General features: G+C 40.3%; 49 protein-coding genes, 12 tRNA genes, 6 rRNA genes and 1 pseudogene (2 of these 68 running past the window's edge). 59 read left to right on the forward strand and 9 right to left on the reverse strand.

Annotation, left to right across the window (positions count from 1 at the left end; translation table 11 throughout):
• The 35 genes from MHB39_RS00600 to rrf (MHB39_RS00770) form a co-directional block, all read left to right on the forward strand.
• Window positions 1-913 carry the 3' end of a SpoIIE family protein phosphatase gene (locus MHB39_RS00600; RefSeq protein ID WP_036075682.1) on the forward strand. The gene continues 1,481 nt to the left of window position 1, outside the view, so the window shows 913 of its 2,394 coding nt (coding positions 1,482-2,394); the start codon falls outside the window, past its left edge; the stop codon is at window positions 911-913.
• 29 nt (window positions 914-942) lie between these two features.
• Window positions 943-2,349: a tRNA lysidine(34) synthetase TilS gene (gene tilS / locus MHB39_RS00605; RefSeq protein WP_312126451.1), complete on the forward strand. Its 1,407-nt coding sequence runs from the start codon at window positions 943-945 to the stop codon at window positions 2,347-2,349.
• A gap of 67 nt (window positions 2,350-2,416) precedes the next feature.
• The gene (gene hpt / locus MHB39_RS00610; protein WP_004229145.1) at window positions 2,417-2,959 is read left to right on the forward strand and encodes a hypoxanthine phosphoribosyltransferase; all 543 of its coding nucleotides are present in this window, start codon (window positions 2,417-2,419) and stop codon (window positions 2,957-2,959) included.
• A gap of 282 nt (window positions 2,960-3,241) precedes the next feature.
• The gene (gene ftsH / locus MHB39_RS00615; protein ID WP_333006334.1) at window positions 3,242-5,269 is read left to right on the forward strand and encodes an ATP-dependent zinc metalloprotease FtsH; all 2,028 of its coding nucleotides are present in this window, start codon (window positions 3,242-3,244) and stop codon (window positions 5,267-5,269) included.
• A gap of 164 nt (window positions 5,270-5,433) precedes the next feature.
• Window positions 5,434-6,267 (forward strand): aldo/keto reductase, encoded by an 834-nt coding sequence (locus MHB39_RS00620; protein WP_016993597.1) that lies wholly within the window; start codon window positions 5,434-5,436, stop codon window positions 6,265-6,267.
• Window positions 6,268-6,514: 247 nt separating this feature from the next.
• Window positions 6,515-7,282, forward strand: coding sequence for a type III pantothenate kinase (locus MHB39_RS00625; RefSeq protein ID WP_004229137.1), 768 nt, complete (start codon window positions 6,515-6,517; stop codon window positions 7,280-7,282).
• 21 nt (window positions 7,283-7,303) lie between these two features.
• Window positions 7,304-8,185: an Hsp33 family molecular chaperone HslO gene (gene hslO, locus MHB39_RS00630; RefSeq protein ID WP_342545590.1), complete on the forward strand. Its 882-nt coding sequence runs from the start codon at window positions 7,304-7,306 to the stop codon at window positions 8,183-8,185.
• Window positions 8,169-9,140 (forward strand): peptidyl-prolyl cis-trans isomerase, encoded by a 972-nt coding sequence (locus MHB39_RS00635; protein WP_036075679.1) that lies wholly within the window; start codon window positions 8,169-8,171, stop codon window positions 9,138-9,140. The genes hslO and MHB39_RS00635 overlap by 17 nt, the downstream gene beginning before the upstream one ends.
• Window positions 9,141-9,389: 249 nt before the next feature.
• Entirely contained in the window at window positions 9,390-10,319 is a 930-nt protein-coding gene (gene cysK / locus MHB39_RS00640; protein ID WP_036075678.1) for a cysteine synthase A, read from the forward strand.
• A 127-nt stretch (window positions 10,320-10,446) separates the two neighbouring features.
• Window positions 10,447-11,877 (forward strand): aminodeoxychorismate synthase, component I, encoded by a 1,431-nt coding sequence (pabB, locus tag MHB39_RS00645; RefSeq protein WP_081977447.1) that lies wholly within the window; start codon window positions 10,447-10,449, stop codon window positions 11,875-11,877.
• Window positions 11,874-12,455, forward strand: coding sequence for an aminodeoxychorismate/anthranilate synthase component II (gene pabA / locus MHB39_RS00650; RefSeq protein WP_036075675.1), 582 nt, complete (start codon window positions 11,874-11,876; stop codon window positions 12,453-12,455). The genes pabB and pabA overlap by 4 nt, the downstream gene beginning before the upstream one ends.
• Entirely contained in the window at window positions 12,456-13,295 is an 840-nt protein-coding gene (gene pabC, locus MHB39_RS00655; RefSeq protein ID WP_036075674.1) for an aminodeoxychorismate lyase, read from the forward strand.
• 13 nt (window positions 13,296-13,308) lie between these two features.
• Entirely contained in the window at window positions 13,309-14,163 is an 855-nt protein-coding gene (gene folP / locus MHB39_RS00660; protein WP_342545593.1) for a dihydropteroate synthase, read from the forward strand.
• Window positions 14,163-14,528: a dihydroneopterin aldolase gene (gene folB / locus MHB39_RS00665; RefSeq protein WP_342545594.1), complete on the forward strand. Its 366-nt coding sequence runs from the start codon at window positions 14,163-14,165 to the stop codon at window positions 14,526-14,528. The genes folP and folB overlap by 1 nt, the downstream gene beginning before the upstream one ends.
• Window positions 14,528-15,040, forward strand: a complete 513-nt coding sequence (folK, locus tag MHB39_RS00670) for a 2-amino-4-hydroxy-6-hydroxymethyldihydropteridine diphosphokinase (protein WP_342545595.1) — start codon at window positions 14,528-14,530, stop codon at window positions 15,038-15,040. Before folB ends, folK begins: the two co-directional genes overlap by 1 nt.
• 87 nt (window positions 15,041-15,127) lie before the next feature.
• Window positions 15,128-16,168 carry a tRNA dihydrouridine synthase DusB gene (gene dusB, locus MHB39_RS00675; RefSeq protein WP_342545597.1) on the forward strand — a complete coding sequence of 347 codons (1,041 nt, stop codon included), beginning with the start codon at window positions 15,128-15,130 and terminating at the stop codon, window positions 16,166-16,168.
• A gap of 179 nt (window positions 16,169-16,347) precedes the next feature.
• The gene (gene lysS / locus MHB39_RS00680) at window positions 16,348-17,850 is read left to right on the forward strand and encodes a lysine--tRNA ligase (RefSeq protein ID WP_176408532.1); all 1,503 of its coding nucleotides are present in this window, start codon (window positions 16,348-16,350) and stop codon (window positions 17,848-17,850) included.
• A gap of 207 nt (window positions 17,851-18,057) precedes the next feature.
• Window positions 18,058-18,339 carry a hypothetical protein gene (locus tag MHB39_RS00685; RefSeq protein WP_036075669.1) on the forward strand — a complete coding sequence of 94 codons (282 nt, stop codon included), beginning with the start codon at window positions 18,058-18,060 and terminating at the stop codon, window positions 18,337-18,339.
• Window positions 18,340-19,003: 664 nt separating this feature from the next.
• A 16S ribosomal RNA gene (locus MHB39_RS00690) occupies window positions 19,004-20,556 on the forward strand.
• 182 nt (window positions 20,557-20,738) lie between these two features.
• Window positions 20,739-23,666: ribosomal RNA gene (locus MHB39_RS00695) — 23S ribosomal RNA — on the forward strand.
• Window positions 23,667-23,780: 114 nt separating this feature from the next.
• Window positions 23,781-23,896: ribosomal RNA gene (gene rrf / locus MHB39_RS00700) — 5S ribosomal RNA — on the forward strand.
• A gap of 10 nt (window positions 23,897-23,906) precedes the next feature.
• Window positions 23,907-23,982, forward strand: a tRNA-Val gene (locus MHB39_RS00705).
• Between the two features lie 3 nt (window positions 23,983-23,985).
• Window positions 23,986-24,061: transfer RNA gene (locus tag MHB39_RS00710), tRNA-Thr, on the forward strand.
• 7 nt (window positions 24,062-24,068) lie between these two features.
• Window positions 24,069-24,144 (forward strand) — tRNA-Lys (locus MHB39_RS00715).
• Window positions 24,145-24,161: 17 nt separating this feature from the next.
• Window positions 24,162-24,246: transfer RNA gene (locus MHB39_RS00720), tRNA-Leu, on the forward strand.
• A 35-nt stretch (window positions 24,247-24,281) separates the two neighbouring features.
• Window positions 24,282-24,356: transfer RNA gene (locus tag MHB39_RS00725), tRNA-Gly, on the forward strand.
• A gap of 5 nt (window positions 24,357-24,361) precedes the next feature.
• Window positions 24,362-24,450, forward strand: a tRNA-Leu gene (locus tag MHB39_RS00730).
• A gap of 8 nt (window positions 24,451-24,458) precedes the next feature.
• A tRNA-Arg gene (locus tag MHB39_RS00735) sits at window positions 24,459-24,535 on the forward strand.
• A gap of 9 nt (window positions 24,536-24,544) precedes the next feature.
• Window positions 24,545-24,621: transfer RNA gene (locus MHB39_RS00740), tRNA-Pro, on the forward strand.
• 15 nt (window positions 24,622-24,636) lie between these two features.
• Window positions 24,637-24,712, forward strand: a tRNA-Ala gene (locus MHB39_RS00745).
• A 142-nt stretch (window positions 24,713-24,854) separates the two neighbouring features.
• Window positions 24,855-26,407: ribosomal RNA gene (locus tag MHB39_RS00750) — 16S ribosomal RNA — on the forward strand.
• Window positions 26,408-26,501: 94 nt separating this feature from the next.
• Window positions 26,502-26,578, forward strand: a tRNA-Ile gene (locus MHB39_RS00755).
• Window positions 26,579-26,590: 12 nt separating this feature from the next.
• Window positions 26,591-26,666, forward strand: a tRNA-Ala gene (locus MHB39_RS00760).
• Between the two features lie 89 nt (window positions 26,667-26,755).
• Window positions 26,756-29,683, forward strand: a 23S ribosomal RNA gene (locus MHB39_RS00765).
• A gap of 69 nt (window positions 29,684-29,752) precedes the next feature.
• Window positions 29,753-29,868, forward strand: a 5S ribosomal RNA gene (gene rrf / locus MHB39_RS00770).
• The 16S, 23S and 5S rRNA genes sit together here with 11 tRNA genes alongside, the layout of an rRNA operon.
• 91 nt (window positions 29,869-29,959) lie before the next feature.
• Here the strand turns inward: rrf (MHB39_RS00770) and MHB39_RS00775 are convergent.
• A complete protein-coding gene (locus MHB39_RS00775; protein ID WP_036075349.1) occupies window positions 29,960-30,631 on the reverse strand; it encodes a LytTR family DNA-binding domain-containing protein in 672 nt (223 codons plus the stop codon).
• Window positions 30,632-30,845: 214 nt separating this feature from the next.
• Here MHB39_RS00775 and aceA point away from each other — a divergent pair, with 214 nt between their 5' ends.
• Window positions 30,846-32,129 carry an isocitrate lyase gene (gene aceA / locus MHB39_RS00780; RefSeq protein ID WP_004233046.1) on the forward strand — a complete coding sequence of 428 codons (1,284 nt, stop codon included), beginning with the start codon at window positions 30,846-30,848 and terminating at the stop codon, window positions 32,127-32,129.
• A 112-nt stretch (window positions 32,130-32,241) separates the two neighbouring features.
• Entirely contained in the window at window positions 32,242-33,840 is a 1,599-nt protein-coding gene (gene aceB / locus MHB39_RS00785) for a malate synthase A (protein ID WP_342546876.1), read from the forward strand.
• 274 nt (window positions 33,841-34,114) lie between these two features.
• Here aceB and MHB39_RS00790 read toward each other — a convergent pair whose 3' ends face one another.
• Window positions 34,115-34,780: an O-methyltransferase gene (locus MHB39_RS00790; protein ID WP_342545598.1), complete on the reverse strand. Its 666-nt coding sequence runs from the start codon at window positions 34,778-34,780 to the stop codon at window positions 34,115-34,117.
• A gap of 128 nt (window positions 34,781-34,908) precedes the next feature.
• Here MHB39_RS00790 and MHB39_RS00795 point away from each other — a divergent pair, with 128 nt between their 5' ends.
• From MHB39_RS00795 to MHB39_RS00880, 18 genes and pseudogenes are all read left to right on the forward strand, one after another.
• On the forward strand, window positions 34,909-35,802 hold the full coding sequence (locus MHB39_RS00795; protein ID WP_016992427.1) for a LysR family transcriptional regulator: 894 nt from the start codon (window positions 34,909-34,911) through the stop codon (window positions 35,800-35,802).
• Window positions 35,803-35,874: 72 nt separating this feature from the next.
• A complete protein-coding gene (locus tag MHB39_RS00800; protein WP_036075346.1) occupies window positions 35,875-36,270 on the forward strand; it encodes a GntR family transcriptional regulator in 396 nt (131 codons plus the stop codon).
• A 4-nt stretch (window positions 36,271-36,274) separates the two neighbouring features.
• Complete coding sequence (locus MHB39_RS00805; protein ID WP_342545599.1) at window positions 36,275-37,372, forward strand: DUF5808 domain-containing protein; 1,098 nt, start codon at window positions 36,275-36,277, stop codon at window positions 37,370-37,372.
• A 73-nt stretch (window positions 37,373-37,445) separates the two neighbouring features.
• Window positions 37,446-38,117 (forward strand): response regulator transcription factor, encoded by a 672-nt coding sequence (locus MHB39_RS00810; protein WP_036075344.1) that lies wholly within the window; start codon window positions 37,446-37,448, stop codon window positions 38,115-38,117.
• Window positions 38,114-39,487 (forward strand): HAMP domain-containing sensor histidine kinase, encoded by a 1,374-nt coding sequence (locus tag MHB39_RS00815; protein ID WP_258859466.1) that lies wholly within the window; start codon window positions 38,114-38,116, stop codon window positions 39,485-39,487. Before MHB39_RS00810 ends, MHB39_RS00815 begins: the two co-directional genes overlap by 4 nt.
• Before the next feature lie 73 nt (window positions 39,488-39,560).
• The gene (locus tag MHB39_RS00820; RefSeq protein ID WP_016992424.1) at window positions 39,561-39,965 is read left to right on the forward strand and encodes a hypothetical protein; all 405 of its coding nucleotides are present in this window, start codon (window positions 39,561-39,563) and stop codon (window positions 39,963-39,965) included.
• Between the two features lie 240 nt (window positions 39,966-40,205).
• The gene (locus MHB39_RS00825; RefSeq protein ID WP_333006310.1) at window positions 40,206-40,433 is read left to right on the forward strand and encodes a helix-turn-helix transcriptional regulator; all 228 of its coding nucleotides are present in this window, start codon (window positions 40,206-40,208) and stop codon (window positions 40,431-40,433) included.
• A gap of 23 nt (window positions 40,434-40,456) precedes the next feature.
• Window positions 40,457-40,855 carry a hypothetical protein gene (locus MHB39_RS00830; protein WP_312124567.1) on the forward strand — a complete coding sequence of 133 codons (399 nt, stop codon included), beginning with the start codon at window positions 40,457-40,459 and terminating at the stop codon, window positions 40,853-40,855.
• Window positions 40,856-40,938: 83 nt separating this feature from the next.
• The gene (locus MHB39_RS00835; protein ID WP_312124568.1) at window positions 40,939-41,781 is read left to right on the forward strand and encodes a hypothetical protein; all 843 of its coding nucleotides are present in this window, start codon (window positions 40,939-40,941) and stop codon (window positions 41,779-41,781) included.
• A 371-nt stretch (window positions 41,782-42,152) separates the two neighbouring features.
• Window positions 42,153-42,518 (forward strand): annotated as a pseudogene (locus MHB39_RS00840) (S8 family serine peptidase); the annotation flags it as partial.
• A 218-nt stretch (window positions 42,519-42,736) separates the two neighbouring features.
• Entirely contained in the window at window positions 42,737-42,928 is a 192-nt protein-coding gene (locus MHB39_RS00845) for a sigma factor-like helix-turn-helix DNA-binding protein (RefSeq protein ID WP_342545600.1), read from the forward strand.
• Between the two features lie 26 nt (window positions 42,929-42,954).
• Complete coding sequence (locus MHB39_RS00850) at window positions 42,955-43,116, forward strand: YvrJ family protein (RefSeq protein WP_016992417.1); 162 nt, start codon at window positions 42,955-42,957, stop codon at window positions 43,114-43,116.
• A 6-nt stretch (window positions 43,117-43,122) separates the two neighbouring features.
• Window positions 43,123-43,380 carry a helix-turn-helix domain-containing protein gene (locus MHB39_RS00855; protein ID WP_016992416.1) on the forward strand — a complete coding sequence of 86 codons (258 nt, stop codon included), beginning with the start codon at window positions 43,123-43,125 and terminating at the stop codon, window positions 43,378-43,380.
• A gap of 104 nt (window positions 43,381-43,484) precedes the next feature.
• Window positions 43,485-43,555: transfer RNA gene (locus MHB39_RS00860), tRNA-Cys, on the forward strand.
• A 299-nt stretch (window positions 43,556-43,854) separates the two neighbouring features.
• Window positions 43,855-44,100 (forward strand): glutaredoxin family protein, encoded by a 246-nt coding sequence (locus MHB39_RS00865; RefSeq protein WP_016992415.1) that lies wholly within the window; start codon window positions 43,855-43,857, stop codon window positions 44,098-44,100.
• Window positions 44,101-44,851: 751 nt separating this feature from the next.
• Window positions 44,852-45,565, forward strand: a complete 714-nt coding sequence (locus MHB39_RS00870; protein ID WP_333006312.1) for a glycosyltransferase family 2 protein — start codon at window positions 44,852-44,854, stop codon at window positions 45,563-45,565.
• Between the two features lie 84 nt (window positions 45,566-45,649).
• Complete coding sequence (locus MHB39_RS00875) at window positions 45,650-45,910, forward strand: metal-sensitive transcriptional regulator (protein WP_004233098.1); 261 nt, start codon at window positions 45,650-45,652, stop codon at window positions 45,908-45,910.
• 144 nt (window positions 45,911-46,054) lie between these two features.
• Complete coding sequence (locus MHB39_RS00880) at window positions 46,055-47,359, forward strand: transglutaminase domain-containing protein (RefSeq protein ID WP_339280557.1); 1,305 nt, start codon at window positions 46,055-46,057, stop codon at window positions 47,357-47,359.
• Window positions 47,360-47,379: 20 nt separating this feature from the next.
• Here MHB39_RS00880 and MHB39_RS00885 read toward each other — a convergent pair whose 3' ends face one another.
• From MHB39_RS00885 to MHB39_RS00915, 7 genes are all read right to left on the reverse strand, one after another.
• Window positions 47,380-48,327: a BadF/BadG/BcrA/BcrD ATPase family protein gene (locus tag MHB39_RS00885; RefSeq protein WP_342545601.1), complete on the reverse strand. Its 948-nt coding sequence runs from the start codon at window positions 48,325-48,327 to the stop codon at window positions 47,380-47,382.
• Window positions 48,324-49,838 carry an argininosuccinate lyase gene (gene argH, locus MHB39_RS00890; RefSeq protein WP_036075335.1) on the reverse strand — a complete coding sequence of 505 codons (1,515 nt, stop codon included), beginning with the start codon at window positions 49,836-49,838 and terminating at the stop codon, window positions 48,324-48,326. The genes MHB39_RS00885 and argH overlap by 4 nt, the downstream gene beginning before the upstream one ends.
• A gap of 27 nt (window positions 49,839-49,865) precedes the next feature.
• Entirely contained in the window at window positions 49,866-51,572 is a 1,707-nt protein-coding gene (locus MHB39_RS00895) for an iron ABC transporter permease (RefSeq protein WP_342545602.1), read from the reverse strand.
• Window positions 51,573-51,584: 12 nt separating this feature from the next.
• Window positions 51,585-52,655: an ABC transporter ATP-binding protein gene (locus MHB39_RS00900; protein ID WP_016992410.1), complete on the reverse strand. Its 1,071-nt coding sequence runs from the start codon at window positions 52,653-52,655 to the stop codon at window positions 51,585-51,587.
• Window positions 52,656-52,738: 83 nt separating this feature from the next.
• Entirely contained in the window at window positions 52,739-53,845 is a 1,107-nt protein-coding gene (locus MHB39_RS00905; protein WP_036075329.1) for an extracellular solute-binding protein, read from the reverse strand.
• Between the two features lie 198 nt (window positions 53,846-54,043).
• Window positions 54,044-54,958, reverse strand: coding sequence for a DMT family transporter (locus MHB39_RS00910; protein WP_016992408.1), 915 nt, complete (start codon window positions 54,956-54,958; stop codon window positions 54,044-54,046).
• A gap of 23 nt (window positions 54,959-54,981) precedes the next feature.
• The gene (locus tag MHB39_RS00915; RefSeq protein ID WP_342545603.1) at window positions 54,982-55,545 is read right to left on the reverse strand and encodes a GNAT family N-acetyltransferase; all 564 of its coding nucleotides are present in this window, start codon (window positions 55,543-55,545) and stop codon (window positions 54,982-54,984) included.
• A gap of 156 nt (window positions 55,546-55,701) precedes the next feature.
• Between MHB39_RS00915 and MHB39_RS00920 the strand changes: the two genes are divergently transcribed.
• From MHB39_RS00920 to MHB39_RS00935, 4 genes are all read left to right on the forward strand, one after another.
• Window positions 55,702-56,649: a carbohydrate kinase gene (locus MHB39_RS00920; protein WP_016992406.1), complete on the forward strand. Its 948-nt coding sequence runs from the start codon at window positions 55,702-55,704 to the stop codon at window positions 56,647-56,649.
• Between the two features lie 20 nt (window positions 56,650-56,669).
• Complete coding sequence (locus tag MHB39_RS00925; protein WP_016992405.1) at window positions 56,670-57,101, forward strand: dual specificity protein phosphatase family protein; 432 nt, start codon at window positions 56,670-56,672, stop codon at window positions 57,099-57,101.
• 117 nt (window positions 57,102-57,218) lie between these two features.
• The gene (locus MHB39_RS00930) at window positions 57,219-57,422 is read left to right on the forward strand and encodes a PLD nuclease N-terminal domain-containing protein (protein ID WP_016992404.1); all 204 of its coding nucleotides are present in this window, start codon (window positions 57,219-57,221) and stop codon (window positions 57,420-57,422) included.
• A protein-coding gene (locus MHB39_RS00935) for an ABC transporter ATP-binding protein (RefSeq protein ID WP_342545605.1) crosses the window boundary here: on the forward strand, window positions 57,419-57,671 show its 5' portion. It continues 632 nt past the right edge of the window; the window shows 253 of its 885 coding nt (coding positions 1-253); its start codon is at window positions 57,419-57,421; its stop codon lies beyond the right edge, outside the window. Before MHB39_RS00930 ends, MHB39_RS00935 begins: the two co-directional genes overlap by 4 nt.

Raw genomic sequence — 57,671 nt, forward strand, 5'->3', positions numbered from 1 at the left:
TCTAAGCAATAAGCCTGGGGCAAGAAAGATTGTTTGTGCCTTAGCACCAGCACGTGTCAACTGGGAGGAAGATACAACATTAGCTGAACGTATGATTCTGCCAATTCTTTATGAGATTTTTGATGAACCTTTTGAAATTGAAAAAGTAGTAGCTTGTGAAATACCGTTTCGTCATGTTCAAATATGCTTTAGATCAGCTATTAGCTTTGAAGTAGAGTATGATATATATAGCATGTCTAAAGATGCAACTCTATATTCGGGTGATTCCCATGCTCTTTTCCAGTTGCATCCTGGATTATTTGCAATATTGCTGTCTGATGGTATGGGGCAAAGTAAAGAAGCACAACATGAAAGTAGAAAATTGATCCATTTGATGAGAGAGTGCCTAAATTACAATATGAATCCTGAAACTGCGATGCATACGCTCCATTATGTCATGGCATTAAAGCAGCAAGATGATATGTATGCAACACTTGATTTTGCACTTGTCGATTTACAGCACGGCGATTTGTGGTCGTGGAAGGCTGGTGGAATGTCTACCTACATTTTGCGTGGAAAAGAGGTACTGAAAGTTGAAAGTAATGCTGCACCTGTAGGATTCTTATCTATTTCAGCAGTCGAAGCTGAAAAAAGAAAACTGAAGGCAGGTGACGTTATTTTAATGCATTCAGATGGGCTGTTCTCAAGTGTAGCTGATTGGGATGAACAAGAGGAGACATTTTTAGCTTTCGCACAGCAGGTAGCTAGTACAAATAAAACGATTCAAGAAAAGCTAACAACCATTATGCAATCATTCCAAGGTTATTTTGAAATAGAAGATGATTGTACAGTATTAATGTTAGAGGTAACGCATGTTGTACCGACATGGGCTGTCTTTAGACCAGCTCAATATTCAATGAGTAAATCATCTTAAAATAACAACGAAAAGGGGAGGAGAAGCGTTTGTCATTTGAATTAAAGGTCAAAACATTTATTGAAGAAGAGCAATTATTACAGCAAGGCGACCATCTTCTCGTCGCCGTTTCGGGTGGGGTAGACTCTATGGCTTTACTTCATTACTTTATTCAAACCCAGGAGCAGTGGAACATTCAGGTGGAAGCCGTACATGTTGATCATATGTTGAGGGGGGAAGCCTCTGCTGAGGATAGAGCCTTTGTTCAAAAATATTGTGACGCTAATGGCATTTATCTACATGCCACGGAAATTTCAATACCTGCAATAATGGCACAGGAAAATGGTAATACACAGTTAATTTGTCGTAGGGAAAGGTATCAATATTTCAAAGAAATTCTGCAAAAAACAAATGCTAATAAGCTTGTAACTGCACATCATGCGGATGACCAACTGGAATCAGTATTAATGGCCCTTACAAAAAATGCAACAATGAATAGCATGCAGGGCATACGTCCTCAAAGACTTTTTGAAGGAAAAACATTAATTCGTCCGTTTTTAACGGTTACAAAGTCTGAAATAAGGGAATATTTACTTAGAAAAGGTTTAAATTATCGAGAAGATGCTAGCAATTCTAAAGATACCTATGTACGTAATCGTTTCAGACATCATGTGGTACCCTTACTGGAGGCAGAGAATCCGCGAGTGACTGAACAGGTGACCCATTTCACAAAGCAATTGCAAGAAGACGATACCTTTTTAATGACATTGGCCCAAGATGTATTTTCCCAAATCATCATAAGAAATAATGAAAATACATATAGCATGGAAATTGAGGCATTTCAATTGGTACCACTTGCTTTACAAAGGAGGCTCATTTTAATACTATTAAACTATCTTTACAAAGATTCAAATACGATACAAAGTTATGCCTTATTGACTTCAATTTTAAAGCTTTGTGATACAACAGCAGGGTATGCTGAAATTCACTTACCTGAAGATTTTCTAGCAGTTCGCCGTTATGGAAAATTAACGATTCAGAAAAATGAGCCGTTAGAGGGCCTAGCTTCTCCTGAGAAACAGGTTATTTTGACTGCTAATGGCTGGACAACACTGACAAATGGTGAGCGCTTACGCGTAGTCAATTTGCATGATTTATCGTCTGAATTGCTGACGGATACTGCACAACTTTTTTATTTTAACGCTAGCAAACTCCACCTACCGCTCTATGTTCGGGCACGCAAGGATGGAGATAGAATGCTGTTAAAAGGAATGGATCAGCCAAAACGCTTATCTCGCCTTTTTATAGATGAAAAGATTCCTTTAAATGAGCGAAATAGCTGGCCGTTACTGATTTCTCAATCTGATGAGGTGGTAGCGGTAATTGGTGTGCGTATGGGAATATTTTTTTCAACCACTCCGCAACCAAACGATGATACAGTGCTCATCGTAGACTAAGGTCTTTGTAAAATATTTCACCGAAATAGGGTGAAGATTTTTTGATACATCACGAGGAGGAATCGATATGTTACAAAACGACATCGAAAAAATTATGATTACAGAAGAACAACTGCAAGAAAGAATTGCAGACTTAGGCGCGCAATTAACAGAGGAATACAAAGATGCATTTCCATTAGCTGTTGGCGTACTTAAAGGGGCAATGCCATTTATGACAGACCTAATGAAACGCTTCGATTCTTTCATCGAACTTGATTTTATGGATGTGTCTAGCTATGGTAATGCTACCGTGTCGTCTGGTGAAGTAAAGATTTTAAAGGATTTGAATACAAGCGTTGAGGGGCGTGACGTATTAATTATCGAGGACATTATTGATAGTGGTTTAACTTTAAGCTATCTAGTAGATTTATTTAAATACCGCAAAGCAAAGTCCATTAAAATTGTTACATTACTTGATAAACCATCAGGCCGAAAAGTAAATTTATCTGCTGACTATGTTGGTTTTGAAGTGCCAGATGGCTTTGTTGTAGGATATGGCTTAGATTACGCTGAAAAATATCGTAACTTACCTTATATCGGTATTTTGAAGCCTGAGGTATATTCTTTCTAAGATACAAAAGACCAGCTATAAAAAGTAAAGGTCTCCAGCGCAAGTCACGTATTTTTTGTTATGTTGAACATAATTCAAAATCTTGACACAATGTTTAGCTATATCGAGCCCGAGGAACAGGTACAATTACGCTGGGACATATAAAGATGGCCTAAAAACTGTTGTGATAACGGCAATAAGTGAACGAAACATTTTTTAAGTAGGGCTTTTCGTTGTATGATGAAATCATGATATGTTAAGATTTTACTTATAATTTTTCTGTTTGTAATGAGGAGGCTGGAGATGAATCGAATATTTCGATATACCATATTCTATCTACTGATTTTCCTAGTGATTATCGGTATTTTTGGTACTTTCAATGGTGGAAATTCACCAACGAAAGAATTAACTTATCATGAGTTTCAAGAAGCTCTAGATAAGAAAGAAATAACAAGTGCTACAATTCAACCTGATAAATCAGTTTACGTCGTTGAAGGAACACTGAAGGGGTATGAAAAAGGGGAAAGTTTTACTTTAAACATCCCTCGTGAAAACCAATCTTTAATGGACCGCATCGATGAGGCTGCTAAGGATAAAAATAGTAATATTAGTTTTTTAGCAGCACCAGAAACAAGTGGATGGATTCAATTCTTCACAGGAATTATTCCTTTCATTATCATCATTTTCTTATTCTTCTTCCTAATGAGTCAATCTCAAGGTGGCGGTAATAAAGTGATGAGCTTTGGTAAAAGTAAAGCTAAACTGTATGATGATCAAAAGAAAAAAGTACGTTTTACAGATGTAGCAGGTGCTGATGAAGAGAAAGCAGAACTTGTCGAAGTGGTAGAATTCTTAAAAGACCACCGCAAATTCACTGAAATTGGTGCCCGTATTCCAAAGGGTATCTTACTTGTAGGTCCTCCAGGTACAGGTAAAACATTACTTGCACGAGCAGTAGCAGGTGAAGCAGGCGTCCCATTCTTCTCTATCTCAGGTTCTGACTTCGTAGAAATGTTTGTCGGTGTAGGTGCTTCACGTGTTCGAGATCTATTTGAAAATGCTAAGAAAAATGCTCCATGTATCATCTTTATCGATGAGATTGATGCAGTAGGTCGTCAACGTGGTGCTGGTCTCGGTGGAGGCCATGATGAGCGTGAACAAACATTAAACCAGTTATTAGTTGAAATGGATGGTTTCGGTGCCAATGAAGGGATTATTATCATTGCCGCAACAAACCGCCCAGATATTTTAGATAAAGCGTTATTACGTCCAGGCCGTTTTGACCGTCAAATTACAGTAGGACACCCTGATGTAAAAGGTCGTGAAGCAATTCTTAAAGTACATGCACGCAATAAGCCTTTAGCAGATACAGTTGATTTAGCAGCTGTTGCTCAACGTACACCAGGTTTCTCAGGTGCGGATTTAGAAAACTTACTAAACGAGGCAGCGCTTGTAGCGGCTCGAAAAAGTAAACGCACTATTAATATGGCAGATATCGATGAAGCATCAGACCGAGTAATCGCTGGTCCTGCAAAAGCCAGTCGTGTATATTCTGCCAAAGAGAAGAAACTAGTATCCTTCCATGAAGCTGGCCACGTAGTCGTTGGTCTTGAACTAGATGAGGCTGATACAGTACACAAAGTAACAATTGTTCCTCGTGGGCAAGCTGGTGGATATGCGATTATGTTACCGAAGGAAGAGCGCTTCTTTACTACCAAACAAGAGCTTTTAGATCGTATTGCAGGTCTTCTTGGTGGTCGTGTAGCTGAAGAAATTGTTCTTGGTGAAGTTTCTACTGGAGCGCATAACGATTTCCAAAAGGTAACAAGCATTGCCCGTGCTATGGTTACTGAATACGGAATGAGTGAGAATCTTGGCGCAATGCAATTTGGTTCAAGTCAAGGTGGTAATGTATTCCTTGGCCGCGACTTTAATTCTGACCAGAACTATTCTGATTCAATCGCCTATGAAATTGATAAAGAAATGCAAAAAATTATTGATACACAATATGAGCGTACTAAGCGTATCCTTACGGAAAAGCGTCACCTGCTTGATTTAATTGCCAATACACTAATGGAAAAAGAAACATTAAATGCACAGGAAATTGAGCATTTACGTGATCATGGTGTATTACCAGAACCAGAGGCTGTAGAAAAAATTGAGGAGAACACTCCAAAGATTGAAGCAAAGCCTACATTAGATACTATTGGCGAACCAGTTGTTGAAAAAGAGCTATTAAGTAAAGAGCCAAATCCAACAACTTTGGATCTAGCAAAAGAACGTAAAGAACCAAATGATGCACCTAAGGGTATCGATGAAAAACGTGATTAAAAATAGGGAAGACTGTTTACTAGTTCAGTAAGCAGTCTTTTTCTTTGCCTTTTCTTGCTAATAAGCATTAGGATAAAGTAGTAAAAAAGACAAGCTGCAACGATCTATATTTAGGATAGAGTGATGTGGTATTTGTTAGCTAAAACAGATGGGAGTGTATACGCATGGGAAATGTTGTATTGAATAATGGACTTAAAATGCCGTTGGTTGGTTATGGTGTTTTTCGAGTACCCGAAGGAGATGACCTAGCTGAAGCAGTTAAAACAGCTATAGCAAAAGGTTATCGTAGTATTGATACAGCACAAGTATATCGCAACGAGGAAAGTGTTGGACGAGGGATACGAGCAGCCATTGAAGAAGGCATAGTAACTCGTGAAGAATTATTTATCACATCAAAAGTTTGGAACGATGGACTTTCCTATGAAGAAACACTTGCGGCATATGACAGCAGTTTAGAAAAAATAGGATTAGACTATTTGGATTTATATTTAGTACATTGGCCTGGAATAGACCAAAATTATCTTGAGGTTTATAAAGCGCTAGAAAAGATTTACCAAGATGGTCGAGTACGTTCAATTGGAGTTAGTAATTTCCACGTACACCATTTAGAAAGCCTTTTGAAGGAAACGACTGTCGTCCCTGTTATTAATCAAATTGAATTCCATCCGCACTTAACACAGGAGGAAGTACGTGCTTACTGTAAGGATAAGGGGATACAGGTGGAGGCATGGTCTCCGTTGATGAATGGTTCTCTACTGGAAGAAACTTTGATTCAAGAGCTAGCCGCTAAATACGGCAAAACGCCTGCACAGATTGTATTACGCTATGATGTACAACATGATGTTGTCACGATTCCAAAAACGATGACACCTGCACGTATGACTGAAAACCTAGCTGTTTTTGACTTTGCGTTAACTGAGCAGGAAATGACACAGTTGGATGCAATGAACGATGGACTACGTTGTGGTCCAGATCCAGAAAAATTTAATTTCAAATGATCTTAAGAGAGGCGGCCATATTTAGGTGCCTCTTTTTATGGAAGGATGAAACAATATAGTTTTGATCTCCATTTGTAGTAGACGGTGCTGTACCTAGCATGCCCCCTACAGTACAAACAACATCTGCTGAATCAAGATAAAAAGTATGGTATCATTTTCTAAAGTGTTTTATCCTCATTCCAGTTAGAGAGAATGTTGTAATATGGGGATTGCGAAAGTTACAATGACGATATGGGAGGTGTCATTTTTGATTTTAGTTTTAGATGCAGGGAATTCAAATATTGTATTAGGTGTCTATGATGACAACGATCAATTAGCCTTCCATTGGCGTATGGTGACGGATCTTCATAAAACAGAAGATGAATATGCCATGCAAGTTCTTTCCTTTTTTAATCATGCAGGCATTTCATTTGAACAAATAACAGGCATTATTATATCCTCAGTTGTGCCACCAATTATGTTTTCCCTAGAGGCGATGTGCCAGAAGTATTTTCGAAAAAAGCCTTTGGTAGTAGGACCAGGTGTAAAAACGGGTTTAAATATTAAATACGAAAATCCACGTGAGGTTGGGTCTGATCGCATAGTGAATGCCATAGCAGCTCTAGATTTATATAAGGCCCCTTGTATCATAGTTGATTTTGGGACAGCAACAACCTATTGTTATTTGAACGAAAAGGGTGATTACATGGGGGGAGCTATTGCGCCAGGCATCACTATTTCTACAGAGGCTCTTTATACACAGGCTGCAAGATTGCCGCGTATTGAAATCGTTCGACCTACACATATCGTGGGGAAAACGACCGTTTCTGCCATGCAGGCGGGAATTTTTTATGGCTTTGTCGGGCAAGTTGAGGGCATTGTTAATCGTATAAAAGCACAAAGTAAAGAGGAGCCATTAGTTATTGCTACAGGTGGATTAGCAAATCTAATCGCAGGGGAGACACAAATTATAGATGTTGTAGATCCATTTTTAACGTTAAAGGGTTTATATAAGCTCTATAAACGTAACCAATAGGAAATGAGGGACATTCCATTTATGAGTGATTATTTAGTAAGAGGTTTAGGATTTAATGGACAAGTTCGTGTGTTTGCAGCACGTACAACAGCCACAGTAGGAGAAGTGCAACGCCGTCACGATACATGGCCAGTCGTATCAGCAGCTTTGGGTCGTTCAATGACAGCGGCTGTTATGATGGGAGCCATGTTAAAAGGTGAAGAGAAAATCACTATTAAAATTGAGGGCAACGGTCCAATTGGCCCAATGGTAATTGATAGTAATCCACATGGAGAAGTGCGTGGATTTGTGACAAACCCTCATGTACACTTTGATTTAAATGAACAAGGAAAGCTGGATGTTCGAGCAGGTGTTGGAACAGAAGGTGCTCTTACAATCGTTAAAGACCTTGGTTTAAGAGATATGTTTTCAGGACAAACACCAATTGTTTCTGGCGAAATTGCTGAAGATTTTACTTATTATTTTGCTACATCTGAGCAAGTACCGTCATCTGTAGGTTTAGGCGTGTTAGTTAATCCAGACAACACTATTCTTGCAGCAGGCGGATTTATACTTCAATTAATGCCAGGCTGTGAGGAAGAAACGATAACTGAAATTGAGCAACACCTTGCTACAATAGAGCCTGTTTCCAAAATGATTGAAAAAGGCTTTACACCAGAGCAAATTTTAGAAGCTGTATTAGGGAATGGACATCTACAAATTTTAGATTCCATGCCAGTTGAATTTAAATGTCAATGTTCAAAAGAGCGGTTTGGTGCGGCAATTTTAGGTCTAGGAACAGCGGAAATTAGAGAAATGATTGATGAGGACGGCGGTGCAGAGGCACAATGTCACTTCTGCTTAGAGACATACAGCTTTTCTAAAGATGAGCTAGAAGGGTTTATCGATGAGCTCAACGCGTAATCGGCGACCTTCAACCAATGTAACACCAAACCAAACTCCTTTATTGCAACGTCGTTTAAAGACAAAGCCTGCTTTAGCTGTCATAGCCGTTTTGTTATTAGGAAATATATTATGGTTCATTAGTTGGTTGATCCCGAACAAAGGTCAGGAAATTGGTAGCGACGAACAAGTCGCTGCCATTGACGGGGATGTTATCACACGCCAAGAGTGGATGATTGCTATGGAAGAACGATATGGTAAAGAAACACTCCAAAATTTAGTAAATGAAACGGTAATGGAAAAGGCCGCAAAAACATATAAAATTAAAGTTACTGATAAAGAAATTGATCTTGAATTAGCGTTAATGCGATCTGCTCAAGATAAGTTTGATACAGCCATGCAAAATCTTTCGGCAGAGCAACTACGCCAAAAAATACGTTCACAGCTTATATTGGATAAGGTACTCACGAAAGACGTAGTGATAGAGGAAGAAAACGTTGAAAAGTATTATGAAGAAAATCAAGGCTTATATAATACAAAAACAAGCTATCGTACGAATTTTATTGAGGTCGATTCAAAAAAAGCTGCTGATGAGGCACTGGGTGAATTGAAAAATGGCTCTGACTTTACAGTGCTGGCACGAGAAATTTCTGTTGATAGTGCTTCAGCAAGTTTAGGAGGGGATATTGGTTTCCTTACAGAAAATCAGGAAAATGTAGACCCTGCAATTATTAATACTGTAAAATCACTTAAGGCAAATGAGGTAAGCAAAGCCTTTAAGTTAGATAATGGTCATTATGGCATTGTTCAGGTACAAGAGGTATTAGAAGGACAATCCTTTACATATGACGATGTGAAAGAACATATTGAGCGAGAATTAGCTTTAGAGCAATTACCGCAATCTGTTACGCCAGAAGCATTTTGGTCTGAATTTAATGCTACTTGGTATTATGGAGAGTCTAAAAAAGAAAAATAATACATGAAAAGAGTCTGCAGGTTTTGCGGGGTAAAATGAGTCTGATCAAACTTACAGGCATTCGTAGTGAATTACCCAATAAATGCAGATTCTTTTTCTTTAGCAAAGAATCAGGTTTTTCCTTTTCAAAGCCATGATAAATATTCTGAAAATATAAGTTATATTTATTGACAATCGAATGGAAAAATTGATAAAATACGAAATAAGTAAAACCTATAAAAATAGTAGGGATTGGGAGTGGATTAGTAAATGAGTAGATTAGCAAACTCGGTAGCTGAATTAGTTGGTAAAACACCAATTGTAAAATTAAATCATGCAACAAGTGAAAATGAAGGAACTGTGTATGTAAAATTAGAGTATTTTAATCCAGGAAGCTCGGTGAAAGACCGTTTAGCTTTAGCGATGATCGAAGCTGCAGAAAAAGACGGGACATTAAAACCTGGTGGTACGATTATTGAGCCGACATCTGGTAATACAGGTATTGGTCTTGCAATGATTGCAGCTGCTAAAGGTTATAAAGCCATTTTAGTTATGCCAGAAACAATGAGCTTAGAGCGTCGTAATTTATTGCGAGCATATGGTGCAGAGCTTGTATTAACGCCTGGTCCAGCAGGTATGAAGGGTGCAATTGCGAAAGCAGAAGAACTGTCTGCAGAACATGGCTACTTCCTACCACAACAATTTACAAATCCTGCGAACGCGGTAATTCACCGTCTAACAACAGGACCAGAAATTGTAGAAGCATTTGATGGCCTAACACTTGATGCTTTTGTTGCTGGCGTAGGTACAGGTGGTACAATTACTGGTGCGGGTGCTGTCTTAAAAGAAAAGTATCCAAACATTGAAATCATTGCTGTAGAACCAAAAGATTCACCAGTTCTTTCTGGTGGGCAACCAGGACCACATAAAATTCAAGGAATTGGCGCTGGATTTGTACCAGCAGTTTTAGATACGGAAGTCTATTCTTCAGTATTCCCTGTTGAAAATGAGGTTGCTTTTGAAGTAGCACGTAAAGTAGCGCGTGAAGAAGGAATTCTATGTGGTATTTCATCTGGTGCTGCAATCTATGCTGCAATTGAAGCGGCAAAACGTTTAGGTAAGGGTTCGAATGTCCTTGCTATTGTGCCTTCTAATGGTGAGCGTTACCTATCAACACCTTTATATCAATTTGAAGACTAATTCAATTTTTTTATGTAAGGGCTCCTTTAGAAAGGGGCCCTTTTTTAGTGTGAAAACATGGATACTATGATAATTATAAAAATATTCGCTTCTATGTAATAATCAAGTTAAGATGGAATCACATCATATGTTTAAAGGGGAAAATAACTTGAAAACAATATTTACGAAAACATTAACGATGGATGCAGATTCATTTTTTTATAGTTATAAAGAACAGTCAGAGACTCAGCAAGCACATGTATTTTTAGAAAGTGGACGTGGTGGACATTTTTCAATAGCTGCGTGGAATCCATTAGCTACCGCACGTTCAGTAGAGGGTGGGCTTTTAGTAAAATGGAGAAATGGTAGACAAGAGGTTTTACAAGGAGAGGCACTTAACTTACTAGAAGAGCTTGTGGCGGAATATCAGGTTATATATAATGCAGAGCTTCCGGTTTTTCAGGGAGGGGCTATTGGATTTGTGTCGTATGATTATGCCCGTAAAATTGAGGTGCTTCCTAATACGGCAACGGATGACCTACATGTACCAGATATTTTTTATTATATTTTTGATTGTTGGGCAGTACATGATGTAAAAACGAATATAGTGACACTTATGAAGCTAGAAGATAGTGAGGTCAGCTTGGAAGAATGGGCTAACAACTGGCAGGTTGCAGCACAGGCTGGATTAGTCTCGCGCAAATTTGAGAAAACATCTGCTGTAGAAGTTATGAATGATGAGAATGAGTTGCTTGTTTCATTTGCAGGAGCTGATTTCGAGGCAGCGGTTAAAAAAATTCAAATGTATATCGCTCAAGGCGATGTCTTTCAAGTGAATTTATCTGTTCGGCAGTCTAAGAAACTAAATGCTACTGCACTTGATGTTTATGAGGCACTTCGAGCGTTTAATCCGTCACCTTATATGGCGTATATTGAAGCACCTGATTTTTCTGTTGTTTCTGGATCACCAGAGTTACTAGTCAAGCGTCAAGGCAATGAGTTGTCAACCAGACCAATCGCAGGCACTAGACCAAGAGGAAAGTCCGAAGTGGAGGATTTAGCGTTGGCTCAAGAATTAATAGATAATGACAAAGAGCGTGCTGAGCATGTGATGCTAGTAGATTTAGAGCGCAATGATTTAGGACGTGTCTCAACCTATGGAACAGTGGAAGTGGATGAGTTCATGGTCATTGAGCGCTATTCACATGTTATGCATATCGTTTCAAATGTGCGTGGAGAAATAGCAGAAGGTAAAACGAATGCAGATGTTATTCGTGCGATGTTCCCAGGTGGGACAATTACAGGAGCGCCAAAGATTCGCACTATGGAAATCATTGAAGAACTAGAGCCTGTACGACGTGGTTTATATACAGGTTCAATTGGCTGGCTTGGCTTTACGGGTGATATGGAGCTCAATATTGTGATCCGTACAGCATTTATAAAAAATGGAGTTGCACATATTCAGGCTGGAGCAGGTATCGTCATTGACTCTGTTCCAGAAAGAGAGTATCAGGAATCTTTAAATAAAGCGAAGGCAATGTGGCAGGCGAAGGCAATGGCAGAGGAGCGAGTAAAATGATTTTAATGATCGATAATTATGATTCATTTATTTATAACATTGTCCAATATTTGGGTGAGTTTGGTCAGGATATAGTAGTAAAACGTAATGATGTTATTACAGTAGAGGAAATAGAACAACTCGCACCCGATATGATTGTTATTTCTCCAGGGCCATGTAGTCCAAATGAGGCGGGTGAAAGCCTGAACATTATTAAATATTTCGCGGGAAATATTCCGATTTTAGGAGTTTGCCTTGGTCATCAGGCACTTGCACAGGTGTTTGGCGGTCAAGTCATCCGTGCCGAACGTTTAATGCACGGTAAGACATCACCTGTACTGCATGCTGAAATAGGCTTGCATAAAGGTATGCCAAATCCGTTTCAAGCAACCCGCTATCATTCTCTTATTGTAGAGAAGGAAACCTTACCAGCGTGTCTAGAAGTAACAGCTTGGACGGAAGAGGGAGAAATTATGGGTCTTCGTCATAAGGAATATCCTATTGAGGGTGTACAATATCATCCAGAATCCATTATGACGGAGCAAGGTAAACAACTTCTTCGCCAATTTATTGAGACGTATGTAGAAGGAGTGAAATAGATGCAGTGCTGGATGAACGGGAACTATATGGCGGCGCAGGATTTACGGATTTCTCCATTTGATCATGGATTTTTATATGGATTAGGATTCTTTGAAACGTTCCGAACATATGGAGGTCAGGTATTTTACTGGGAAGCACATATGGAAAGATTACAGCATGCTTTGTCACAATATCACATTCATTTAAACTATTCTCAGAGTGTTTTACTTGAGGTTGTTCAACAACTAAATCAACTGGCGGGCGGTCAGGATGGTTACTTCCGTTTAAATGTATCTGCGGGAGAGCATAATATTGGATTACAGCCAACAGAATATAAACAACCTAATGTCATTATTTTTCGCAAGGAACTCCAAGACACACCGCGTGGAACTGAAAAGACTGCAAAATGGCTTACCATACCACGCAATACACCTGAACAAGCCTTACGCGTTAAATCGCATCATTACGGCAATAACGTACTTGGTCGCTTTGAAATGCCTTCACTGGCTCAACAAGAAGGTTTCTTTTTAACAGAAAAAGGCTATGTGGCTGAAGGTGTGACATCAAATGTATTTTGGATAAAAAATGATATACTATATACGCCTTCTTTGGAGACAGGCATTTTACCGGGGATTATTCGTGCATGGGTTTTAGACAAGGCTAGTGCACTAAATCTTGACGTACGAGAAGGTTTTTATACAAAAGAGGATTTACTACAAAGTACGGAATGCTTCATTACCAATTCGGTACAAGAGATTGTGCCTATTCGGAGCTTGGAAGACCAGCGATTTTTAGGCAATAAAGGACCTATTTATTCGATTTTGCATAAGGCATATGTTCAAGAAGTCGAGCAAGGATAGAAGGAGCGTTTACATGCTAGAAAAATATACGAAACCATTAACGATTAATGGGATTACACTAGACTATACACAAGAAACATTTATTATGGGGATTCTAAATGTTACACCTGACTCCTTCTCAGATGGAGGAAAGTATAACAATGTGGAGGCTGCTGTTACCCAAGCGAAAAAAATGGTGGCTGAAGGAGCAAAAATTATTGATGTAGGTGGAGAATCTACACGCCCAGGGTATGAACGAATTTCAGATGAAGATGAAATTGCACGCATCGTGCCTGTTATTCGAGCGTTAGCACAAGAAGTAAAGGTCATTATTTCAGTTGATACGTATAAAGCAAGTGTGGCGCGTGCCGCAATTGAAGCCGGCGCACATATCATCAATGATATTTGGGGAGCAAAGGCAGAACCAGAAATTGCTCAGGTTGCTGCAGACTTACATGTTCCAATCATTTTAATGCATAACCGTGAAAATATGGATTATGGTGTTGATTTTTGGACGACTGCAAAGGCAGATTTAGAAAAAAGTATTGCCATTGCACAGCGAGCGGGAGTTCCCGATCATCATATCATCTTAGACCCCGGTATCGGCTTTGCTAAAAATACTGCACAAAACATAGCTATGATGCAACACTTATCGGATTTAGTGGCTATGGGCTATCCCGTATTATTAGCAACATCACGTAAATCAATGATTGGTAATGTCTTAAACTTACCTGTTGAGGAGCGTCTTGAAGGGACAAGCGCCACAGTGGTTTATGGAATTGAAAAGGGTTGTCATATGATAAGAGTTCATGATGTAAAGGAAATGGCGCGGGCAACGTATATGACGGATGTATTAGTGGGTAAACGTTTGTTTAAGGAGGAAGCGTGATGGATTATATTCATTTAAAGGACATGCAGTTTTATGGTTATCATGGTGTATTAGCAGCTGAAACCACTCTAGGCCAACGCTTTCGAGCAAATGTTTCGCTTGCAGTAGACATGACAAAAGCCGGTGGAACGGATGATCTTTCTTATACCGTAAATTATGCAGAGGTATATGCGTTATGTCGGGATATTGTAGAGGGTGAACCGTTTAAGCTTATTGAGGCTCTTGTTGTGAAAGTAGCAAATGTGATTTTAGCAACCTATCCTGATAAAGTAAAAGGAGTTCGTGTAGAGCTTATTAAACCAGACCCACCTATTCATGGTTATTATAAAGAAGTCTCTGTTGAGGTTACGAGGGGGGATTTCTAATGAATGATGTCTATTTATCTATCGGAACAAATATGGGGGAGAGATATGAGAATCTTCAGCATGCAGTAGACCTTTTAAAAGAAAAGAAGGAACTAGAGTTGATTCGTGTTTCATCTGTTTTTGAAACAGCTGCTGTAGGTTATACGGATCAGGCAGATTTTTTAAATATAGCTGTTCATCTAAAAACAGCTATATCGTCTGTTGAGATGTTGAATATTTGCCAAGAAATCGAACGGGAATTAGGGCGTGTAAGAGAATTCCGCTGGGGCCCAAGAGTTATTGATCTTGACATTTTACTTTACAATCAAGAGAATATTGAAACGGAGAACTTAATTGTTCCTCATCCAAGAATGTACGAGCGAGCATTCGTCCTAGCGCCGCTTGCAGAGATTACACCTTCACCACTTGATGAACAGCTACAACAAGCGCATGATCTGTTACAGCAAATGGATTGTGAAAAGGAAGGCGTAATCTTCTGGAACCACTTTAATGAGCCGTCAGCGGTGAATTAAGTATTTGTATAGGAATGAATTATCAGCGTATAGCATTAACGATAGATAGAGAAAATAGGTAAAGCCTATAGAGGAGGAAGAAAAACGTTGGGTCAGTCAACAGAGAAGCCATTTCAAATTGGCGATATTGTCATGGACAACCGAGTAGTATTAGCGCCAATGGCTGGGATTTGTAACTCTGCTTTCCGATTAACGGTTAAGGAGTTTGGGGCAGGTCTCGTATACGCTGAAATGATTAGTGATAAGGGCATTGTCCAAAAAAATGAAAAAACATTAGGTATGCTTTATATCGATGAACGTGAAAATCCTCTTTCACTGCAAATCTTTGGTGGAGATAAAGAAACCTTAGTGGAAGCAGCGAAATATGTGGATGAAAATACGACTGCTGATATTATTGATATCAACATGGGGTGTCCTGTTAATAAAATTATAAAATGTGAAGCGGGAGCACGTTTACTACTTGATCCTAATAAAGTATATGAGATGGTAGCGGCTGTTGTGGATGCTGTTAAAAAGCCTGTTAGCGTAAAAATGCGTATTGGTTGGGATGAAGAACATATCTTTGCGATTGAAAATGCTCAAGCTGTTGAGCGGGCAGGTGCAGCTGCAGTAGCAGTTCATGGTCGTACACGTGTACAAATGTATGAGGGTAAAGCGAACTGGGATTATATTCGTCAAGTAAAGGAAAATGTCAGCATCCCTGTGCTTGGTAACGGTGACGTGGAAACACCCCAAGATGCTAAACGTATGCTGGAAACTACAGGTGTAGATGCAGTAATGATTGGACGTGCTGCTTTAGGTAATCCATGGATGATCTATCGTACGGTTCAATTCCTAGCAACTGGTGAATTAAAAGAAGAGCCAAGTGTACGAGAAAAAATGGACGTATGTTTACTACACTTTGAACGACTTCTTCAATTAAAAGGAGAAGGAATTGCAGTACGTGAAATGCGTAAGCATGCATCATGGTATTTAAAAGGAATCCGAGGTAATGGTAAGGCCCGCAATGCTATTAACCAAACAGAAACTGCGGCAGAACTTCGTGCATTATTAAATGGTCTTGTACAGGAATATGAAGAGAGCGAATCAAAATTGATTGTACCGGAAGCCAAAGAATTAATAATATAGTTTTTATTATGGGCGTCTCTATAATTTAATAGAGGCGCCTTTTCAGCAGTACCTTTAATTTTTAGAATTATTAATTATTTTGTATTGGATTGAAAATAAATTGAAACAGATGATTACAGCACTAAAATTGTGTACAATAGAAATATTATGGACGTAAACGCGGACAATTTACTTAAGGAGTGAAACAAGTGTCAAATATAGAAGAATTAAATGATCAACTATTGGTGAGACGCCAAAAGATGACAACGATACAAGAAAACGGACAAGATCCATTCGGAAGCCGTTTTGAGCGTACACATTTATCAACAGAAGTACGTGAGCAATTTGCAGATCAAACAAAAGAGCAGCTTGAGGAAAACCTTCAAGAGGTAATTATTGCGGGACGTATTATGACGAAACGTGGTAAAGGAAAAGCTGGCTTTGCACATATTCAAGATTTAAATGGTCAAATTCAAATTTATGTTCGTCAAGATCATGTAGGCGAAGAAGCGTATGAATTATTTAAACAAGCTGATTTAGGAGATATCGTAGGTGTGCGTGGTAACGTGTTCCGTACACAAGTGGGAGAACTTTCTGTAAAGGCTGAGGAATTCACATTCCTTACAAAAGCGCTACGTCCTATGCCAGAGAAATTCCACGGCTTACAGGATGTTGAGCAACGTTATCGCCAACGTTATCTAGATTTAATGACAAACGAAGATAGTAAAAAAACATTTATCACGCGTTCAAAAATTATTCGTGCAATCCGAAATTATTTAGATAATGCTGGATACTTAGAAGTAGAAACACCAATGCTTCACACGATTGCTGGTGGCGCAGCTGCTCGTCCGTTTATTACGCATCACAATGCCCTCGATATGGAATTATATATGCGAATTGCCATCGAATTGCATTTAAAACGTTTAATAGTTGGTGGTTTAGAGAAAGTTTACGAGATCGGACGTGTGTTCCGTAATGAAGGAATTTCTACACGCCACAACCCTGAATTTACAATGATTGAACTATATGAAGCATATGCTGATTATCAAGATATCATGTCTCTAACTGAAAACCTTATTGCACATGTTGCCCAAGAAGTTCTTGGTACAACATCAGTTCAATATGGTGAAGATGAAATCAACCTTGCAGTAGGCTGGAAACGAGTTCACATGGTTGACGCTGTAAAAGAGGCAACAGGTGTAGACTTCTGGCAGCCAATGACAAAAGAACAAGCACAAGCGCTTGCTAAAGAGCATGGAGTAGAAGTGAAGGATGTTCATGAAGTAGGCCATATTATCAATGAATTCTTCGAACAAAAAGTAGAAGAGACGCTTGTACAGCCTACATTTGTATATGGTCACCCGGTAGAGATCTCACCTCTTGCGAAGAAAAATCCAGAGGACGAGCGTTTTACAGATCGCTTTGAGTTATTTATCGTTCGTCGTGAGCACGCTAATGCCTTCACAGAATTAAATGACCCTATCGACCAACGCCAACGCTTTGAAGCACAATTAGCAGAAAAAGAAGCAGGTAATGATGAGGCACATGAAATGGACAATGATTTCATTGAAGCATTAGAATATGGTATGCCTCCAACAGGTGGTTTAGGTATTGGTATTGACCGTTTAATCATGTTACTTACAAATTCACCATCAATTCGTGATGTATTATTATTCCCAACTATGCGTCATATTACAAAATAAATTGCTGCGTAGGCTCTTTATAGAGCTATTAAAGAACAGTTAATGGATTAAGAGGAGAATTCACAGGATAAGTGAGTTCTCTTCTTTTTGTTCAATGAAAAAAATTAAGTTGTTTAAACGTAGATTATATTTAGGTTATACTTTTATAGTTCTATGTTTTTTAAATACAATAAGTATAAAAAAGAAGTATTTTATTGGGGGCTTATAATGAATTACAAAATTATTAACAAACAAGTATTTGAACAGGCACAATTACGTTCTGTTTCTGATGTTCCATTTACGGAGGAAGAGCTCGAGCATGGTATGAAATTAGTCGTTGCTAAAAAAGACGAGACACTTACTTTATATTTAGTGGAAATAGATGGCCATAAGAAATTTGATGTTCGTTGGGACGATTCTTCTGAAATCTTTAGTGGCTGGTATTCTGCATGGGATAACTTCTTGTGGTGCTTAAATATAGTTGACCCTCAAGGTAATGACATAAAATAGGGACATGTTAGGAATAAGCAGGCGCTAAAGTACTTCTACTTTAGCGCCTGCTTATTTTCATTAACAACATAATTAGATTTGCAGTTTTTATTAAGGAAGTAATTTTAAAGTTTTATGAGCTATATTTAACTTGAAAAGTAAGTAGTATTTTAATTTAAGATATTGAGAATTAATAGAAAGAGATGTATAGTAAAACAAATAATAAATAAGGAAAGATACTATGATTTACAATTCTCGTAATTGCGCAAAATAGCTTATTAAAGCAGGTTTATTAAATTAAATTAGATTTTGTGTAAAAAACACTTGCGAAGGCCTGTATAACGTGATAAATTATTACTTGTCGTTAAGACAACGCAATTAACAACATTAGAACTTCAAAAGTAATTTGAAATAAGATGTTGACATGGATGATTGATTATAATATACTTTAAAAGTTGTCTCCGTTGATTCGGAAAAACATTTTAAAAAAATGTTGACAACAAAACGAAAAAGTGTTATAATATAAAAGTTGCTGTCGAGAGATGGTTGCTAAATGAACCTTGAAAACTGAACAAGCAAAACGTAATCAATAAAGTTTTAAGTAGCTAGCTTTGCTAGTGAACAAAACATAATTTTGGACATCAAACATGATGCCAGCAAAACAATTTGAGCTAATCAAATTTCTTTTATGGAGAGTTTGATCCTGGCTCAGGACGAACGCTGGCGGCGTGCCTAATACATGCAAGTCGAGCGAACAGAAAAGGAGCTTGCTCCTTTGACGTTAGCGGCGGACGGGTGAGTAACACGTGGGCAACCTACCCTATAGTTTGGGATAACTCCGGGAAACCGGGGCTAATACCGAATAATCTCTTTTGCTTCATGGCAAGAGACTGAAAGACGGCATCTCGCTGTCGCTATAGGATGGGCCCGCGGCGCATTAGCTAGTTGGTGAGGTAACGGCTCACCAAGGCGACGATGCGTAGCCGACCTGAGAGGGTGATCGGCCACACTGGGACTGAGACACGGCCCAGACTCCTACGGGAGGCAGCAGTAGGGAATCTTCCACAATGGGCGAAAGCCTGATGGAGCAACGCCGCGTGAGTGAAGAAGGTTTTCGGATCGTAAAACTCTGTTGTAAGGGAAGAACAAGTACAGTAGTAACTGGCTGTACCTTGACGGTACCTTATTAGAAAGCCACGGCTAACTACGTGCCAGCAGCCGCGGTAATACGTAGGTGGCAAGCGTTGTCCGGAATTATTGGGCGTAAAGCGCGCGCAGGCGGTCCTTTAAGTCTGATGTGAAAGCCCACGGCTCAACCGTGGAGGGTCATTGGAAACTGGGGGACTTGAGTGCAGAAGAGGAAAGTGGAATTCCAAGTGTAGCGGTGAAATGCGTAGAGATTTGGAGGAACACCAGTGGCGAAGGCGACTTTCTGGTCTGTAACTGACGCTGAGGCGCGAAAGCGTGGGGAGCAAACAGGATTAGATACCCTGGTAGTCCACGCCGTAAACGATGAGTGCTAAGTGTTAGGGGGTTTCCGCCCCTTAGTGCTGCAGCTAACGCATTAAGCACTCCGCCTGGGGAGTACGGTCGCAAGACTGAAACTCAAAGGAATTGACGGGGGCCCGCACAAGCGGTGGAGCATGTGGTTTAATTCGAAGCAACGCGAAGAACCTTACCAGGTCTTGACATCCCGTTGACCACTGTAGAGATATAGTTTCCCCTTCGGGGGCAACGGTGACAGGTGGTGCATGGTTGTCGTCAGCTCGTGTCGTGAGATGTTGGGTTAAGTCCCGCAACGAGCGCAACCCTTGATCTTAGTTGCCATCATTTAGTTGGGCACTCTAAGGTGACTGCCGGTGACAAACCGGAGGAAGGTGGGGATGACGTCAAATCATCATGCCCCTTATGACCTGGGCTACACACGTGCTACAATGGACGATACAAACGGTTGCCAACTCGCGAGAGGGAGCTAATCCGATAAAGTCGTTCTCAGTTCGGATTGTAGGCTGCAACTCGCCTACATGAAGCCGGAATCGCTAGTAATCGCGGATCAGCATGCCGCGGTGAATACGTTCCCGGGCCTTGTACACACCGCCCGTCACACCACGAGAGTTTGTAACACCCGAAGTCGGTGAGGTAACCTTTTGGAGCCAGCCGCCGAAGGTGGGATAGATGATTGGGGTGAAGTCGTAACAAGGTAGCCGTATCGGAAGGTGCGGCTGGATCACCTCCTTTCTAAGGATTATTTCGGAATACAAACCTTGGGTTTGTAAGATTACGTTTTGCGTTCAGTTTTGAAGGTTCATTCTTTCTGAATGAAATACTTCAAAACTTGTTCTTTGAAAACTGGATAAAACGACATTGAAATTGTAACAAACACATTTATTTTTTAAGTTTTTTTATAGGCTTAATAACTTGGTTAAGTTATTAAGGGCGCACGGCGAATGCCTTGGCACTAGGAGCCGAAGAAGGACGGCACTAACACCGATATGCTTCGGGGAGCTGTAAGTGAGCTTTGATCCGGAGATTTCCGAATGGGGGAACCCACTACGTTTAATCGCGTAGTATCTTGACGTGAATACATAGCGTCTTGAAGGCAGACCCAGGGAACTGAAACATCTAAGTACCTGGAGGAAGAGAAAGAAAAATCGATTCCCTGAGTAGCGGCGAGCGAAACGGGAAGAGCCCAAACCAAGAGGCTTGCCTCTTGGGGTTGTAGGACACTCTATACGGAGTTACAAAAGAGCGAGTTAGATGAAGCGACTTGGAAAGGTCCGCCAGAGCAGGTAAAAGCCCTGTAGTCGAAAGTTCGTTCTCTCCTGAGTGGATCCTGAGTACGGCGGAACACGTGAAATTCCGTCGGAATCCGGGAGGACCATCTCCCAAGGCTAAATACTACCTAGTGACCGATAGTGAACCAGTACCGTGAGGGAAAGGTGAAAAGCACCCCGGAAGGGGAGTGAAAGAGATCCTGAAACCGTGTGCCTACAAGTAGTTAGAGCCCGTTAATGGGTGATAGCGTGCCTTTTGTAGAATGAACCGGCGAGTTACGATTACGTGCAAGGTTAAGCTTTAGAAGGCGGAGCCGCAGCGAAAGCGAGTCTGAATAGGGCGAAGTAGTACGTGGTCGTAGACCCGAAACCAGGTGATCTACCCATGTCCAGGGTGAAGGTGAGGTAACACTTACTGGAGGCCCGAACCCACGCACGTTGAAAAGTGCGGGGATGAGGTGTGGGTAGCGGAGAAATTCCAATCGAACTTGGAGATAGCTGGTTCTCTCCGAAATAGCTTTAGGGCTAGCCTCGTGATGAGAATACTGGAGGTAGAGCACTGTTTGGACTAGGGGGCCATCCCGGTTTACCGAATTCAGACAAACTCCGAATGCCAGATATTTATACACGGGAGTCAGACTGCGAGTGATAAGATCCGTAGTCAAAAGGGAAACAGCCCAGACCACCAGCTAAGGTCCCAAAGTAATCGTTAAGTGGAAAAGGATGTGGCGTTGCACAGACAACCAGGATGTTGGCTTAGAAGCAGCCATCATTTAAAGAGTGCGTAATAGCTCACTGGTCGAGTGACGCTGCGCCGAAAATGTATCGGGGCTAAACGATTCACCGAAGCTGTGGATTGACATCTACGATGTCAGTGGTAGGAGAGCGTTCTAAGTGCGTTGAAGTCAGACCGGAAGGACTGGTGGAGCGCTTAGAAGTGAGAATGCCGGTATGAGTAGCGAAAGACGGGTGAGAATCCCGTCCACCGTATGACTAAGGTTTCCTGAGGAAGGCTCGTCCGCTCAGGGTTAGTCGGGACCTAAGCCGAGGCCGATAGGCGTAGGCGATGGACAACAGGTTGATATTCCTGTACCACCTCCTCACCGTTTGAGAAATGGGGGGACGCAGTAGGATAGGGTAAGCGCGCCGTTGGTTGTGCGCGTCCAAGCAGTAAGGCGTGTGTGTAGGCAAATCCGCACACTGTAACGTTGAGCTGTGATGGCGAGTCCGAATGGACGAAGTTCCTGATTTCACACTGCCAAGAAAAGCCTCTATCGAGGTGAGAGGTGCCCGTACCGCAAACCGACACAGGTAGTCGAGGAGAGAATCCTAAGGTGTGCGAGAGAACTCTCGTTAAGGAACTCGGCAAAATGACCCCGTAACTTCGGGAGAAGGGGTGCTCTTGAGCGTGCAAGCGCATGAGAGCCGCAGTGAATAGGCCCAGGCGACTGTTTAGCAAAAACACAGGTCTCTGCAAAACCGTAAGGTGACGTATAGGGGCTGACGCCTGCCCGGTGCTGGAAGGTTAAGAGGAGTGGTTAGCGCAAGCGAAGCTGCGAATTGAAGCCCCAGTAAACGGCGGCCGTAACTATAACGGTCCTAAGGTAGCGAAATTCCTTGTCGGGTAAGTTCCGACCCGCACGAAAGGCGTAACGATCTGGGCACTGTCTCAACGAGAGACTCGGTGAAATTATAGTACCTGTGAAGATGCAGGTTACCCGCGACAGGACGGAAAGACCCCGTGGAGCTTTACTGTAGCCTGATATTGAATTTTGGTACAACTTGTACAGGATAGGTAGGAGCCAGAGATCTCGGAGCGCCAGCTTCGAAGGAGGCGTCGGTGGGATACTACCCTGGTTGTATTGAAATTCTAACCCATGCCCCTTAGCGGGGCAGGAGACAGTGTCAGGCGGACAGTTTGACTGGGGCGGTCGCCTCCTAAAAGGTAACGGAGGCGCCCAAAGGTTCCCTCAGAATGGTTGGAAATCATTCGTAGAGTGTAAAGGCACAAGGGAGCTTGACTGCGAGACCTACAAGTCGAGCAGGGTCGAAAGACGGGCTTAGTGATCCGGTGGTTCCGCATGGAAGGGCCATCGCTCAACGGATAAAAGCTACCCCGGGGATAACAGGCTTATCTCCCCCAAGAGTCCACATCGACGGGGAGGTTTGGCACCTCGATGTCGGCTCATCGCATCCTGGGGCTGTAGTCGGTCCCAAGGGTTGGGCTGTTCGCCCATTAAAGCGGTACGCGAGCTGGGTTCAGAACGTCGTGAGACAGTTCGGTCCCTATCCGTCGTGGGCGTAGGAAATTTGAGAGGAGCTGTCCTTAGTACGAGAGGACCGGGATGGACACACCGCTGGTGTACCAGTTGTCTTGCCAAAGGCATCGCTGGGTAGCTATGTGTGGACGGGATAAGTGCTGAAAGCATCTAAGCATGAAGCCCCCCTCAAGATGAGATTTCCCATTACGCAAGTAAGTAAGATCCCTCAAAGACGATGAGGTAGATAGGTTCGAGGTGGAAGTGTGGTGACACATGGAGCTGACGAATACTAATCGATCGAGGACTTAACCAAAACGTTTGAAGCATTCAATGCACCGTTTATCCAGTTTTGAAAGAACAAGAAAGTTTTAAAAAAAGCTTGTATTTATACTTAAATATGGTATAATAAATCTTGTCTTTTAAAAAGTCTAGTGATGATGGCAAAGAGGTCACACCCGTTCCCATACCGAACACGGAAGTTAAGCTCTTTAGCGCCGATGGTAGTTGGGGGCTTCCCCCTGTGAGAGTAGGACGTCGCTAGGCATAACACCCAGGAGGATTAGCTCAGCTGGGAGAGCATCTGCCTTACAAGCAGAGGGTCGGCGGTTCGAGCCCGTCATCCTCCACCATATGCCGGTTTAGCTCAGCAGGTAGAGCAACTGACTTGTAATCAGTAGGTCGTGGGTTCGATTCCTATAGCCGGCACCATTTTTTCGAGCCATTAGCTCAGTTGGTAGAGCATCTGACTTTTAATCAGAGGGTCGAAGGTTCGAGTCCTTCATGGCTCACCATTTAGAAATAATAATAAGCGGGTGTGGCGGAATTGGCAGACGCACTAGACTTAGGATCTAGCGCCGCAAGGCGTGGGGGTTCGACTCCCTTCACCCGCACCATTATTTTCATTGCCAGATAAAAAACTTATGCACATGCGGAAGTAGTTCAGTGGTAGAACACCACCTTGCCAAGGTGGGGGTCGCGAGTTCGAACCTCGTCTTCCGCTCCAAATGTGCCGGGGTGGCGGAACTGGCAGACGCACAGGACTTAAAATCCTGCGGTAGGTGACTACCGTACCGGTTCGATTCCGGTCCTCGGCACCATTTTAAATGCGCCCGTAGCTCAATTGGATAGAGCGTCTGACTACGGATCAGAAGGTTATGGGTTCGACTCCTGTCGGGCGCGCCATAAGAACAACGGGAAGTAGCTCAGCTTGGTAGAGCACTTGGTTTGGGACCAAGGGGTCGCAGGTTCGAATCCTGTCTTCCCGACCATTTCCTAAAAAATACGGGGCCTTAGCTCAGCTGGGAGAGCGCCTGCCTTGCACGCAGGAGGTCAGCGGTTCGATCCCGCTAGGCTCCACCAATTCAATTACATGAACCTTGAAAACTGAACAAGCAAAACGTAATCAATAAAGTTTTAAGTAGCTAGCTTTGCTAGTGAACAAAACATAATTTTGGACATCAAACATGATGCCAGCAAAACAATTTGAGCTAATCAAATTTCTTTTATGGAGAGTTTGATCCTGGCTCAGGACGAACGCTGGCGGCGTGCCTAATACATGCAAGTCGAGCGAACAGAAAAGGAGCTTGCTCCTTTGACGTTAGCGGCGGACGGGTGAGTAACACGTGGGCAACCTACCCTATAGTTTGGGATAACTCCGGGAAACCGGGGCTAATACCGAATAATCTCTTTTGCTTCATGGCAAGAGACTGAAAGACGGCATCTCGCTGTCGCTATAGGATGGGCCCGCGGCGCATTAGCTAGTTGGTGAGGTAACGGCTCACCAAGGCGACGATGCGTAGCCGACCTGAGAGGGTGATCGGCCACACTGGGACTGAGACACGGCCCAGACTCCTACGGGAGGCAGCAGTAGGGAATCTTCCACAATGGGCGAAAGCCTGATGGAGCAACGCCGCGTGAGTGAAGAAGGTTTTCGGATCGTAAAACTCTGTTGTAAGGGAAGAACAAGTACAGTAGTAACTGGCTGTACCTTGACGGTACCTTATTAGAAAGCCACGGCTAACTACGTGCCAGCAGCCGCGGTAATACGTAGGTGGCAAGCGTTGTCCGGAATTATTGGGCGTAAAGCGCGCGCAGGCGGTCCTTTAAGTCTGATGTGAAAGCCCACGGCTCAACCGTGGAGGGTCATTGGAAACTGGGGGACTTGAGTGCAGAAGAGGAAAGTGGAATTCCAAGTGTAGCGGTGAAATGCGTAGAGATTTGGAGGAACACCAGTGGCGAAGGCGACTTTCTGGTCTGTAACTGACGCTGAGGCGCGAAAGCGTGGGGAGCAAACAGGATTAGATACCCTGGTAGTCCACGCCGTAAACGATGAGTGCTAAGTGTTAGGGGGTTTCCGCCCCTTAGTGCTGCAGCTAACGCATTAAGCACTCCGCCTGGGGAGTACGGTCGCAAGACTGAAACTCAAAGGAATTGACGGGGGCCCGCACAAGCGGTGGAGCATGTGGTTTAATTCGAAGCAACGCGAAGAACCTTACCAGGTCTTGACATCCCGTTGACCACTGTAGAGATATAGTTTCCCCTTCGGGGGCAACGGTGACAGGTGGTGCATGGTTGTCGTCAGCTCGTGTCGTGAGATGTTGGGTTAAGTCCCGCAACGAGCGCAACCCTTGATCTTAGTTGCCATCATTTAGTTGGGCACTCTAAGGTGACTGCCGGTGACAAACCGGAGGAAGGTGGGGATGACGTCAAATCATCATGCCCCTTATGACCTGGGCTACACACGTGCTACAATGGACGATACAAACGGTTGCCAACTCGCGAGAGGGAGCTAATCCGATAAAGTCGTTCTCAGTTCGGATTGTAGGCTGCAACTCGCCTACATGAAGCCGGAATCGCTAGTAATCGCGGATCAGCATGCCGCGGTGAATACGTTCCCGGGCCTTGTACACACCGCCCGTCACACCACGAGAGTTTGTAACACCCGAAGTCGGTGAGGTAACCTTTTGGAGCCAGCCGCCGAAGGTGGGATAGATGATTGGGGTGAAGTCGTAACAAGGTAGCCGTATCGGAAGGTGCGGCTGGATCACCTCCTTTCTAAGGATATTTTCGGAATACAAACCATGGGTTTGTAAGATTACGTTTTGCGTTCAGTTTTGAAGGTTTATGAAATCTAATAAAACTTCCAAGAGGGCCTATAGCTCAGCTGGTTAGAGCGCACGCCTGATAAGCGTGAGGTCGATGGTTCGAGTCCATTTAGGCCCACCATATATACCTCTTGGGGCCTTAGCTCAGCTGGGAGAGCGCCTGCCTTGCACGCAGGAGGTCAGCGGTTCGATCCCGCTAGGCTCCACCAATTTTTGTTCTTTGAAAACTGGATAAAACGACATTGAAATTGTAACAAACACATTTATTTTTTAAGTTTTTTTATAGGCTTAATAACTTGGTTAAGTTATTAAGGGCGCACGGCGAATGCCTTGGCACTAGGAGCCGAAGAAGGACGGCACTAACACCGATATGCTTCGGGGAGCTGTAAGTGAGCTTTGATCCGGAGATTTCCGAATGGGGGAACCCACTACGTTTAATCGCGTAGTATCTTGACGTGAATACATAGCGTCTTGAAGGCAGACCCAGGGAACTGAAACATCTAAGTACCTGGAGGAAGAGAAAGAAAAATCGATTCCCTGAGTAGCGGCGAGCGAAACGGGAAGAGCCCAAACCAAGAGGCTTGCCTCTTGGGGTTGTAGGACACTCTATACGGAGTTACAAAAGAGCGAGTTAGATGAAGCGACTTGGAAAGGTCCGCCAGAGCAGGTAAAAGCCCTGTAGTCGAAAGTTCGTTCTCTCCTGAGTGGATCCTGAGTACGGCGGAACACGTGAAATTCCGTCGGAATCCGGGAGGACCATCTCCCAAGGCTAAATACTACCTAGTGACCGATAGTGAACCAGTACCGTGAGGGAAAGGTGAAAAGCACCCCGGAAGGGGAGTGAAAGAGATCCTGAAACCGTGTGCCTACAAGTAGTTAGAGCCCGTTAATGGGTGATAGCGTGCCTTTTGTAGAATGAACCGGCGAGTTACGATTACGTGCAAGGTTAAGCTTTAGAAGGCGGAGCCGCAGCGAAAGCGAGTCTGAATAGGGCGATGTAGTACGTGGTCGTAGACCCGAAACCAGGTGATCTACCCATGTCCAGGGTGAAGGTGAGGTAACACTTACTGGAGGCCCGAACCCACGCACGTTGAAAAGTGCGGGGATGAGGTGTGGGTAGCGGAGAAATTCCAATCGAACTTGGAGATAGCTGGTTCTCTCCGAAATAGCTTTAGGGCTAGCCTCGTGATGAGAATACTGGAGGTAGAGCACTGTTTGGACTAGGGGGCCATCCCGGTTTACCGAATTCAGACAAACTCCGAATGCCAGATATTTATACACGGGAGTCAGACTGCGAGTGATAAGATCCGTAGTCAAAAGGGAAACAGCCCAGACCACCAGCTAAGGTCCCAAAGTAATCGTTAAGTGGAAAAGGATGTGGCGTTGCACAGACAACCAGGATGTTGGCTTAGAAGCAGCCATCATTTAAAGAGTGCGTAATAGCTCACTGGTCGAGTGACGCTGCGCCGAAAATGTATCGGGGCTAAACGATTCACCGAAGCTGTGGATTGACATCTACGATGTCAGTGGTAGGAGAGCGTTCTAAGTGCGTTGAAGTCAGACCGGAAGGACTGGTGGAGCGCTTAGAAGTGAGAATGCCGGTATGAGTAGCGAAAGACGGGTGAGAATCCCGTCCACCGTATGACTAAGGTTTCCTGAGGAAGGCTCGTCCGCTCAGGGTTAGTCGGGACCTAAGCCGAGGCCGATAGGCGTAGGCGATGGACAACAGGTTGATATTCCTGTACCACCTCCTCACCGTTTGAGAAATGGGGGGACGCAGTAGGATAGGGTAAGCGCGCCGTTGGTTGTGCGCGTCCAAGCAGTAAGGCGTGTGTGTAGGCAAATCCGCACACTGTAACGTTGAGCTGTGATGGCGAGTCCGAATGGACGAAGTTCCTGATTTCACACTGCCAAGAAAAGCCTCTATCGAGGTGAGAGGTGCCCGTACCGCAAACCGACACAGGTAGTCGAGGAGAGAATCCTAAGGTGTGCGAGAGAACTCTCGTTAAGGAACTCGGCAAAATGACCCCGTAACTTCGGGAGAAGGGGTGCTCTTGAGCGTGCAAGCGCATGAGAGCCGCAGTGAATAGGCCCAGGCGACTGTTTAGCAAAAACACAGGTCTCTGCAAAACCGTAAGGTGACGTATAGGGGCTGACGCCTGCCCGGTGCTGGAAGGTTAAGAGGAGTGGTTAGCGCAAGCGAAGCTGCGAATTGAAGCCCCAGTAAACGGCGGCCGTAACTATAACGGTCCTAAGGTAGCGAAATTCCTTGTCGGGTAAGTTCCGACCCGCACGAAAGGCGTAACGATCTGGGCACTGTCTCAACGAGAGACTCGGTGAAATTATAGTACCTGTGAAGATGCAGGTTACCCGCGACAGGACGGAAAGACCCCGTGGAGCTTTACTGTAGCCTGATATTGAATTTTGGTACAACTTGTACAGGATAGGTAGGAGCCAGAGATCTCGGAGCGCCAGCTTCGAAGGAGGCGTCGGTGGGATACTACCCTGGTTGTATTGAAATTCTAACCCATGCCCCTTAGCGGGGCAGGAGACAGTGTCAGGCGGACAGTTTGACTGGGGCGGTCGCCTCCTAAAAGGTAACGGAGGCGCCCAAAGGTTCCCTCAGAATGGTTGGAAATCATTCGTAGAGTGTAAAGGCACAAGGGAGCTTGACTGCGAGACCTACAAGTCGAGCAGGGTCGAAAGACGGGCTTAGTGATCCGGTGGTTCCGCATGGAAGGGCCATCGCTCAACGGATAAAAGCTACCCCGGGGATAACAGGCTTATCTCCCCCAAGAGTCCACATCGACGGGGAGGTTTGGCACCTCGATGTCGGCTCATCGCATCCTGGGGCTGTAGTCGGTCCCAAGGGTTGGGCTGTTCGCCCATTAAAGCGGTACGCGAGCTGGGTTCAGAACGTCGTGAGACAGTTCGGTCCCTATCCGTCGTGGGCGTAGGAAATTTGAGAGGAGCTGTCCTTAGTACGAGAGGACCGGGATGGACACACCGCTGGTGTACCAGTTGTCTTGCCAAAGGCATCGCTGGGTAGCTATGTGTGGACGGGATAAGTGCTGAAAGCATCTAAGCATGAAGCCCCCCTCAAGATGAGATTTCCCATTACGCAAGTAAGTAAGATCCCTCAAAGACGATGAGGTAGATAGGTTCGAGGTGGAAGTGTGGTGACACATGGAGCTGACGAATACTAATCGATCGAGGACTTAACCAAAACGTTTGAAACATTCAATGCACCGTTTATCCAGTTTTGAAAGAATAAATCTTTCAATTAAATACAAAGTCTAGTGATGATGGCAAAGAGGTCACACCCGTTCCCATACCGAACACGGAAGTTAAGCTCTTTAGCGCCGATGGTAGTTGGGGGCTTCCCCCTGTGAGAGTAGGACGTCGCTAGGCAAATGAAAGACCAGAGAATTTCTTCTCTGGTCTTTTTTGTTGTACTGAAATTAAGAAAGTAGGCTGTTCCCGGAAAAGGACAGCCTTATACTTAAAACTCAAGAGCATTCCGAAGATCATTTAGATAAGATTGACTCACTGGTAACTCACTTCCATCAATTAAAGTGACAATAAAATTTGATGTTAAATCGCGTGCCATTTTTTTTATGAAATGTATATTTACAATGTAAGATCTATGGATACGAATAAAATATGAGGGTAATCGTAATTGAAGTTCTTTAAGTGTAATACTCGTTTTATACTGATCACCCTCTACATAAAACCATGTTTTTTTCTGTAGGCTTTCAATATGAGATATTTTATTAATTGCTACAGGATTCCATTCCTCCTCTTGCTTTCCAGTTAAAAATTGATATGGTTCGGCTCTTTTTGTTGTAAATGATGACGGTAGGACAATGACAAGAGCAGCAGGCTTATTTTGAATGTATATGGGATAACCAATGCCGTAATATGGCGTATCAAATAGGGAATTATCTAAAATAGCATCTGTTTTTTTTTGAGTCTGTAACACTTGGTCCGCAATACTCCCAGGTAATACTTGTTGCCCTATCTCTAAATGAATACTTTGGTGACCAGAGTGAAAATAAACATAAGAATGTTCAACAGCAATCGCAATGGATGAATCAGCAGGTATCCAGTCTTTTAACATAAAAATATATTGTTGTGAAATATCTTTTACGAAAGAATTTAACTCATTGTTCATTGTGAATATCCCCCTTGTTTGTAAACAGTCTTCCAAATTTCATCCTTAAAAAAGGTAGTTTTATCCTTAAAATTTGATCTTTTATCGAAAAATAATGAAAATTCAAATAGTCTGTTATATATTAATTTACAACAAATAAACCTGTTATGGAACAGATAATTAAAAGTTTTTTAACAGAGTATATTGTACACAAAGGGGAAGGTGGAATTTCAATATGTCAACTCGTCAAGAAAGAATCGAAGCTTTAGAAAAACAATGGGCTGAAAACCCACGTTGGGCTGGTATTGAACGCACATATTCAGCTGAAGAGGTTGTTAAATTACAGGGGACAGTAGTAATTGAACAAACATTAGCGCAAAAAGGTGCTACTCGACTTTGGAATTCATTACATGAGGAACCGTTTATCAATGCATTGGGGGCATTAACGGGGAATCAGGCAGTACAACAAGTAAAAGCTGGCTTAAAGGCTATCTATCTATCAGGCTGGCAAGTAGCTGCAGATGCAAACCTGTCTGGTCAAATGTATCCTGACCAATCATTATATCCAGCTAACTCTGTACCAGCAGTAGTAAAACGAATTAATCAAGCACTTCAACGTGCAGATCAAATTGATCATGCTGAAGGACGTGTTGATCAATTTGATTGGTTCGCGCCAATCGTAGCAGACGCAGAAGCAGGTTTTGGTGGGCCTCTAAACGTATTCGAGCTTGTAAAAGGTATGATTGAAGCAGGAGCAGCGGGTGTTCACTTAGAAGATCAATTAGCATCTGAAAAGAAATGTGGACACCTTGGAGGTAAAGTATTACTTCCAACACAAAATGCTGTTCGTAACTTAGTAGCTGCACGTTTAGCAACAGATGTTATGGGTGTAGATACAATTTTAATTGCACGTACAGATGCTGATGCTGCTGATATGGTTACATCAGATATTGATCCACGTGATGCAGAATTCATCACTGGTGAACGCACACCTGAAGGCTTCTTCCGTACAAAAGCTGGAATCAAACAAGCAATTGCTCGTGGTTTAGCTTACGCTCCATATGCAGATTTAATTTGGTGTGAAACTTCTAAACCATCACTTGAAGAAGCTAGAGAATTTGCTGAAGCTATTCATGCTGAGTTCCCAGGTAAAATGCTTGCATACAACTGCTCACCTTCATTCAACTGGAAGGCAAATCTTTCAGAAGAAGAAATTGCAGAGTATCAACGTGAACTTGGTAAGTTGGGTTACAAATTCCAATTCGTTACTTTAGCAGGTTTCCATGCACTTAACCACTCTATGTTTGAGCTTGCTCATGACTATAAAGATAATGGTATGGCTGCATATTCTAAGCTACAGCAGGCAGAATTTGCTTCTGAGTCTAAAGGCTATACAGCTACACGTCACCAACGCGAAGTAGGTACTGGATACTTTGATGAAATCTCTCAAGTTATCTCTGGTGGTACTTCTTCTACAACAGCAATGGCAGGTTCTACTGAAACAGAACAGTTTGTATAAGTTGTAGTTTAAATACGTGTTTTCCTAAATTCATAATCATAGAATAGTCTCCTCCGCTCCTCCTAAAGCGGAGGATGACGAAACTAAAATGGCAAAGGTGGGTAAACAGCTAATGGAACAAGCAACGACAGGTAAGCTTAAAATTGTTGGAGAACAAAATGAGCAAACTAATGAAATTTTGACACCTGAAGCTCTTGAATTTGTTCTTGCTCTGCACGAAAAATTTGATGCTCGTCGCAAGGAGCTGTTGGAGGCTCGACAAGGACGCCAAAAACGACTTGATGCGGGAGAGAAGCTGGATTTCCTACCAGAGACAAAGCATATTCGGGAAGGTGATTGGGTAATCGCACCACTTCCAAACGACTTACAAGATCGCCGTGTTGAAATTACAGGGCCAGTTGATCGGAAAATGGTTATTAATGCGTTAAATTCTGGAGCAAAAATGTTCATGGCATGCTTTGAAGATGCATCTTCTCCGACATGGGAAAATATGATTGGCGGTCAAATTAATATGCGTGATGCTATTAATAAGACGATTGAGTTTACACAAGAATCCAATGGTAAAACATATAAATTAAATGATGAGACAGCAGTGCTGTTAGTTCGTCCACGAGGTCTACACTTGCTTGAGAAGCATGTCCTGGTGGATGGAGATCCGATTTCTGGCAGTTTCTTTGACTTCGGTTTATATCTATTCCACAATGCCAAAAACGCACTTGCACAAGGTACAGGACCATATTTCTATCTACCAAAACTTGAAAGTCATTTAGAGGCTCGACTATGGAATGATGTCTTTGTGTTTGCTCAAGATTATATTGGTATTCCACAGGGGACAATAAAAGCTACTGTATTAATCGAAACGATTTTAGCAGCGTTTGAGATGGATGAAATTTTATATGAGCTACGTGAACATTCAGCTGGTTTGAATTGCGGTCGTTGGGATTATATTTTCAGCTATATTAAGCGTCTACGCAATCAAGCTGATGTTATTTTGCCAGACCGTGGGCAAGTAACGATGACAGTACCTTTTATGAAAGCCTATACATCTTTATGTATTCAAACATGTCACAAGCGAAATGCACCAGCAATGGGCGGAATGGCAGCTCAAATTCCAGTTAAAAATGACGATGAGGCGAATGCAGTGGCATTTGCAAAGGTGGCAGAGGATAAACGTCGTGAGGCAACAGAGGGGCACGACGGTACATGGGTAGCACATCCTGGTATGGTTGCAACAGCGATGGAGCAATTTGATGCAATTATGACAACGCCTAACCAAATTCATAAAAAGCGTGAGGATGTACAAGTATCTGCCGAAGATTTAGTAGCTGTACCAGAAGGAACAATAACAATTGAAGGTCTACGTATTAACTGTAGTGTTGGTGTACAATATATTGCTTCATGGCTTCGAGGTAACGGAGCTGCACCAATTAATAACTTGATGGAGGATGCTGCAACAGCAGAAATCTCTCGTACACAAGTATGGCAATGGATCCGTCATCCGAAAGGAATCTTAGATGATGGACGTGGTATTACATTAGCATTTGTTTTAGAAATATTGGAAGAAGAACTTGTGAAAATTAAAGAGGCTGTTGGGGAACAAGCTTATAACAGTGGTCGCTATGAAGAAGCTGCTGAACTGTTTAAATCCTTAATTGAACAAGATGAATTTGCGGAATTCTTGACACTTCCAGGGTATGAAAAATTAGCGTAAAATACAAGTCTACTATCCAACATATCAAACTTTCCTAATAACTATCTAAGGATTGCACTCGAGTACAATCCAGCCTATTCCACTAACATAACGTGACGGGGTCTGTTCCCCCGTTTAAAGAGATGAGCACGATTGAATTAAAAGGGGTCTATAAATAAAAGTTAAGAGATTTTAAGGGGTAAAGATGTCTTACTAGCTTAGATGGGGAGCAGTAAGGCATCTTTTATATAGTACATCCGCGTAACTGCTTTTTTAGTTACGCGGTTTTTCTATGCTAATTTACTACGGCTAGTACAAAGCCGTCATACCCTTTCACACCAACTGTTTGTATAGCTGTTGCTTCAATTCTAGGGTTTGCTTTTAGTAAATCCACAAATTCCTGTACGCCTCTAACGCGTTCATCCTCACTATTTTCATCAGTTACCGCACCGTTACGCACAACATTATCAGCGATGATAACAGCCCCAGCCTGTGCTAATTTTAACGCCCACTCTAAGTAAGCAGGGTTATTAGGTTTATCAGCATCAATAAAGATAAAGTCGAATAATAGTCCAGCTTTTTTTAAGTTTGGCAATGTATCTAGGGCATTTCCTACAATTACCTCAATCATTTGTTCATAGCCTGCATTCTCTATATTTTGCTTGGCGACTTTGGCGTAATCTTCATTAATTTCTAAAGTCACTACCTTTCCTGCTTGAGGAAGAGCTTGGGCTAAGCAAATACTGCTATAGCCTCCAAGTGTACCGATCTCTAAAATATTTACCGCACTTTTCATTTTAGCGAGTAAATATAATAGTTTCCCTTGAGTAGGAGATACATCAATTTCTGGAATACCTGCAGCTTTATTAGCCTGTAGTGCACTATTAAGGTGTTCGTTTTCTGGTAGGAGCTTAGTCATGAAATAATCATCTACATTATGCCAAACATTTAATTCTGTCATTATACAGCCTCATTTCACTATTTTTTAAAGTGCAAGCTTGCCAATAAAGTGTATGATAGAATGAATCATAATAAAAATATATTATTATTATTTATACATAACTAAAGATTATGAATTGAGGTTAAATCATGAATAGTCATGGCTTAAAATTGTTTTATCAAGTTGCGGCTACAGGCAGTTTTACAAAAGCTGCAGAAAAGCTATGTATCAGTCAACCTGCCGTTTCAAGTCAAATCAAACGTTTTGAGCATGAAATTGGCGTCCAGCTATTTCAACAACAGGGACGTGGTGTAGTACTTACTGAATTCGGTGTGGCACTAGCAGAAAAAGCTCAAAATCTTATTGCTCTTGAACAACATATTGAAACATTTATAGAAGATTATCGACTTGCAAGAGCAGGAAATTTACACATTGTTGCAACCTACTTACCTGCTAATTTTTTAATTCCTAAATGGGCAGCTACTTTCAAGGCTGCAAATGAACAGGCGAATTTAATGATTACAACGACCAATACAAAGGATGCCTTTGAACAGTTAATAAACTATAAAGCGGATATGGCTATTTATGGTGGGGGAATGTCTGAAAGACCTAAGGAAATAGAGTGGGAGGAATTATATGAGGATGAATTATGGTTTGTAGTATCGCCAAATCATCGTTATGCACATCAATCTATTACATTAGTCGAAATGTTTCAGGAGCCTTTTATTATGAGGGAAGTAGGGAGTTCGATGAGGGAGCATCTTTTCTCATTATGTCAAACATACCAAGTGAGACCACCAAAAATCGCACTCCAATTTAATGGCATTCATGAAACCATTCGCTCAGTCATGGCAGGCTATGGTGCAAATTTTATTTCTTCTCTTGCGGTTAGAGAGTATGTAGAGAGTGGGCAATTGGCGAGGGTTTATGTCAAGGATATACATGCCATTAAACATAAAATTGCGATTTGTACGAGGAATAATGAGAAGCAGAATTTACTTGTGCAAAGATTTATTGAAACCATTAAAAATTCTCCCATTTAAAAATTTGTATCTCATGCAAGGTGGAGAGAAATTTGTTATATTAGTTGTATAACAAATATGGAGCTGATAAACATGCTTATTCAAATAGAATTTCAATCAGACGTACCTATTTATGAGCAGGTGACACGTCAAATTATTGAAGGAATTGCTAGAGGAGAAATGAAACCAGGTGATACTTTACCGTCTGTGCGAAGTTTAGCTGCTGATCTAGGTGTTAATATGCATACTGTTAATAAGAGCTATCATGAATTAGAGGCAAAAGGGATTATTACCATTCGACCAAAATCTGGAGCTATTATATGTTCTACAGAGGAGAGAGCTTTAACACCTGAGCAACTACGACAAATCGAAAAGAATTTGAAACCTGTTGTGGCAGAAGGAATGGTGCTCGGTGCAACAGCTGAACAAATTGAGCACATGATGAAAAAAGTATTCGCTGATTTGCAAATTCCAGCAGAGGGAGTGTAGCAAAATGCTACTTGGTGTTTTTACAACCATTTACATCATGACATTAGCTTTGCAAATAGTGGTTCCTTATATTGTACGAGAGACAATCGTTTTTGGAGTCACTGTGCCTGAACAAAAGATTAAACATCCCATCCTAGCTCAATTGAAAAAACAGTATGTTCAATTCGTAGGAGGCACAGGGATAGTATTTCTAATCATCATGATTATTAGTTACAATCAATTTGCGCCTTCTGAATCCATGCAAAGTATTGTTTTATTAAGTTGTTTGTTTAGTATACTTACAGTAAGTATGGTGTTGTATTGGATAAATCATCAAAAGGTATCTACTTTGAAAAAACAAGAGCAGTGGGGCGTAAATATTAAACAAGTACGGGCAGTAGATTTAACTGCACGAAGCCGCGATGAAATGCTTCCTTGGTCTTTTTTTGCTGTACCGTTAGGAATATCAGTATTTTTGATCATTTACACAGTACTACATTACGATCAAATGCCAAATGATATAGCAGTACATTGGGGGCCGAGTGGAGAAGCAGATGCCTGGAGAGATAAGACCTATTTTACGGCTATTTCACTGCCATTGATAATGCTAATGATGCAATGTATGATGTGGGGAATTACCGACTCCATTAAACGTTCTGCAATTAAATTAGCTGTAAATCACAAAGAGGAATCGTTGGAGGATCAGCTCAAAACGCGAAAATACATGAGTTGGCAAATATTAATGATAAGTTATGCATTAACAGCTTTATTAACAATTTTGCAATTAAGCAATATCTATCCTTCTATGACAGTAGGCTATAAGCTATTACCAGTATTTATTTTGTTCTTAGTTGTTTTGCTGGGCTCATTACTTATATATGTTTTGAAAAAACATAAACACAAAGTACGCTATGAAGCAAATATAGATTCACAGGTAATGGACGTGGATGAGGATCGCTATTGGAAGGGTGGCTTAATTTATATGAATCGACAAGACCCTTCCATTTTTGTGGAGAAACGCTTTGGGGTAGGATGGACTATGAACCTTGCCAATCCTAGAGGCTATATTGTTATTGGTTTACCTTTTCTCTTATTGCTGTTGATTTCTATATTTTCGTTATAAAATAATAGTAATTTGTGATGAAAAAATTCGTTCTATGTGATCGGATTTTTTCTTATTAACTGGAGGTGGGCAGATGAAGATCCTTGTTGTTGATGATGATGTTCATATTTTACAACTAGTAAATATTTATCTTACAAGGGAAGGTTATCAAGTGTTACTTGCTGAAAATGCACAGCAGGCATTAGCCTTACTTGAAGGGAGTCTGCCTGATTTAGCTGTTGTCGATGTAATGATGCCAGGAATGGATGGTTTTACACTAACAGAGTCTTTAACCCAAGATTATGATATCCCTGTTTTATTATTAACAGCAAAAGGGGAGCTAGAGGATAAAGAACGTGGCTTTTTAGCAGGATCTGACGATTATGTTGTAAAGCCCTTTGAACCAAAGGAGTTATTATTTCGTATAGCCGCGATTTTGAGGAGATTGGATAAAAAAAATCAAGTAACCATTCAAGTAGGCAAACTAGTAATTGATCGTCGAAGCTTTGAGGTTGTAATAGAGGGAAATACACTTATATTACCTTTAAAAGAATTTGAATTACTGGCTTTGTTAGCATCACGACCCCATCAAGTGTTTACTCGTAGCTATATTATGGAACAAGTATGGGGCTATGACTATGATGGAGATGAGCAAACGTTAAATACGCATGTGAAGCGGATTCGTGAAAGATTAAATCGATATGACACGGCTGTTGAAATTACAACAGTAAGAGGTGTTGGCTATAAGCTAGAGGAAACAACATGAAAACGTTATATAGTAAATTTGTTGTAACAACAATGCTAGTAATGATTGGAAGCTTATGTATGGGCTTTTTAGTAACAAATACCTATTACCATCAAGTTGTAAAAGAAAAAAATGATACGAAAAATGTTAGCATAGCACAGGATATTGTGCATTATATTGAGACAGACAAACCAGAAGATTTAAATAGCTATTTGACAACATTGGGCGAGATTGGCTATCAAATTTATGTAACAACTGGTGAGGAGGGGCATTTTTTTGGCGGCCCATATCGTGATAAAACATTGTCAGCATCTGTTATTGAGCATGTTTTAAACGGAGAAACCTATCATGGTATGCGAGATTTCCCTAAAGAAACCTTTGTAACAGGCTTTTTTGCTAATGAACTAAATAATACAATTGGTGTGCCATTTACCTATGAAAACAAGCCCTATGCTTTATTCATAAGACCTGATATTCGTTTATTGTTTTCTGAGGTGCATACAATACTTGCAGGATTAATGTTGGTTATGACGGTACTGAGCCTACTTGCCATGCTATTATTTGCTAAAGCATTAATTCGCCCCATTACAAAGCTAACAGCAGCCACTCAACAGCTAGCACATGAAAAATTTGATACAGTTCTAGATATTGATCGTGCAGATGAAATTGGTCAATTAGCGGCAAGCTTTAATAGGATGACTGAGAGACTACAGGAAAATGATCGTACAAGGAAGGAATTTATCAGTAATGTATCACATGACTTCCAATCACCTTTATTAAATATTCAAGGGTATGTTGATTTACTGAAAAATCCTTCCCTTACTGAGCAGGAAAGACAGGAATATGCAGCAATCATTGAGCTAGAAACAAAACGCCTATCTACATTGACCAAGCAATTATTATTATTAACATCGCTTGATCAATCGACAAGAATCGTAAAACGTGAGTCTTATCGGTTAGATGAACAGCTAAAGGAAACCGTACGAAAGTATCGTTGGCAAATGGAAGAGTCACAGCTTCAAGTATCATATAAGCTAGAGCAAATTATTTTTGATGGCGATGCAGGGCTTTTACAAAATGTATGGGATAATTTACTGACAAATGCCATTAAATATAATGTAGAGGGTGGGCAAATACGTCTACATGTACAAAGAAAATCTGCCTCACTTGAAATTCTTGTTGAGGACAGTGGAATAGGAATGACTGAGGATCAATTAGCAAAAGTATATGACCGTTTTTATCGCGCCGATGCGTCTAGAACCAAGCAAGGGACGGGGCTAGGCTTAGCGATTGTCAAACAAATTGTTGAGCTACATGGAGGGACCATACAGATGGAAAGTAAAGTGCATGCAGGCACAAAGGTTTATATCCATCTACCAATTTTGTCATAAGGAGTTCATGTAAAGTTCATGTTCACGCGATAAACTGCTACTTAGTTGAAACAAACATAGGGGGAGTTATCGTATGGAACAAAAGTGGAGCATACGCCTTATTCGATTAGCGGCAATTTTTGCCTTAATTGGCACATATTTAGGATCACATATGTCGGGATCAGGTAGTTATGAATATAGACCGATACATGCACATATTTTACTTGTTGGCTGGCTTAGTATGTTTGCCTGGGGTATTTTTTATCGAGCCTTCAAAGTGAAATCACAAAAATTAGTAACCATTCATGGTTGGACAGCTATTGTGGGTGTTCTGGGCTTAACATTAGGCATGTGGTTTTACAATATAAATCCATTTAATTTCGGTAGTACTTTTACATTAGTCTTCTTTATTGTAGGAGGAACTACGCTATTAATTAGCTTTGCTTTATTTATTGTTGTAACATTTATGATTAATCAAAAAGTGGATATGAAAAAATAATGAAACCTACCGTGTCACGATTTGTGGAGCGGTAGGTTTTCATGTTTATTGAATAACTTCTAGAGATTTTTCAGCCATTTTGAAGCCTCTTGGTACTCTTGTGTACCAAACCCGATAACAAGCTGGGGTTTTTTGGTTTTACTCTTTATAACGATAAAATATAACTTAAGTACCATTTTCGCGCTATTCTAATATGTCTAGTTTACAATACATTTTGTATATGATACTCTACATTTAGAGGTGGGTGAATTGAAAAAAAGCAAAGTAAATAACAATGTGCGCCATTTTCGACGATTACTTAATCTAACACAAGAAGAATTTGCTGAAAAAATAGGTGTACATAGACAAACCGTTATTGCGATTGAGAAGCAAAAATATGAGCCTTCAATTGGTGTGGTATTAATGATTTCTTCGGTTTTGAAGGAGCCAATTGAAAAACTATTCTTTTTTGATGATAAAGTTGAATAAAGGATTTAAGGGGGTAAATATATATGCGGTCAAAGAAATGGATGATCTTAATTTTTTACTTATATTTATTCTTATCATTGGGGTATATGAGTTATTCCGCGTATGGTAGGGAAGATAATATTTGGATTATATGGTTAATTGCAAGTTTGTCTGTAGGCTATCAAATCATTCGATTCTTAATTGACAAAAAGAAAGATGGATGGAATAGCAGTTATGTAGTAGCCGATCAACGAATTTTTGGAAAGATTAAATTGTCGTTGGCAATATCCTATGTATTTATAATTGTTTTTTTAATAATTGGAGCTTTGGGAATTAGTCAAGGTTTCTTTATGTTTGATTCATTTGAAACGATTGTTGCAGCCATTATTTTTAGCTTATTAGTATTTATGATTTCTCAAATAGTTCAACAATTTATAAAGTAACAAACAAAAGGTTGTTATTTTTCATTTTAATTCTTCTTAATATGGTGTACGTACAAAAATACCATTTTAGGGGGAATTTTTTTATGACAATTATTAACGCATTATCATTAAATAATCAAGAACAACAAGCAGTAGTGGAAAAGATTAAGGACCGAGTAACTAGTAAATTAAATCTTGCTGTTGATTTCTCAAAATTACATGGGAATCAAGTCGATTTTTCTTTAATGAATCGTGGCGAAATTCGAAAGTTAGATAACACGATTGGTAAACAATTTACTGTTCCCACAAAAACATATGAGGGTTTAAATGGTCAGGTCCAATATACAGAGTTAAACGACATTTATATGCTTAATGTAACTACTCCAACAAAAAACCCGGAACTTTTAATTCCACTTCGCAATCTTGCTAAAGCTAATGAAAAACTTGATCGACTTGCAAAACATGTAGTTGCAGAAGGATATACGCTTATTGACAGTGATGAGGTAGTTATTCAAACACAAAAAGCAGTTTTTGAAAATGCAATCGAAACTTTTGTTGAAGCAACGAATATGTATACTCTTCCTATCTACAAAGATGATAATGCTGTCGGTTATTTAGTCTTTGATGAAATTAACTCTAATCCCATTGTAATCATTGGGAATGATATGACTGCAATCAATGAAGAGGGAGAAATAATTACAATCTTTGCCTCAGGAGATAGTTGTTCTTTAAAATGGGCTGACTGTATGCAACAAGAATTAGGTTGTAGTAACTGGTCTTCGTGTTTACTTCTGTTTGGTACTTGTATCTCCGCTTGTTGTACTTGTGCAGGTGTCGTTACTTGTCTTGTATGTGTAGGTTGTGCAATTCATGTATTTAACGCTGCGTGGTCTTGTCGTATGTGCGTTCCTGATGCAGCACGACCAAAAGAATGTCCGGTTAAATAAAAGTGTACTACCTTATGCCATTATTTAGATTCCAACTCTGTCTGCAAAAGATTATTCCTATTTTATAATTATAGGAAGATCCAGCCTTGGTTAGAAGGTGTGCCAAGTAGCTCCCATATTCTCAAAAATCTATAGATAACATAATAATAGCGCCCCCTAAAAACAGGGGCGCTATTTGACGCTTTCATTTTTTTAGAAAAGGTTGTGATATTTGAAATTGCTTTTTCTATATATCTTATGAATATTAGTGGAGGTGTTAGAGAGTGAGTGATACTCAAGTTAAACTAATATTAGGTTCAAACTCTTTTGATGAAGAGAAACTAAAAGAGAAAGTAACAAATAATATCTCTCTTATTGGAGCAAAGCACTTTTGGGATCAAGGATATAAAGGTAAAGATGTAGTTGTTGCTATATTAGATACTGGTTGTAACTATCATCATATAGACTTAAAGGATCGCATTATTGGTGGGTATAATTTTACAAAAGAATCTAATGGTGACTCTTCTATTTTTGAAGATTTTAATGGTCATGGAACGCATGTAGCTGGAACAATAGCAGCTTCAATTAACGGTATAGGAATCGTAGGAGTAGCGCCTGAAGCTAGTCTACTTATTTTGAAAGTATTAGATTATAAAGGAAGCGGTACGTTAGCTTCATTGGTTAAAGCCATTGATTATGCTATAAATTGGACAGGCCCAAATAATGAAAAAGTAAACGTTCTATCTTTATCGTTAGGCCTATCGTCTTCACAACACTTAAATTTAATTCTATTAATTACGACAAACGAACGAGGCTTATACAATCAAGATTTTCTACTACTTTAGATGCCCCAATTAATTTTAGTGAAGACCAAGAAACATTTCTCGATTTAATAGCCGACGAACAAGCTGGATACAACCCTTTAGAGGAGGTTGTTATAAACGATGACCTCGATGAACATATAAGCTGTCCAGTATTGTATGATGCATTAAATTCACTTACCAAAAAGCAAAAGGAAATTATTAATTTAGCGTATGCAGAAGGATTAAGTGATACAGAAATTGGACTGATATTAAATAAAACGCAGCAAGCGGTCTCTAAAACTCATAAGAAAGCTTTAGGAAATATGCTAACTTACATTGAAAAACGAAAGAATAATGGAGGTTAAGGATAAATAAAGGGGGTGACTTATTGATGATAATAGAACCATCAGAATGGCTTACGATCATCGGAAATTTTGGATTTCCTATTGCAATAACAATATATCTGTTTATTAGATTCGAAAAGAAAATAGAAAATCTTGAACTAAGTATTAACCAATTATCAGAAGTTATAAAGGATTTAAGAAGGGACTGAAAATAAATGTCACAAGAATTAATTGCCCTTGTAGAAAGATCAAAACATGATGATAAAGCTTTATTAACTATATTAAATTATTTTGAACCTAAATTGAAACATTGTCTTTATCAAACGTCTCCACATCATAGAGAAGATTTACGTCAGGATTTACTTATTAAGCTCATTAATACTATAAGAAAATATGATGTCAATTCTGTTCCTGGGTTTTGGGATATGAAGCAACGCTTTAGTGACAAACAAAATTTAAAAAAATCCAATTGATTACGAAACGGTCAAAAAGATGTGATTAAATCTTTTTGATCGTTTTATTTTTGAAAGGTTGTTATTTTAAGTAGTATTTCTTCTTTAATTAATATATCCTACATGGTGGCATAGCCAAGCGGTAAGGCCAAGGTCTGCAAAACCTTTATCCTCGGTTCAAATCCGAGTGCCACCTTTTGTAACTATTAAGCTTAAACTGAGGCTTTCAGTAAACCATTTTATAAACACCTTTATGAGGTTGGTCTGACCCAGAAAAGTTAGACATATTTAGTTAAACAACTTTTTAGACCTGAGTTCGGACTGATATGCTCCCTATTAGGTAGACAGATTAAAAAATAAAATCTGTTTATCTAAGGGGAGTATTTTTTATGGGTCTTTGGTCTTTTAACTTTGGAAAATAAATTTTATAAAATGGTTGTTATTTCGTATTGCTGGGTTTCTTTATTACTTATAACAAGATAAGGGGGATTTTTTATGGAAGTAATAGTATATTCTAGTAACGGTTGTGGATTTTGTACTAAACAAAAGGAATTCTTAAAAGAGAAAGGGATTGTTTTTGAGGAAAGGGAGGTTAATACTAACGAACAATACTTTCAAGAATTCGAAGAATTAGGTGGTTTAGGTGTACCTTTAACGATTGTGAAAGAAGCTGGAGAGACTGTTTCGACAATTATTGGTTTCAATAGGGAAGAACTATCTAAGATCTTAATTCAACAATAAATGCTAGGTGGGTGAGAAATATTCTTGTCCACCATTCACTAATTACTTACATACCAGAGTTTCCGGGTTTATCCTGTAAGAAAGATCTCATTCGCCAGTGTTTACTGCACTTCCATGACCAACTTATAAAAGAAAACAAAATCGACCAAGGGGCCATTTTGATTGATGGTACTAAAACTGAAACAACAAAAAAGAGTCCGGATGATATTGCTATGCGTAAACAGTTGCGTAGTGAACGAAAAAACAAATGTTATAACAAATGCATGACTGGATGACGTGTAAACAGAAGTACTTTTTTGCTCAGAATGCATTTCTAGCTGATAGGTCTCATATAGAATTTCCTCTAAAACAAAAAGTGCCTTTTGTAAAGATGCTACTGAGATTAAAGTAGCAAGTAAACTAGCATCCTGTAAATTTTAAGTTAATTTTGTAAGGGACTGCTACATTAAGTTCTGACATTGGTCTTCAATAATTATGTTATGCATGACAATAGCCCCCACTTCTTAATATGTCTTCGCTTCATTTCCAATGACTCTATGCTTCTAACCTAGATAAAATGGCACCAAATCTTACAAATCCGCTAAAATACTTCTCCTAAAATCACTTTGTTCATATATCGGAGAAAAATCGATATTATTGATATGTTTTAATGGGATTCATCAGTTGAATTGTTGCTGTTACATGATACTATTTGATATAAGGGAGATTCGTAGCTACGGAGGACCTGTCAGCCTTTAGTTGGGGGATCGAAATGAAAAATATTGCAGCTATTATACCAGCATATAATCCACAACAATCACTCATTACCTATGTACATCAATTATTAGCAACGACTATTACACAAATCATCATTGTCAATGATGGGAGTGATCAAAAATATAAGGATATTTTTGAAAACTTAAATAAAATTGACCGCTGCCAAGTACTACAGCATGATTGCAATATTGGGAAGGGTGGCGCACTTAAGACCGCCTTTGCATATATAAGAGAACAACAAGCCAGGTGCCATGGTATCCTTACAGTTGGGGCACATGGGCAACATACTTTACAAGATGTTAAGCTTGTTTTAACAATGACAAAGGTGTTTTCTGAAGGGATTGTGCTAGGTGTACGTAACTTTCATTCAGCTGATAGTACATTTCTTTCTTACTGGGGAAATCGTGCAACAAGCTTATTTTTTGAGTTACTGTATCACAAGAAATTAATGGATACACAAACAGGTTTGCGCTATATTTCGATAAATGAGTTGCCTTGGCTAATAAAAGTAAAAGGTGAACGTTATGATTATGATACAAATATGTTAATTGCTGCACTTAAAAGAAAGTGTCCAATTTTCGAGGTAGAAATTGGACAATTACGTATAAAGAAGAATTCAATAATCCAATACGATGAAATAACAAACGCTGGTACCATTATTACGAGAATGCTCATGAATTATTTAAAGCCAAGGAATAGTAATGGCTAGGTTTAAATTTAAAATAACGAGCTAGGATAAAGAATAACGATCACTCATTAGAGCGTAGCGAGTATAAGAAAAGGAGCAATGGTTATGGAATATTCAGATCAAGTAAAAAATCGTGTGAAACGGATGGAAGGACAGCTACGTGGCATTTTGAAAATGATGGAGGAGGAAAAAGACTGTAAGGCAGTCATTACACAATTATCAGCAGTACGCTCTGCTGTAGACCGTACAGTTGGGGTTATTGTTAGTACAAACCTATTGGAATGTGTTCAGAATGCTGAAGGGGATGGCGAAAAAATGAATGAAGCCATTCAGGAAGCAGTTAATTTAGTTGTGAAAAGTAGATAAAAGCTATGAATTCGTAACAAAAATATAAAGTAGAGTAATTAAAGACTTTCGGAAATCAACAAACAAATATTAACAAGCGCAAATGGACCCTTAAATGAGTTCTTTGTGCTTTTTTTGTATATAATGTAAAGAAGACGGTTGGAGGTGAGGAGTTTGTGGAAGAAATTAGCTATAATTGCCATTATTATTATTTTTATTGATCCCATTTATACGGCTGGTAAGGCTGCTGTTCAGCAGGTGATCGATTGGACAAATAATGATGAAATAGAAACTATGCTACTTTCAACAAAGGAGAAAATCGTAGATGTTACGGCAAGACTTTCAGATAATGCCTCAATTGAAACAGCCCTGCCTATTGAAGATATACATGAAGCGGAGGTAGCCCCTGCAGCTCCACCCATTCAGAAACCTGAAACAAAGTTAGTCGTGACAAATGCCAAGGAAATGGCTGATGCGATGTATGCGTATTATAATAGCTTTTCACCAAAGTTTGAAATTCAATATAAAGGGAATACACAGCGAATTGAACAAATTGTAGAAGAGGCCTATAACAATGCTATCAAACGAGATGACTATGTTTACGGCCATGTAAGTAAGCATTCAATTCGATATGAATATGGGCGAAATAAAGCAACTATTTATGGAGAACAGAGCTATTTAATGACGCCAGAGCAGGCTGCATATGTAGAGATGAATGTTCAAGAAATTATCGCTAAGATCAGTAAAAAATCTATGACGGATGTAGAAAAGGTACGAGCTGTCAATGACTATATTGTTGCCAATACTTCCTATACAGATCAAACGAATTCTAGCCCACACAGCGCCTATACTGTTCTTGCTGAGCATGGAGGAGTATGCCAGGGCTATGCTTTACTTGCTCACTCCATGCTTCAAAAATTGGGTATTGAAACAAAATATATCGTGGGTTATGTAGGTCAAGAGGGACATGCGTGGAATCTCGTCAAACTTGATGGACAGTGGTATCATCTTGATACGACATGGAATGATCCAGTACCAGATCGTAAGGGCGCAATACGCTACCAATACTTTTTAGTAGATGATCGTACAATGGCGAAGGATCACACGTGGATTGCTGAAGACTATCCTAAGGCAACAAGCACAATGTATAGTTATTATCATGATATTGACTTCCCAGCACAAGTTGGTGATCAATTGTTTTATAGTAATATTGCAGATGACAATAAGTTATATGTACTAGATATGAAAACTGGTAAGACGAAGCGTGTCACAAATTCCCGTGCACAATATATCGTGTATTCGGATGGCTGGCTCTACTTTAGTAATTATTCCCGAGGGGCGTATTTAACAAAGATTCGTCCAGATGGTAGTGGAGAAGAGGTACTAAATAGGGAGGATACGAAGGATTTATTTATAAAGGATGGCTATCTCTATTTTACGACAAATGAATTGAAGAGAATGGCACTTTAAAACAAGAAAAGGGCTATGACTTATAAACAGTCATATGCCCTTTTTGTACGTTCAATTAGATAAGTAATAGGCTGATGCTGACAAAGTAAAATGTCCACTTGAGGATACATGGAGGTAATTTGCTCTGTAAAAATCATTAAAATGAGTGGATTATGCTTGATGGCACCACCATTACAATAAAAAGTAAATGGTTCATTCTGATAGTCAATTTTCTTCAATACAGCGCTTGCTAGAAGGACTAGTTCATGGGCAGCTTGTTGAGATATTTCGATGGCGCAAGCATCTTCTTGCTCGACTGCCTTTGCCACAAAGGAGCCCATCTTGGCCAGTTGTGCATTTGTATAGGAAGGATGGAATAGCCATTCGGCAAGCTCTGTAACATCCTGTATACCTAAAGATTGATAGACAGCTTCCTTTAAGATTGTTGGTTTACCACGACCATCCTCCATTTTAAATATAGCTCTTACTACCTCCTGCCCTAACCAATATCCACTTCCCTCATCGCCAGCCCGATGTCCCCAGCCCCCTGCACGTACAATTTGTTGTCCATCATAGGCATAGGCAATAGCTCCTGTTCCAGCAATGAGCAGAGCACCTGCCTGTCCAGCAGTCACACCTAAGAGTGTGGCCTCTGCATCATTTTCAATAATCAATGTATCGACTTGTAGCTGTGTGGTCTGAAGAGCGTTTTGAACAATGGCCACTACTGCTGTATGATCCTTCGGCGAATCAATTCCAGCTAATGCAAAGGTAGCTACAGCAATTTGAGAATTAGGATACTTTTGCAAAAATGTTTCAACATTTGCTAAAAGCTCTTGTAATATTGCTGTAGCTGATTCAACACCAATGGCTTGATAATTAGAGCCTTTAGCGGATGTAGAATATTCAACGTCACCAGATTCAGCATGAACGACTGCACATGCTGTTTTTGTCGCCCCACCATCAATAATTAATAACCATTGCTTCATTGATTCCATTCCTCTAGAAAGGCGGCTAGTTCTTTTTCTGCTTCCATAATGGAACTTTCCTTTAAGCGAATCCACTCATAAAAATCATGTGCATTCAGTTTGGAGCGTTCAAGAGCAGCTTTCATAGTGGCTGGAGCGGGACCACCGAGTAATGTTCGCACACCAACAAAAGATTCTGGTTTTAATGTCTTATAGAAATCCTCTTCCGAAATAGTTAATTCCTTACCCGTGATCAATTTCGATTGTGTATTTGCAAGTCCCCATGTAAGACTAGCTAATGATTCTTCTCCGTGAGCAAGCAGAACTTTAATACATTTACTAACAATACTATGTGCTTGACGGAATGAAATACCCTCTGAACGGACTAATGTATCAGCGAGCTCAGTGACATTTGCAAAGCTATTTTCAGCGCGATTTTTTAACTTCTTCTTATTGACATCCATTGTGACAACAAGCGAACCAAACAACTTATAAATGCCAATTAAGCGGTCAATGGCACGCCATAAATAAGGCTGCATATCATCCTCGGTGTCTACGATATCTCCAAACGGTGTATTATGTACCATCTGTAATACTGTACTTGCATCTCCTACAACCGCAGATAGTAATGAGCGTGTATGTTCTATAGAAACAGGATTACGCTTTTGAGGCATAATAGAGCTTATCTGCACATATGGACTTGCGAGTGTAAACGCATTAAACTCCTGAGTAGCCCATAATAAAAAGTCTTGAGAAGTTCGGCCAAGATTGAGTGCAGCAAGCTGTACAATACTTGCAGCCTCAGCTATATAATCTGCGCCTGCAACTGCATCCCATGCATTTTCGATAATATCATCAAAGGCTAGTAGCTCACGCATACGCTCTCTACTAATATTAAAGCCTGTCGTTGTTAAGGCAGCGGCTCCCATACTGCTACGATTGACTGTTTTATAGACATGTTGCATGCGTTCAAAATCACGCTCTAGTTGGTCGATGACAGCCTTTAAATAATGGGCGAAGGTTGTAGGTTGTGCCTGCTGTGTATGTGTGTAGCCAATCATAATGGTATCGATATGTTCCTCTGCAGCAGCGATTAAATCATCGCGTAATGTAAGTAATTCGCGCATTAATAATAATAGTTTTTTTCTTAATGTCATTCGATAAATGGCGATACCCATATCATTTCGGCTTCTGCCAATGTGAAGATTTCCAGCAATATCACCAGCAAGCTCTATTAATTTATTTTCAATGCGGAAAAATAAATCCTCATATTGGGGACTGTAATCCTCTAAACGATAATAATTTAAGTCTATTTTTTTTAGAGCGATCCCAATTTGCTTTGCTTCATCTTTTTTTACAAGTCCTTGTTCTTCTAACATTTTCAAATGAGCAATATTGATTTGTAGCATGATTGTTAAAAAATTTTTCTTCGCCTCATCATAAGCTGGCTGTAAAACGATTTTTCGATAGATGTTAGATGGGAATATCATCCCATCTTCCTGCTGTGTTTTGTTGCGAAAATCTTCAAACATTGTCATGGCCCCCTAATAGATTGGCAGCTAGATGGCTGTACCAGCACTGCCTTTTGATAGTTTTTCAGAAATAATAAGGACAACTAAAATTAAACAAATTTGTAAGACACCATAAGCACAGGCGGTCCCAAATTTAAATGCATATAATTTTTGGAATATCGCTACAGACAATGGAATAGTGGATGTACTGTAAATTAGAATGGATGCAACAAATTCACCAAAGCTTTGCACGAGGGCTAAGAGTGTCCCTGCTAAAATCCCGGTGAATGTTAAAGGCACGACAATACGTCTAAATGTATACCACCAATTGGCTCCTAAGCCACGTGATGCCTCTTCAATCGATTGATCTAGCTGTACAAGAGAGGCGGATGTTGATCGAAAAATAAGTGGTAAATGTCGAATAAAGTAGGCTAATGGCAAAATCCAAAATGTTCCGATCAATACTTGATTAAAACTAAAGATACTTTCTGTACTAAAGGCAGCAATTAAATTAACAGCAACAACTGTTCCTGGCAAAGCCCAGGGTACCATTATCAAAATGTCGAGCAAGGTTTTCCCTTTAAAATTTAAGCGCACCATAGCATAAGCAGCCGCGACACCAAAGATGATATTACCCAGTGTTGCAATGACACCCATTTGAATGGAGTTCCAAATTGGTCGCCATGTGCGTTCATCCGTAAAAAGGGCAATATAATGATCGATTGTATAGTCGGTCGGGAGAATTTGCGTTTTCCAAGCGCCATCCACAGAAAAGGAGATCAATATCAACACTAAAATAGGCAGTATCAATATTAATGTGCCAGCAAAAGAGGCCATTGTTGCTAGAATCTTTACTTTTTTTGAGGATACCTCTGAACGATGAACGCTAATGCCCTTACTCAGGTTTTGATAATTTCGGCGATTTTGATACCAACGCATAATGATTAAAAAAGTGATAGATACAAAGGATAATATCATCGACTGTGTTGCAGCCATCTCAAGATTCCCATTTGTCCGTGATAAATAAATTTGCATCGTCATAGTGCGCTCCACACCAAACATCAAAGGTGCAGTATAAGAAGCCATAGAAATCATAAACACCAATAAGGATGAAGCAACAATAGAAGGTGTGAGCATTGGTAAAATAACCTTTGTCCATACGCGAATACGCCCCGCCCCCAGACTAGTAGCTGCCTCTTCAAGAGCAGGATCAAGGCCCTTAATTGCAGCAGAGGCTGTTAAATAGAAGTACGTATACATTGTGAATGTATGAACGACGATGACTCCCCATATTCCCTTCAAGGCAAAAGGCACGTGATCCAACCCAAATAGATGCTGAAAAATTCGTGGGAAAATCCCGCTATCTCCATATAAAAATGAAAAGGACAGCACACCCACTAAAGGAGGAAGTGCCATTGGAACCAAAACTAAAACAGACAATATGCGTCTCCCAGGGAAATTATAGCGTTCTAGTAAAAAGGCCATTGTTACCCCGACAAGTGCACAGCAAATAACACTGACAAATGAAATATAAATGCTGGTCCACAAAGCTTCTAAATTTGCTGGACTAGCGATATCAAAAAATTTCTTATAATGAAAGAATGCTTCATCACCTGCAAAGCTTTGGATGAAGGTTTGATAGAAGGGATAAACCACATAGGCGAACAACACTAAAAATAATGGCGAAATTAAAATATAGACAAACCAATTGGCATGAAATATTCGCGTCCACGCACTTACAGACTGTTTCTCCATATTGGCTTCCTCCTATTCCCCTAAAAAATACAGTGAATCTTGTGCCATATGGATTGTAATATCCTCACCGATCTTTTTGATTTGGTCATAAGAATTAATAAGCATTACTTTAAGTGAGAACGCTGTAAAATCTACAATGTAATTAACGCTAATACCTGTAAACTCAACAAATGTAATTTTTCCTGATAATGTGTTTTCCCCAGTACCAAGTTGAATCGATTCTGGACGAATAGAAATAAATACTTTGTCTCCAATCATATGCGTTAAAGAGGGAGAGCTTTGTTGCTTTCGCCCAGTTAAAATATGTCCATTTACTGTTCGTACTTGTACATTTTCCCCTTTAATAGCTTGGATTGAACCTTCAATTAAATTAGTTTCACCAATAAAATTTGCCACAAAACGATCTTTGGGCTGATGATAAATTTCTTGAGGAGTCCCAACTTGTTTAATATTTCCATCCTCCATGACCATAATTCGATCAGACATGGACATGGCCTCCATTTGATCATGTGTAACGTAAATGGTTGTGACTCCCAACTCAGATTGGATGCGTTTGATTTCAATACGTGTTTCCTCACGCAATTTTGCATCTAGATTCGATAGAGGTTCATCTAGCAGTAAAATATCTGGCTCTATCACGAGTGCTCTAGCTAAAGCAACCCGCTGCTGCTGCCCACCAGATAGCTCATTTATTTTTCTGTTGCCGTAAGCAGCAAGATGCACTTGTCCTCTAATTCGATCAACCCTGTGTTGAATCTCAGCCTTTGAAAATTTTCGAACCTGTAAACCAAATGCAATATTCTCATCAACCGTCATATGGGGGAAAAGGGCATAATTTTGAAATACCATGCCGATATTGCGCTTATTGGGCTGAAGTCGAGTGACATCTCGCTCATCAAAAAGAATTTTGCCTTTAGTAGGGTAATAAAAGCCTGCAAGCATCCTTAAAGTGGTTGTTTTGCCACAGCCGCTAGGACCGAGAAAGGTAAAAAATTCACCAGCTTTTATTTCAAGATTTAAATCTTTCACGCCATACACTTGACCAAATTGCTTCGAGACATTTTCGATTCTGACACTTCTCAATCATAAACTCCTCTCCAACAAAGAATCTAGATGATACAGGAAGGTAAAAATTCGCTACATAAGCCGAATTTTTACCCGTTCTACTATTTACCTCGCCCTTTAATATTGTTATCCCAGTATTCCATCCATTCAGCTTCTTTGTCAGACATTAGCTGCCAATCAATATCGAAAGTCTTTAAATCTAATTCCTGATACCATTCTGGCATGGAGGCTTTATCGATATCAGAACGTGTTGGAATTTGATAATAATCATTAGCTAATTGTGTTACCATCTCTTTTTCAAATAAAAACTCTACAAATAGTTTCGCATTTTCTAGATTTTTCGCATTGTTTACAACTGCTACACCATCTACTAAAATAGGGGCTCCACTTTTTGGATAAATATAATCAAAGGGATAATCTGTCGTATATTTTTTTAACAAAATATCTTGCAGATTCCATAGAGAGACACTGCCTTCTTGACGTGTTAGCTTTAAATACAAAGCATTCGGGTCTTGTGTGTACTCCTTTGTATTGGCATCTAATTGTAGTAACCATTCATAGCCTTTATCAGGTGAATCGGCACCTTGTCGTACAATCATCGAAGAATAAATCGTACGCATTGTGCCTGACGCAAGTACACCTCTGATTAAAATTTGATCCTTCCATTTAGGATCTAATAAGTCATCCCAGTCCTGTGGACCAGTTTCTTTTGTTAGTAAATCACTATTAATCATAATTACTTCTGGTAACAGCATCTCGCCGAACCATCGTCCTTCTAAATCTTTGTGTGCGCCATCAATTGAGTCAATAAAGCTCGGCTGCCAAGCATGTAGTAAGTCTTCATTTGCACCAACAATGAGAGCTGATTGCGTTCCGCCCCACCAAAAATCTGCTTGAGGATTGGCTTTCTCTCCACGAAGACGTTCTAAAATTTGTTGAGCACCCATCGTTAGAAATTCTACTTCAATGTCTGGATATTTTTCATTAAACTGATCGATCACATTTTGCACCATTTCTTCGTCACGTCCAGTGTAAATTACTAGCTTGCCTGAAGGCGACGATGCTACTACTTCTGTTTTTTTACCATCAGATGCTTCGTCGTTATTTGCTGCATCATTTGTGGATTTTTGCTGATCTTTGCCGTTACAAGCAGTTAAAACAAAAAGCATTAACATAAGGAAAAAACCAAGAATATAGGCTTTTTTCATCAACTTCCCCTTTCTTAAAGTAAGTTACTTGCATATTGCAGTATAATACCGAAGGGGAATATTAATGTTAGAATTATTAAAAAATTACATTTGCATTCATCATAACGAAGTGCATACTGGTAAGCAATGGCATTTTAATAAAGTTCAAAAAAACTCCTTAAAAAGGAATCCTTCCATTTTTAAGGAGTTTTTGTCGTTTTATGAATGTGCTTCTGATAGGCTATCTTTTTGTTGACGCTGTGCAACAATGGTTGGCAGCATCATGCCAGCAATCACCAGAACAATCCCGATAATTTGTACGAAAGTTAAAGGTTCATGCAATACAATAACAGAAACAGTAACGGCCACTGGTAATTCGATGGCGCTTAAAATAGAAGCAAGCGCACCACCGATTTTAGGAATAGCAATCGAAAATAGATAAATCGGTAAAATGATACCGAAGAGACCTAGTGCTAGTCCATATTTCCACAGGCCTTGCAGGAATAGTTTGCCGTTCCAAATAACCTCAGGGCTTAGGAAAATACTGATCATAATAAGGGCTACAGAGGAAACGATTAATACCCTTGATGTGGTAGTAACACCCTCGACAGGTCGAGAATTAAATTGAATAAAACATGCAAAAGTAACGGCTGCTGTAAAACCGAATAGCCACCCTTGAATAGGGATGTCACTTAAATCTACATTTAATACACCAGCAGCTAGAATCGTTCCTATAAATAAGATGACGATTGAAATTACTTCAGGCCTACTTGGTAATCTTTTATGGAGGGCACAATCAATCAGTAGACCAATCCATGTAAATTGAAATAACATGACAACTGCAAGAGAAGCAGGAAGATACTTCAAAGATTCTCCGTACACGATACCTGTCGTCCCAGTAAAAATTCCCGCACATATTAAAATAAGTAAGCCCTTCTTGGACGGTCTTGGTAATTTTCTGTCTGTAAAAATAAAGATCGATATTACGAGTATAAAGCCAATAATATACTGGCTTGATACAGCCTCCGCTGATGTAAAGCCATGCTGCATAGCTACTTTCACAATAGTCGACAAGATCCCGTAACTACTAGATGCAATGACAATCAAAAGAGGGTAAAGCAAATTGTTTTTCATATATTAGTTATTCACTTCACTTCCTAAAACTGTTTAACCATATGGTAAAAAGGCTCATCAATTATTGACCAAGGCTCTGTAATAACAAAGCCTAGTCTTTCATAAAGACGGCGAGCATCTTCTTTTTGGGTTTCAACATTTAATGATAATTTTGTATAGCCACGCTGCTTTGTCAGCTCTTCAGCAAATTGTAAAAGCAATGTTCCGATTCCTTTACCACGTGCAGCTGGTGTAACGCAAACTGTATCAATGTAAGCCTCATCTTCATGTGCTTCTCGATCAATAACAATGGATGGTGCATTTTTTGCATCAAGCCATTTAACAAGGTTAGCATCCATGTGAACGGCTTGTGCGCCGTGATAATAAACGAGAATTCCTAAAATCTGTTCATTTTCAGTAGCGACAAAAGTATTTAAATAAGAATGTCGATTGTCTTCTCGTTGAAAAAGAACAGTCAGTTCTTGCATAACAGCCTCCGCTGAATGCTCGCCAGTTAAGCGATTAGCAATATCGCCAATGGCATCGATAATTAAAGGCACAACGGCATGGGCATCCTGTGGTTGCGCTTGTCGAATTGTAATACTCATTTTGATAATCCCTACCTTTCTATAGGCAAGTATAACAAAGATAGGGGATGACTCAAGCTATCCATCCCCTTATGAATAAATGCCAAAAGTAAAAACCTTTATAGAATGACAATTTTCGTGTTAATCTATAATGACTAGACTTTCAGGAGGACTATCATGACAAAGCAAGAGAAGGATTTTATATTAGTCTATGGAGATGCTTTTATTGACTATATTGCAGATGATGTAACAAACACATCTTTTACTAAATATATGGGTGGCGCAACGGTCAATGTTGCAGCGGGTATTAGCCGCATTGGTGCGCCTTCAGCGTTGATTACAATTACAGGGGATGACGAGGGCTCGCAGTTTGTACGAGATGGGCTTGCCCAAGAGGGTGTAAAACTGGATTATGCCGTATTTGATCCAGCAAAACGTGTGAGTGGTGTATATGTGCATCTAACAGAAGCATGTGAACGAATTTTTAAGGATTACGTTGATGAAACACCCGATTTACAAGTTGAACCATCACAGCTAAATGAAGCAGCCTTTAAGCATGCATCTGCTTTAACGGTGTGTTCAGGCACGATGTTCCATCCAACAGCCCTTGCTACAACACGAGCAGCAGTAGAAATGGCTAAGGACAAGGGGGCAATTATTGCAATGGATGCAAATATTCGCCCATTACGTTGGAGCAGTGAAGAAATTTGTCGAGAAACGATTACATCATTTTTCGAGGATGTGGATATTTTAAAGGTAACGGATGATGAGTTATTCTTCCTGACAGAGACAAGTAGCTTAGAAGAAGGGATCGAGCAATTAAATAGCTATTTAGTGCCTATTATTTTAATTACCGTAGGAGAAAACGGGACTTATGCAGTTCTTAATGGTGAAGTTATCCATGTACCGACTGAGAAAGTAGTGCCTGTGGATACAACAGGTGCGGGAGATGCATTTATGGCAGGTGTCCTACGTGATGTCCATTACAATGGCTTACCTACAACAAAAGAAGAACTAGTGCGTTGTACAAGCTTTGGCAACAAATTAGGCGCTTTTGCCGCAACAAAAGCAGGTGCTTTAACGGCACTACCATATTATGAGGATATTAAGCATTTACTAAAATAAACATGTGAGGGATGGAGAATATGGGGAAAGACTACGATGTTTTAGTAAAGGATCAACTGTTCTTTGGCGGTGCAAAAGATGCAGAGTCTGCATTTATACAAGAATCGGTTGATGTTGTGATAGATGTTCGTGTTCAAGGGCTATCCCCTCAAGACCAGGAGACAGTTCCTTATTCTTATAAACATATGCCTATAGCAGATGAAGATAGTGAGGTAGCATCATCCATCCAACGAGTTGCGCAAGAAGTTGCTATGGCCTATGAGACAGGGCAGAAAGTATATGTTCACTGTGGAAGTGGTGGGGGACGTGCAGGCGTTGCAGCTACCGCTATATTAATGGAGTTGGGAATGGCTGAATCATTAGAGGCAGCAGAGGCAGCTGTCAAAAAAGCTCGTCCAGAGGTAACAATACGCCCTAAAATGGAAGATGCTCTGCAAAAACTTTATAAGTAATAGAGAAGATGTACTCATTGAGGTACATCTTTTTTTAGGTATAGGAGATATTTTGTTCTATACATATTAGAACAAAGTTGTTATAGTTAGTGTATAACAAATAATGAGGTGATCTGTATGATGGAGGAATTAGCAAAAGTTCCATGGGCAGTTATAGCACCGCTCATCATCGTTCAAATTATTTTGATGATCGTAGCACTTATTGATTTACGTAAAATTCATGCAACAAATGGGCCTAAAATTCTTTGGGTATTTATCATTATCTTTGCTAATCTATTAGGGTCAATTGCGTACTTTATAGTGGGGAGAAAGCAGTCATGACAACTTTACTTCAAGTTACAGGTTTGACCAAGCAATTTGCACAGCACAAAGTTGTAGATGATATTCATTTCAACTTAGAGGAAAAAACTTCTACAGCTTTAATCGGTCCAAATGGAGCTGGCAAGACAACCACTTTATCTATGTTAACAGGGCTTTTAAGACCGACTGCTGGAAATGTAAAGATGCTAGGTAATGATTTACGTGCGAATATAGGTTTTTTACCGCAATATCCACAATTTCATCCTTGGC

Origin of the sequence: Lysinibacillus sp. FSL K6-4013 (genome assembly GCF_038630435.1) — a bacterium.
Taxonomy (GTDB): Bacteria; Bacillota; Bacilli; order Bacillales_A; family Planococcaceae; genus Lysinibacillus; species Lysinibacillus boronitolerans.

What these genes read in the sequence shown, in the direction of transcription:
- MHB39_RS00835 (WP_312124568.1), top strand. Translation starts at nt 40,939, where the DNA reads ATGACAATTATTAACGCATTATCATTAAATAATCAAGAACAACAAGCA.
- aceB (WP_342546876.1), top strand. Translation starts at nt 32,242, where the DNA reads ATGGAACAAGCAACGACAGGTAAGCTTAAAATTGTTGGAGAACAAAAT.
- aceA (WP_004233046.1), top strand. Translation starts at nt 30,846, where the DNA reads ATGTCAACTCGTCAAGAAAGAATCGAAGCTTTAGAAAAACAATGGGCT.
- MHB39_RS00910 (WP_016992408.1), bottom strand. Translation starts at nt 54,958, where the DNA reads ATGAAAAACAATTTGCTTTACCCTCTTTTGATTGTCATTGCATCTAGT.
- MHB39_RS00805 (WP_342545599.1), top strand. Translation starts at nt 36,275, where the DNA reads ATGCTACTTGGTGTTTTTACAACCATTTACATCATGACATTAGCTTTG.
- MHB39_RS00810 (WP_036075344.1), top strand. Translation starts at nt 37,446, where the DNA reads ATGAAGATCCTTGTTGTTGATGATGATGTTCATATTTTACAACTAGTA.
- MHB39_RS00905 (WP_036075329.1), bottom strand. Translation starts at nt 53,845, where the DNA reads ATGAAAAAAGCCTATATTCTTGGTTTTTTCCTTATGTTAATGCTTTTT.
- MHB39_RS00875 (WP_004233098.1), top strand. Translation starts at nt 45,650, where the DNA reads ATGGAATATTCAGATCAAGTAAAAAATCGTGTGAAACGGATGGAAGGA.
- MHB39_RS00925 (WP_016992405.1), top strand. Translation starts at nt 56,670, where the DNA reads ATGGGGAAAGACTACGATGTTTTAGTAAAGGATCAACTGTTCTTTGGC.
- argH (WP_036075335.1), bottom strand. Translation starts at nt 49,838, where the DNA reads ATGTTTGAAGATTTTCGCAACAAAACACAGCAGGAAGATGGGATGATA.
- pabC (WP_036075674.1), top strand. Translation starts at nt 12,456, where the DNA reads ATGCAGTGCTGGATGAACGGGAACTATATGGCGGCGCAGGATTTACGG.
- MHB39_RS00915 (WP_342545603.1), bottom strand. Translation starts at nt 55,545, where the DNA reads ATGAGTATTACAATTCGACAAGCGCAACCACAGGATGCCCATGCCGTT.
- hpt (WP_004229145.1), top strand. Translation starts at nt 2,417, where the DNA reads ATGTTACAAAACGACATCGAAAAAATTATGATTACAGAAGAACAACTG.
- MHB39_RS00920 (WP_016992406.1), top strand. Translation starts at nt 55,702, where the DNA reads ATGACAAAGCAAGAGAAGGATTTTATATTAGTCTATGGAGATGCTTTT.
- MHB39_RS00815 (WP_258859466.1), top strand. Translation starts at nt 38,114, where the DNA reads ATGAAAACGTTATATAGTAAATTTGTTGTAACAACAATGCTAGTAATG.
- MHB39_RS00930 (WP_016992404.1), top strand. Translation starts at nt 57,219, where the DNA reads ATGATGGAGGAATTAGCAAAAGTTCCATGGGCAGTTATAGCACCGCTC.
- ftsH (WP_333006334.1), top strand. Translation starts at nt 3,242, where the DNA reads ATGAATCGAATATTTCGATATACCATATTCTATCTACTGATTTTCCTA.
- MHB39_RS00620 (WP_016993597.1), top strand. Translation starts at nt 5,434, where the DNA reads ATGGGAAATGTTGTATTGAATAATGGACTTAAAATGCCGTTGGTTGGT.
- pabB (WP_081977447.1), top strand. Translation starts at nt 10,447, where the DNA reads ATGTTTAAAGGGGAAAATAACTTGAAAACAATATTTACGAAAACATTA.
- folB (WP_342545594.1), top strand. Translation starts at nt 14,163, where the DNA reads ATGGATTATATTCATTTAAAGGACATGCAGTTTTATGGTTATCATGGT.
- MHB39_RS00885 (WP_342545601.1), bottom strand. Translation starts at nt 48,327, where the DNA reads ATGAAGCAATGGTTATTAATTATTGATGGTGGGGCGACAAAAACAGCA.
- folP (WP_342545593.1), top strand. Translation starts at nt 13,309, where the DNA reads ATGCTAGAAAAATATACGAAACCATTAACGATTAATGGGATTACACTA.
- MHB39_RS00790 (WP_342545598.1), bottom strand. Translation starts at nt 34,780, where the DNA reads ATGACAGAATTAAATGTTTGGCATAATGTAGATGATTATTTCATGACT.
- cysK (WP_036075678.1), top strand. Translation starts at nt 9,390, where the DNA reads ATGAGTAGATTAGCAAACTCGGTAGCTGAATTAGTTGGTAAAACACCA.
- MHB39_RS00865 (WP_016992415.1), top strand. Translation starts at nt 43,855, where the DNA reads ATGGAAGTAATAGTATATTCTAGTAACGGTTGTGGATTTTGTACTAAA.
- MHB39_RS00895 (WP_342545602.1), bottom strand. Translation starts at nt 51,572, where the DNA reads ATGGAGAAACAGTCTGTAAGTGCGTGGACGCGAATATTTCATGCCAAT.
- MHB39_RS00795 (WP_016992427.1), top strand. Translation starts at nt 34,909, where the DNA reads ATGAATAGTCATGGCTTAAAATTGTTTTATCAAGTTGCGGCTACAGGC.
- hslO (WP_342545590.1), top strand. Translation starts at nt 7,304, where the DNA reads ATGAGTGATTATTTAGTAAGAGGTTTAGGATTTAATGGACAAGTTCGT.
- MHB39_RS00850 (WP_016992417.1), top strand. Translation starts at nt 42,955, where the DNA reads ATGATAATAGAACCATCAGAATGGCTTACGATCATCGGAAATTTTGGA.
- MHB39_RS00685 (WP_036075669.1), top strand. Translation starts at nt 18,058, where the DNA reads ATGAATTACAAAATTATTAACAAACAAGTATTTGAACAGGCACAATTA.
- MHB39_RS00800 (WP_036075346.1), top strand. Translation starts at nt 35,875, where the DNA reads ATGCTTATTCAAATAGAATTTCAATCAGACGTACCTATTTATGAGCAG.
- folK (WP_342545595.1), top strand. Translation starts at nt 14,528, where the DNA reads ATGAATGATGTCTATTTATCTATCGGAACAAATATGGGGGAGAGATAT.
- MHB39_RS00855 (WP_016992416.1), top strand. Translation starts at nt 43,123, where the DNA reads ATGTCACAAGAATTAATTGCCCTTGTAGAAAGATCAAAACATGATGAT.
- MHB39_RS00635 (WP_036075679.1), top strand. Translation starts at nt 8,169, where the DNA reads ATGAGCTCAACGCGTAATCGGCGACCTTCAACCAATGTAACACCAAAC.
- MHB39_RS00830 (WP_312124567.1), top strand. Translation starts at nt 40,457, where the DNA reads ATGCGGTCAAAGAAATGGATGATCTTAATTTTTTACTTATATTTATTC.
- MHB39_RS00870 (WP_333006312.1), top strand. Translation starts at nt 44,852, where the DNA reads ATGAAAAATATTGCAGCTATTATACCAGCATATAATCCACAACAATCA.
- pabA (WP_036075675.1), top strand. Translation starts at nt 11,874, where the DNA reads ATGATTTTAATGATCGATAATTATGATTCATTTATTTATAACATTGTC.
- MHB39_RS00775 (WP_036075349.1), bottom strand. Translation starts at nt 30,631, where the DNA reads ATGAACAATGAGTTAAATTCTTTCGTAAAAGATATTTCACAACAATAT.
- MHB39_RS00820 (WP_016992424.1), top strand. Translation starts at nt 39,561, where the DNA reads ATGGAACAAAAGTGGAGCATACGCCTTATTCGATTAGCGGCAATTTTT.